The sequence below is a fragment of the Catellatospora coxensis genome (assembly GCF_016862635.1).
In the GTDB taxonomy this organism is placed as follows: Bacteria; Actinomycetota; Actinomycetes; order Mycobacteriales; family Micromonosporaceae; genus Catellatospora; species Catellatospora coxensis.
On sequence record NZ_BONI01000028.1, the window covers coordinates 1 to 56,205 of the forward strand.

The following is a 56,205-nucleotide window of genomic DNA, read 5'->3' on the forward strand; positions in this document are numbered from 1 at the left end:
ACGCACGAGCGACGTCGCCCGGTCGTGCGAAAGGCGGCGGAACGATCTCAGATTGCCGCATTACCGCTGGTGGCGACCCTCGACAAGGGAACGATGCGACACATCACAGTGTCCCGAGTCACATGATCGACATCTTTCGGCGTAACGTGTCCGTGATTGATCCACGCACGTGTTCCCACGACTGCGTATCTCAGGGAGCGACGAAGATGACGACGACGGCAACGAGGCCGGCCGGCGCGAAACCGCGCGCCGCGATCGAGGCCAAGACGTTGCGCACCGACCGCTGGTGGCTCGCACCGGTGCTGACGGTCATTGGCCTCACCGCCTGGGTCGCGTACGCGACCTTCCGGGTGTTCATGCAGAAGCTGTACTGGATTGACGCGTACCACTACCTGACGCCGTTCTACTCCCCCTGCGTCTCCCTGGGCTGCGACCCGGCCGCCGCCGAGTTCGGACGGTTCATCCCGGACAACCCGCTGATCCCGTTCGCGGCGCTGTCCCTGCCGTTCCTGCTGCTCTTCCGGCTGACCTGCTACTACTACCGCAAGGCGTACTACCGGTCGTTCTGGCTGTCGCCGCCCGCCTGCGCGGTGCCCGACGGCCACAAGAAGTACTCCGGCGAGACCCGCTTCCCGCTGATCTTCCAGAACGCGCACCGGTACGCCTTCTACGCCGCCGTGCTGATCTCGCTCATCAACACCTGGGACGCCGTGCTGGCCATGCACTCGCCGACCGGCTTCGGGTTCGGCCTGGGCAACGTGATCCTGTGGATCAACGTGATCATGCTGTGGGCGTACACCGCCTCCTGCCACTCCTGCCGGCACATCATCGGCGGCCGCCTCAAGCACTTCTCCAAGCACCCGGTGCGCTACGCGCTCTGGGGCTGGGTGTCCAAGCTGAACGCCCGGCACATGGGCCTGGCCTGGATCACGCTGGCGACGCTGGCCCTCACCGACTTCTACATCATGGGTCTCGCCGCCGGCTGGTGGAACGACCTGCGGTTCATCGGCTGAGCCGGGATAGGTGGCACAAATGATCAACATCGAGAAGCACTGGTACGACGTCGTCGTGATCGGCGCCGGCGGCGCGGGTCTGCGCGCCGCGATCGAGGCCCGGCTGGCCGGCAAGAAGGTCGCCATCATCTCGAAGTCGCTGTTCGGCAAGGCCCACACGGTCATGGCCGAGGGCGGCGCGGCCGCCGCGATGGGCAACGTCAACCCGAACGACAACTGGATGGTCCACTTCCGCGACACCATGCGCGGCGGCAAGTTCCTCAACAACTACCGGATGGCCGAGCTGCACGCCAAGGAGGCGCCGGAGCGGATCTGGGAGCTGGAGACGTACGGCGCGCTCTTCGACCGGACCAAGGACGGCAAGATCTCGCAGCGCAACTTCGGCGGCCACGAGTACCCGCGCCTGGCCCACGTCGGCGACCGCACCGGCCTGGAGCTGATCCGCACCCTGCAGCAGAAGATCGTCTCGCTGCAGCAGGAGGACAAGGCCCAGCACGGCGCGTACGACGCCCGCCTGCGGGTCTTCGCCGAATGCACCATCACCGAGCTGCTGCTCGACGAGACCGGCGGCCAGAAGCGCATCGCCGGCGCGTTCGGCTACCACCGCGAGTCCGGCGAGTTCGTGCTGTTCGAGGCACCCGCCGTGGTGCTGGCCACCGGCGGCGTCGGCCGCTCCTACAAGGTCACCTCGAACTCGTGGGAGTACACCGGTGACGGCCACGCGCTGGCCCTGCGGGCCGGGGCGAAGCTGATCAACATGGAGTTCCTGCAGTTCCACCCGACCGGCATGGTGTGGCCGCCGTCGGTGCGGGGCATCCTGGTCACCGAGTCGGTCCGCGGCGACGGCGGCATCCTCAAGAACTCCGAGGGCAAGCGCTTCATGTTCGAGTACGTCCCGGACGTGTTCCGCAAGCAGTACGCGGAGACGCCCGAGGAGGCCGACCGCTGGTACACCGACCCGGACAACAACCGGCGTCCCCCCGAGCTGCTGCCCCGCGACGAGGTGGCCCGCGCCATCAACTCCGAGGTCAAGGCCGGTCGCGGCACCAAGGCCGGCGGCGTCTACCTCGACATCGCCTCGCGCCGCCCCGCCGCCGAGATCCTCAAAAAGCTGCCGTCGATGTACCACCAGTTCAAGGAGCTGGCCGACGTCGACATCACCGCGCAGCCGATGGAGGTCGGCCCGACCTGCCACTACGTGATGGGCGGCGTCGAAGTCGACCCGGACACCGCGTCCGCGGGCGTGCTGGGCCTCTACGCGGCCGGCGAGGTGTCCGGCGGCATGCACGGCTCCAACCGCCTCGGCGGCAACTCCCTGTCCGACCTGCTGGTCTTCGGCAAGCGCGCGGGCGAGTACGCGGCGAGCTACACCGACACCCTCGCCAAGCGGCCCAAGGTGAACGACAAGCAGGTCGCCGTGGCGGTCGAGGAGGCGCTGACCCCGCTGGCCCGCGACGGCGGCGAGAACCCGTACACCCTGCAGAGTGACCTTCAGGACGTCATGGGCGACCTGGTCGGCATCATCCGCCGCAAGGGCGAGCTGCAGGAGTCGCTGTCCCGCCTGTCCGAGCTGAGGGAGCGCATCCGCAAGGTCGGCGCGACCGGCGGCCGCCGCTACAACCCGGGCTGGCACCTCGCCCTCGACCTGCGCAACATGCTGGTCGTGTCGGAGTGCACGGCGAAGGCGGCGCTGGAGCGCGAGGAGTCGCGCGGCGGCCACACCCGCGAGGACTTCCCGAAGATGGACTCGAAGTGGCGTCAGGTCAACCTGGTCTGCGCGCTCACCCCCACCGGCGAGGTGGACCTGACCCACCAGCCGATCCCCACGATGACCCCCGACCTGCTCGCCCTGTTCGACAAGTCCGAGCTGGCCAAGTACATGACCGACAAGGAGCTGTCATGAGTGAGCGGAGCGAACTCATCATGTCGAACGCCCGTCATGACGGAGCCGAGCGCAGCGAGGTGAGGGCATGACCGTCCGGCAATTCAAGGTGTGGCGCGGCGACGCGGCGGGCGGCCAGCTCAACGACTACAAGGTCGAGGTCAACGAGGGTGAGGTCGTGCTCGACGTCATCCACCGGCTCCAGGCCACCCAGGAACCCGACCTGGCCTGCCGCTGGAACTGCAAGGCCGGCAAGTGCGGGTCCTGCTCGATGGAGATCAACGGCATGCCCCGCCTCGGGTGCATGACCCGGATGTCCACCTTCGAGGAGGACGAGACCATCACGGTCACCCCGCTACGGACCTTCCCGGTCATCCGCGACCTGGTCACCGACGTGTCCTTCAACTACCAGAAGGCACAGGAGATGCCCGCGTTCGCGCCGCCCGCCGACGTGGCGCCCGGCGAGTACCGGATGCAGCAGATCGACGTGGAGCGCTCGCAGGAGTTCCGCAAGTGCATCGAGTGCTTCCTGTGCCAGAACACCTGCCACGTCGTACGCGACCACGACGAGAACAAGCCGGCCTTCTCCGGCCCGCGCCTGTTCATCCGCGCCGCCGAGCTGGACATGCACCCGCTCGACGCCCGCCACGACCGCAAGGAGATCGCGCAGCAGTCCCAGGGCCTGGGCTACTGCAACATCACCAAGTGCTGCACCGAGGTCTGCCCCGAACACATCAAGATCACCGACAACGCCATCATCCCCATGAAGGAACGGGTCGTGGATCGCCGCTATGATCCGCTGGTGGTATTCGGACGCAAAATTCTCCGCCGTGACCAGCTGGCCGCCACCGCGCCCGCCGGCCCCACCGTGCACGCCGGCCCCGTGACGGTCGCCGACGGCCAGGCCCCGGTCGACTTCGGCCGCGAGCTCACGCCGCCCCAGCCCGCCGAGGTAAACCCCTCCGGCCACGTGAACCTGAACGAAATGCTCTCCGACCGAGCGGCCGCGGCCTCCCCCTTCGGCGACGACATCACCTTCCCGGTAAACCCGAACTCCCTGAACTACTACCACCCCGAGCGCTAACCCCGCCCGACCCGGCCCCACCACGCACAAGATCGCGACGATCTTGCGTGGACTGTGGGTATGACACGCGCAAAGCGGTCATATCCTCAACAGTTCACGCAAGATCGTCGCGATCTTGGTTTGGGGGCTGTAGCACAGGGGCGGGGTGGGTGGGGGTTGTCCACAAGGAGGGGGTTGTCCACAGGGGTGGGGTGTGGGCGGTGGAGTTGAGGGTGGGGTGGGCGCAATGTGCGGGGCATGGTTGTGCCTGGGACGTTGCGGAAGTTGGGGGCGGCGGGAGTGTCGGTGGAGGCGGTGCGAGCCGCTTGTCGCCGTGGTGATCTGAGCCGGGTCTGGCGGGGGGTCTATGCGCTCGACACGGATGAGATCAGCCGGGTGCAGGCGCTGTTCGCGCTGCTCCCCGAGGGGGCTCGGTTGTCCGGACCCACCGCCGCGAGTTGGTACGGCTTCGGGGTGTCGCCTTCGCCGCTGATCCACGTGACGGTGCCGCAGGGCAGTCCTCACCCGAGACTTGCGGGAGTGCGGTCCGGCGAGTCGGCCCTCCCGCTCCCCGCGCCGGTGTGGCTGCACGGCGTTCCAATGCTGCCGCCGGAACGCGTCGCGGTGACCCTGACCCGCGTCGTACGCCGCATCGACGCCCTACCGATCCTGGACGCCGCACTGCGCGCCGATGCCGTCACCCCGGACCTGCTCACGGCCGAGCTGATCACCCACGGCGGCCTCCCCGGCGTCTGCCAGGCCCGCGAACTGGTCCCCCTTGCCGACGCCCGCGCCGAGTGCCGCCAGGAAAGCCAGCTCCGCCTTATCGTCATCGACGGCGGACTCCCCCACCCCGAACCCCAGTTACAGGTCGGCTACTTCCGCCTCGACCTGGGCTACGAGGAACGCAAGGTCGGCCTCGAATACGACGGCTCCTCCCACCTCACCCGCGACCGCATCCGCCACGACCGCCACCGCGGCAACTGGCTCGCCACCCAAGGCTGGCGCATGCGCCACTTCACCGACACCGACCTCTACCGCCACCCCACCCGAATCCTCACCACCCTCCGCCCCCTCCTAACCCCCTGACCCACGCAAGATCGCGACGATCTTGCGTGAACTGTTGAGGATATGACCGCTTTACCCGTGTCATACCCACAGTCCAAGCAAGATCGTCGCGATCTTGGGGGCGCGGGGGGGGTTACTTCAGGTGGGTGGTTAGGTCGTCGAGGATTTTGTTGGCGGCGGTTATGCCGATGCCGGTCATCCAGGTTTCGTCGGCTACGACCTGGGTCTTGCCGGCCTTGACTGCGCTCAGGGTGGACCAGAGGGGGCCGGCGGTGATCTTCGTCTGCTCGGCGGCGGACTTCTCGCCGTAGGCGGCGATGAAGATGAAGTCGCCGTCGACCTCGGTGAGGCGTTCGGCGCTGACCTTGTCGAAGCGCTTGTCGTCCTTGGCGGACAGCAGCTGGCGGTCGGGGCGGGCGAGGCCGGTGTCGCCCAGGACGATGCCGGAGAAGGAGTCGGGGCCGTAGATGCGGATGTGATCGGGCATGAAGCGGACCAGGGAGATCTTCAGGGTGGCGGCGTTGGGGATGGCTGCGCCGACCTCCTTGGCGCGCTTCTCGTACGCCGCGAGGAGGTCCTCGGCCTGCTGTTCCTTGCCCAGCGCCGTGCCGTCGAGCAGGAAGTTGGCCTTCCAGGTCTTGCCGACGTTCTCGGTGAAGACGGTGGGGGCGATCTTCGAGAGTTCGGCGTAGAACTTCTCCTGGCGGAACTTGGAGCCGAGGATCAGGTCGGGCTTGAGCGCGGCGATGCCCTCGAGGTCGGGCTCGTCGAGCACGCCGACCTCCTTGATGCCGTCGGTCGCGCCGGCGCCGAAGTACGTCGGCCAGCCGGTGAGCTCCCCTGCGCGGGCCGCGCCGACCGGCTTGACGCCCAGCGTGAGTGCGGTGTCGACCTTGTCGGTGTCGAGTACGACAACGCGCTTCGGTGCGGCCGGGACCTTGGTGGTGCCCATCGCGTGGGTGACCTCGACGGTGGCCGCGCCGTCGCCGGCGTTCTCCTTCGCGGAGCCGCAGCCCGCGAGCGCGAGCCCGGCGGCGACGGCCGCCACGAGAACAAGACGCCTCTTCACAGCGCCACTTCCTTCCTGTATCTCAATACACCCCGCCGCTAGCTCCACGACGGAGTCCTCCCGGCTCACGCCGAGATCATGACGATCTTGCGCGGACTGTTGGCGAGATGTCCGCTTGGCGCGTGTCGTACCCACAGTTCGCGCAAGATCGTCGGGGTGGTCAGGGGTTGGGGATGACGAGGGGGGTGGCGGTGAGGGGGCAGGGGATGACGGTGCAGGCGAGGGCGAAGACTTCGGTGATCAGGGGGGCGGTGATGACGTCGGCGGGTGGGCCTGAGGCGACGATTCGGCCGTGCTTCATGGCGATCACGTGGTCGGCGTAGCGGGCGGCCTGGTTCAGCTCGTGCAGGACCGCCACCACCGTGCGGCCGCCCTGCTGGAGGCGGCGCATCAGGCGGAGCACCTCGACCTGGTGGGCGACGTCCAGGAAGGTCGTCGGCTCGTCGAGCAGGAGCGCCTCGGTCTGCTGGGCGAGGGCCATGGCGATCCAGACGCGCTGGCGCTGGCCGCCCGACAGCGCCTCGACCGGGCGGTCGGCGAGTTCGGTGATGTCCGCGTCGGCCAGCGCCGCCTGGACGGCCTCCTGGTCGGCCGGGGACCACTGCTGCCACCAGCGCTGGTGCGGCTGGCGGCCGCGGGCGACCAGGTCGGCGACGGTGACGCCCTCGGGCACCAGCGGCGACTGCGGCAGCACGCCGAGGCGCTGGGCGACCCGGCGCGGCGGGAGCTCGTGCAGCAGTTCGCCGTCGAGCAGCACACTGCCGCCCCGCGGCTTGAGCAGCCGGCCGAGGGTCCTCAGCAGCGTCGACTTGCCGCACGCGTTCGGCCCGATGATGACCGTGAGCTGCCCGCTCGGGATGTCCACGGACAGCCCGTCGATCACGGTGCGGTCGTCGTACCCGACGACGAGATCCTGCCCGGCGAGCCTCAGCGCCGCCTCCCGCCGTGCGGGGCTCGTCTCGGCGACACCGGTCGAAGGTGCACTGGCGGGCTTCATCGGCGCCTCCTGATGAGCAGGTAGACCAGGTAGGGGCCGCCGATGCCGGCGGTGAGCACGCCGACGGGCAGCTGGGTCGGGGCGAGCAGCAGCCGGGCCGCGAGGTCGGCCGCGACGACCAGCGCCGCACCGGCCAGCGCGGACGCGGCCAGCGGCGGGCGTTCGGCCCGGGACAGCCGCCGGGCGACCTGCGGCGCGACCAGCGCGACGAAGTCCACCGCGCCGACCTGCGCGGTCGCCGCCGCGGCGAGCACCACGCCGAGCGCCCCGACCGCGACCCGGCGGGCGGCCGGACGGGCCCCGAGGGCGCGGGCGGTGTCGTCGTCCAGGGCGCTGGTCCGCAGTGCCCGTGCCGCCCACAGCAGCAGCGGCAGGGCGAGCAGCAGCACCAGGCCGAGCGCGCCGGCCTCCTCGTAGCCGCGGCCGTTGAGTGAGCCGATGAGCCAGATCTGGGCGCGCAGCGCGTCGATGGTCTCCGCCGACGACATCACGACCTCGATGCCGGCCCGCAGCGCGAACGCGACGGCGACCCCGGCCAGCACGAACCGGTTCGCCGCGAACCCGGTGCGCGCGCCGAAGGCGAACACCACGACCGCGGCGAGCAGGCCGCCCGCCATGGCCGCGGGGGCGATCAGCTGGTACGCCATGCCGGAGGTCAGCGCGATGGTGGCGGCCAGGCCCGCGCCCTGAGTCACGCCGATGACGTCGGGGCTGGACAGGGGGTTGCGGGCCACGGACTGGATCAGCGCGCCGCCCAGCCCGAACGCCGCCCCGCAGGCCGCCCCGAGCACCACACGCGGCCAGCGCAGCTCGCGTACCACCAGGTCGTAGTCGGTGCCGCCGGTCAGCAGGGAGCGCACCACGTCACCCGGCGGCACGGTCATCGTGCCGAGGCTGACCGCGGCGATCATCGCGGCCACCAGCACGGCGCCGAGCCCCAGCGTGACCAGCAGGGTGCGGCGCGGCAGCACGAAGCTCGCCGGCCCGACAGAGACGATCATGCGGGCACCACCGGGCAGGACGGCACCGGGCTCGCGGAACCGACGGAGACGATCACGCGGGCACCACCCGGCAGGGCGGCACGAGGCTCGCGGAACCGACCGACGATCACGCGGTCACTACCTTCGCCCGGCGGACCAGCCACAGCAGCACGGGCGCGCCGACCAAGGCCGTGACCACACCCGCGGGGACCTCGCCGGGCGGCGTGATGACTCGGCCCAGCACGTCCGCGAACAGCACCAGGGCCGCGCCGAGCAGCGCCGACAGCGGCAGCACCCAGCGGTGCGCGGTGCCGACCAGCGCGCGGGCCAGGTGCGGCACGGCGAGGCCGACGAACGCGATCGGCCCGGCCAGCGCGACGGCCGCCCCGGTGAGCACGATCGCGGCGACGGCGGCGGCCAGCCGTACCCGCTGAATGCGGTGGCCCAGGCCGCGGGCGACGTCGTCGCCCAGCGCCAGCGCGTCCAGGCCGCGCGCCGCGACCACCGCGAGCACCAGCCCGACCAGCAGGAACGGCGTCACCTGCGCGGCCATGGCGGAGGTACGCCCGGCGATGGAGCCGACGACCCAGAAGCGGTACTGCTCGAAGGTGGCGGCGTCGATGCTGAGGATGCCGTAGATGAGCGCGCCGAGCCCGGCGTCGATCGCTGCGCCGGACAGCGCGAGGCTCACCGGGCCGGAGCCGTCCCGGGTGCGGGCGGCCACGATGAACACCAGCGCCCCGGCGACCGCGGCCCCGGCCAGCCCGAACCAGATCCAGGAGGCGAGGCTCGCGGCCCCGGCGAACGCGATCGCGATGACGACACCGGTCGCCGCGCCTGCGGAGATGCCCAGGACCCGGGCCTCGGCGAGCGGGTTGCGGGTCAGCGCCTGCATGATCACGCCGGCCAGCGCCAGCGCCGCGCCCACCTCGAGCCCGACGAGGGTACGCGGCACCCGCAGCTCACGGACGATCAGCGCGGCCTCGGTCGGTGCCGGGTGCAGCAGCGCGTCGAGCGCCTCGGCCAGGGGGACGTGCCGGCTGCCGACGGTCAGGCTCGCCGCGACCGCGGCCAGCAGCACGAGCACGCCGAGCACGACGACACCGCCGCGCCTCACCGCACCGTGCACCACGAGCCTCCCCGGCCGCCCGCTTCGTAGGGGTTCAGCCAACGGAAACGGAGCTTAGGTAAGGCAGGCCTTAATTGTCGAGGTGGCGTGAGCTACGCCCCATCTCCCATGAACTTCGGCAGGGCCGCGACGATCGGTGCGTCGGCGGGCAGCCACGGCACGGTGTGCAGCTCGTGCGCGGCCAGCCAGCGGAACTCGGCGTGCTCGATCAGCTGCGGCACGCCCTCGACCAGCCGCGCCGTGTACACCTTGAGCACCGCGCGGCCGTGGCCGAGCAGCACGTCCTGGCCGACCCGCTCGCCGACCTCGACGGTCACGCCCAGCTCCTCCTCGCACTCGCGGACGAGCGCGTCGTGCTCCGTTTCACCCGGCTCCACCTTTCCGCCAGGAAACTCCCACCGTCCGGCCACCTCGGCCGGTTCGGAACGCTCACAGGCCAGCACGCGCCCGTCGGCGATGATGGCAGCACCGACGATGATTCGGATCTCGGAGGAGAAGTTAGGCACGGCGGACAGCGTGCCAGACAAACCGGCTTCATGGTGAACGCGGTGTCACCGAGCGAGTCCGCGCTGCACACACCGTCCCGTGAAGTGCAGGAAGTCGGTTTTGTTCGCGTGGACACGCGCCGCGATACCAGGCAGGATAGGTCTCACCGAAGTGTCGGTGCGGACAAGATTCGGCCACAAGCCGATATCGCCGCGTGGGAGGTATCGGAGGTGCGGATGGGTGCGGTCTGGAAACGGGGCCGACGACGCGACTACATCAGCGACGCACTCTCCCAACTCACCGGCTGGGTCCACGAAGGCGACTGCCTCAAGCGCACCCTTCCCCTCGACGACACCGAACACGCGATGCTGACCGAGCACATCTCGGTCGCCGCGGACACCTTCGGCGTACGCCCCCACATCCGCCGCCTCGACGGCCGCACCCAGATCCAGCTCTGCGCCGGTGACAACGGTGCGCTCACCTCCGCCGAGATCGGCATGGCAGCCCGCGTCGAGGCCGCCTACCAGTCCCTGAACCCGTAGCGCGGTGAACATCATCGTCCGGCCGGCCACGCCTGCCGACGAGAGCCGCTGGCGCGAGCTCTGGGACGCGTACACCCGCTTCTACGAGCGCGAGCCCGACGAGACGATCACCCGGCACCTGTGGGCACGCGTCCTGGACGACGGCGTCCCGGTGTACGCCGTGGTCGCGGAGTCCGACGGGACCGTCATCGGGATCGCGAACTACCTGCTGCACGAGAACACGTCCGCCCTCACCCCGTCCTGCTACCTGCAGGACCTGTACGTCGACCCGGCGGCCCGTGCCCGCGGCTGCGGGGCGGCGCTGATCGACTGGCTGTGGGGGCAGACCCGAGCACACGGCTGGGCGACCCTGTACTGGCAGACCAGGGAGAACAACTACCGGGCGCGGGCGCTCTACGACCGGTACACCCCGCACAGCGGCTTCCTGCGCTACGTCCTGCGCAACAACCCGGGCTGACCCGGCTGCCGCGTCCTCGCCAGGGGTGGCGGGCGCGGTCCAAAGGGAAACGCTCGCCGGGCCGCCACCACATGGACTCGCTTGCCAGTGCCGGGTGCGGCTACACGATCTTGCTGCCGACGTACTCGCCGATAGGGCCGTTCGTCCCACACTCGATCGCCTGACCAGGACTCCTGGCCCATCTCCCATGGGCACGGCCGGGCCGGAGGGACCGGGCGACGATGAGTCCGCCATCTCGCGCAGCGCCCGGTCTCTCCATCTCCGGCCAGCACCAGTCATGGCATACGGCTTTCTCGGGCAACTTTCTTCGCCCCACGGCATAGGGTGACGTCATGCCGGAGACCGAGATCAACTTCGTCGGCACGGCCGATCCGAAGGCATCGGCAACCGCGATCGGCCGCCAGCTCGGCCTCGATTTCGCCGAACGCGAAAGCCTTTTTCTCGGCGACCGTTATCTTCGGGCCACGCCGCCATGGGGCGAGGTCATCATCCAGCGAAACGATGACATGGGCGAACCGGCCGAACCCAGTCATCCGGAAGCGCCGACCGTCGTCCGGATTCACGTCGACGCGGCTCACGAGTCGCGCATCGGCACGGCCCTGCGGAGACTCGGATTCACCCAGGTCGCATCCTGATCGAGATGACCTGGTCAGGACATCCACACGAGGACTGCTTCGTGATCGGCGGCAGCCGCACGGAACAGAGTCGCCACGTCGTCGTAGGCGTCCTCCAGGTATGACAGCGCCCAGTCCTCCGCCCAGATGTCCGGGTACACCTCGGCCGAGGTCAGCTCCGCCGGGTGGTACTGCGCGGCGACTGATGAGAACGGGGTGACCTCGAAGAACCGGGCCGCCTCGGCCACCTGGGCGGCGGTGAGCAGTCGCGGTGAGTCGTAACCCCACTCGTCGTCGGTCATCGGCTCGCCGCCCGCGATGACGTCGACCGGCGGGTTCAGCTTCGCCAGCAGGAACTGCAGGCCGGCCCACGCCTTGTCGGTGTCCACGCCGCGCGCCGCCCCGCCGTCGTCCTCGCCACCGTCGCCCAGGTCGGCCACGTACGAGTAGGCCGCGTTCGGTTCCTCGGTCAGGCGCCGCCGCAGTTCGGTCAACTCGGTCGGACGCAGCCGCAGGTAGTCCGTAATCATGCTCATGGCCCGACATCCTGCACGGCGGGCATGACAGAGCACCACCCGCTCAAGCAGCCTTGGCCTACCTCTGTTGCGCGCCTGGACGGGTCACTGCGCAGCGTCGAGCTGTGGCAGGCTGACGCGATGGTCGACGAGGCCGGGAACGTCCGGAACAGCAGGAAGTCACTGATCTGGTTCTGTGTCATGTGGTTCGTGGCGCTGGTGTCGACGGTCCTGTCGCTCGGCGTCCTCGGGTACAGCCCCTACCTGGTGCAGCAGGAATACGGCGGTGTGATCTCACTGGGCCTGCTGTTCGTCGCCGGGGCGCTGTTCGTCGTGGGCGCACGTCTGCTCAGGTTCAGGTCGCAGTGGGCGCGGACCACGGTGGTGGTGCTTCCCTCGCTGGTCGGTGTGGTCGGGCTGTGCGCTTGGGGAGGGTATGTCTACATGGAGCCGATGTTTCGCTCCGGACCCGTGGAGACCCTCGCCGCCTCGCCCGACGGAAGGTTCGAGGTCGTGGGCCAGAGCGAGGGGTTTATCACGACATTTCAGGTGCTGCGACTGCGCTCGCGGGAAGGTCTGCTGAGCCGCGAGTCCCCCGAGATCGCCTGCTTCGGCAACGGCACCATGGACAGCCCCGAGGTGCTGCTCGGACGTCTCGCCTTCACCGGACCAGCCCAGGTCACACTGTGGTCCGACGACGGGGGCGTCGGCGTGGTCGACTTCGACCCCGAGACGTTGCAGCCGGCACACCCGTACGACCGTTGCCTGGTGGATACGTCCGATGCTCCGGGTCCCTCGCAGGTCTTGAGCAACGGCTGATCGACTCGGCCGGGGTGCGGGATCACCGACGGCGTGACCAGCCCGGAGGCGGCGGTGGTTCGACACGCGCCGGTCCATGCCGATCGCGGATGTAGGTGGCGTAATCCACGAAGTGCCGTCGCCGACCGAGGAAATGCGGGTAATGCTCGAAATGCCAGCGGCATTCCTCGATGAACTCGGTGTGGTCGTTCAGGCCGAGGCGCCGGCAGACATCGGCGAACTCGTCCAAGCCGTCCAGCATCTCCGCGCACTGCGCCGGCGTCGCCCCGTCGGCGCCCCAGAGCACCCCGGCGGGAAGCTCATGGAGCGCATACGCGATCCAATCCCGGTCGCGCGCATAGCGTGCCCGGTCCGCTGACTCCTGCCCGGTTCCCACAAGGCATTGTGACCTGCCGCGCTCCGCTGAGAACGCGGATCGAGCCAGGCAGGAGCCGGACCGGAACTAGACGTTGAACCTGAACTCCACCACGTCGCCGTCGGACATGACGTACTCCTTGCCCTCCATGCGGACCTTGCCGGCCGCCTTCGCCGCGGACATGGAGCCGGCCGCCATCAGGTCGTCGTACGCCACGATCTCGGCCTTGATGAAGCCGCGCTGGAAGTCGGTGTGGATGACCCCGGCGGCCTCGGGGGCGGTCGCGCCGACCGGGATGGTCCAGGCGCGCGCCTCCTTCGGGCCCGCGGTGAGGTACGTCTGCAGGCCGAGCGTGCCGAATCCGACCCGGATCAGCTGGTTGAGGCCCGGCTCGGACTGCCCGATGGACTCCAGCATCTCGGCCGCGTCCTCCGGGGACAGGTCGATCAGCTCGGACTCGATCTTCGCGTCCATGAACACGGCCTCGGCCGGGGCGACCAGGGCCCGCAGCTCGTCGAGGAACTCGTTGTTGTGCAGCTCGGCCTCGTCGACGTTGAAGACGTACAGGAACGGCTTCGCGGTCATCAGGTGCAGCTCGCGCAGCTCGGCGAGGTCGATGCCGGCCTTGGCGGCGCCGGCGAACAGCGTGGTGCCGCCGTCGAGCACGGCGTGGGCGGCCTTGGCGGCGGCGACGATCCCGGCTCGGTCCTTGCGGACCTTGGCCTCCTTCTCGAGCCGCGGCAGCGCCTTCTCGATGGTCTGCAGGTCGGCGAGCATCAGCTCGGTGTTGATGGTCTCGATGTCGTCACTCGGCGAGACCTTGCCGTCGACGTGCACCACGTTCGGGTCGCTGAAGGCGCGTACGACCTGGCAGATGGCGTCGCAGTCGCGGATGTTGGCGAGGAACGCGTTGCCCTTGCCCTGGCCCTTCGAGGCGCCCTTGACCAGGCCCGCGATGTCGGTGAAGCTCACCGGCGCGGGCAGGATGCGCTGCGAGCCGTAGAGCTCGGCGAGCTTGTCCAGCCGCTGGTCGGGCAGCCCGACGACGCCGACGTTCGGCTCGATCGTGGCGAACGGGTAGTTCGCCGCGAGCACGTTGTTGCGGGTCAGCGCGTTGAACAGGGTGCTCTTGCCGACGTTGGGCAGGCCGACGATACCGATGCTGAGGCTCACGACAGCAAATCTTACTGACCCGCCCGATCCGGCTCCCGTCCGCGCCCCGCGCAGTGACCGCAGTCGCCCTGCCCACGCGAGCAAGGAGTGCGGCAGGCTGCCCGCGACGGTGCCCACGGCCCGGAGAACGAACCGGATATAAGTCGCTATTCAGCCGGCCTTGGCGGCAGATCTGCACGTTGATCCGTTTTTGTGGACGCTGGACGCTGCCATAGGGACGTCCAGCGTCCACAAAAACGGATCTTCGCGTTCGTCGGCGCGGATCGTGGGCTTCGGGTGGGCAAGGAGCCGAGGTGAGGTCCGATTTCCGCTAGCAGGTCGGCGGTGCCGACAGGCAGGGTGGAGGCGTGGAGAGCTATTACCGGGCGGTGAGCAGTCGGGACGGGCGGTTTGACGGCCGGTTCTGGTTCGGGGTGACGTCGACGGGGATCTACTGTCGGCCGTCGTGCCCGGCCCGGACACCCAAAGCGGAGAACGTGAAGTACTTCCCCAGCGCGGCTGCCGCCGCTCGGAACGGGTTTCGGGCCTGCCGGCGGTGTGCGCCGGATTCGGTGCCGGGCTCGCCGCAGTGGGACAACCGGGCCGACGTGACGGCGCGGGCGGTGCGGCTCATCGGGGACGGTGTCGTGGACCGGGGCGGTGTGCCGGAGCTGGCGTCCCGGCTGGGGTATACCGAGCGGCATCTGAACCGGCTGCTCACGGAGGAGCTGGGGGCGGGGCCGCTGGCGCTGGCACGGACGCAGCGGGCGCAGACCGCGAAGACGCTGATCACGAAGACCGGGCTCGGGCTGTCGGAGATCGCGTTCGCCGCTGGGTTCGGCAGCATCCGGCAGTTCAACGACACCTTCCGCGAGGTGTACGGCTGCGCACCCTCCACGCTGCGGCGCGAGGGCACGCCGGTCGACGGGGTGGTGTCGTTGCGGCTGAGTTACCGCGCGCCGTTGCACACGGAGGCGCTGTTCGGCTTCCTCGGCGCGCGCACGATCACCGGCGTGGACAGCCACGCCGACGGCCGCTACACCCGGTCGATGCGCCTGCCCCACGGTCCCGCGACGGTCACCCTCTGGGCGGCGAACACCGGCGCGGCCGGGAGCCTCGGCGCAGCGCGCGGTGCCGCAGACCGCGAACCCACCGACCCGGATGGGGCGCTCGGCGCGGGGACGAGGGCCGGGTTCATCGAGGCCGAGCTGCGGTTGTCGGACATGCGGGACCTGACGCCGGCAGTGGCGCGATGCCGTCGGCTGCTGGATCTGGACGCCGACCCCGACGCGGTGGACTCGGTGCTGGCCGGTGATCCCGCGCTGGCCGGAGCCGTCGCGGCCGAGCCCGGGGTGCGGCTGCCGCGCAGCGTGGACGGGTTCGAGATGGCGGTGCGGGCCGTGGTGGGGCAGCAGATCAGCGTGGCGGGCGCGCGTACCGTGCTGACCCGGCTCCTGCCGCCGGACGACCAGGGCCGAGCCGACCGGCCCGACCTGCCCACGAGGTTCTTCCCCACGCCGGAGCAGCTGCTCGCGCTGCCCGACGAGGCGTTCTCGATGCCCGCGTCGCGACGGCGCACCCTGCGCGCGGTCGCCGAGGCGGTGCGCGACGGGCTGCGCCTGGACGCGGGCAGTGATCGGGCCGCGACCAGGGAGGCGCTGCTGGCGCTGCCCGGGGTGGGCCCGTGGACCGCCGACTACATCGCGCTGCGCGCGCTGGGCGATCCGGACGTCCTGCTGACCACCGACCTGGGCACCCGTCGCGGCGCGAAGGCGCTCGGCCTGCCCGACGACCCCGACGACCTCGCCCGGCACGCCGAACGCTGGCGGCCGTGGCGCTCGTACGCACAGATCCGACTCTGGAGAGCAGCATGATCACGATCGAGACACCGGCCGGCCCGTTCACGATGACCGGGGACGGGGTGGCGGTCACGGCCGCCGTCTTCGGCGACACCCTGCCCGAGGGCTGGGCGGAGCCGGGCGAGGTGCCGTCCGGGGCGGTCGAGGCGGTCGAGGCCTACTTCGGCGGCGACCTGGCGGCCCTGGCCGGCATCGAGGTGAACCAGCACGGCACGGCGTACCTGGAGCAGTGCTGGGATCTGTTGCGCACGCTGGACGAGCCGGTGTCGTACACCCGGCTGGCCGAGCTGACCGGCCGCCCGGCGGCGGTGCGCGCGGCGGCGCAGGGCTGCGCCCGCAACCAGGTCGCGCTGATCGTGCCCTGCCACCGGGTGCTGCGCGCCGACGGCACGCTCGGCGGCTACCGGTGGGGGCTGGACGTCAAGCGGTGGCTGCTGAAGCACGAGTCGGCGCGGCGCTGAGACCGGGCTCACGCGGAGTCATGTATTTCCTACTAGCCCGATAGGAGTTATCGAGTTACGCTGTCCAGGTAATTGCTGAGTCGCTCGTGGAGGGTCCCGTGCCGCGAACGTTCCGATGTCGCCGGGCATTCGCACACCTGCCCACCCGACCCGCAACGACCAGGAGTTCCGAGATGACAGTCCTGCTCACCGAGCCCGCGTACACCGACGTGGCGGTGCCGATCGTCCACCGCTCCGCCGCCATCCCGGCGGACGGCGACGAACCGCTCACGGTCACGCTGACCCTCAAGCTGACCGGCCCCGACGCGGCGACGACCGCGACCCGCCTGGTGCACGCGCTGGCCGACGCGGAACCGCTGCGCGACACGGTCTGGGACGGCGAGCTCGCCGCACCCGAGCCGCCCGCGCTGCCCAGCCCCGAGAACCCGGTGCTGATCGACACGACCAGCCGCACCGTCACCATCCACGGCGAGCCGGTGCGGTTCACCCGCCGCGAGTTCGAGCTGCTGTTCTTCCTGGTACGCCACACCGGCGCGGCGTTCACCCGGCTGCAACTGATGCGGGCGGTCTGGGGGCACGAGTTCAGCGGCGAGCGCACCGTGGACGTGCATGTGCGCCGGTTGCGCGCCAAGCTCGGCGAGCACGGCGCGGCGCTGGCCACGGTGCACGGCTTCGGCTACCGGCTGGAGCCGGGCAGGGGCATCGGGCTGCGGCGCACCGCCTGACGCGATCAACCGCAGTAGGGTCTGTCGCCATGGCAGACGAGCAGAAGAACAACGGCGCTCCCACCCCGGACGTCGAGCCCGCCGACGACCTCAGCGTCACCCACCACGAGGTCGCCGGGCTCCGCTACACCGCCACCGCGGGCCGGCTCGTGGTGCGCGCCGAGTCGCACACCGACGACGCGTTCGACGGGCACCAGGCCAAGGCCGAGATGTTCGTGGTCGCGTACACGCTGGACGGCGCCGACGCGGCCACCAGGCCGGTGACGTTCGCCTTCAACGGCGGCCCCGGGTCGTCCAGCGTGTGGCTGCACCTGGGGCTGCTCGGGCCGCGCCGGGTGGTGATGGGTGACGCGGGCGCGCTGACCGCCCCGCCGTACGGGCTGGCCGACAACGCCGAGACCCTGCTGCGCCACTCCGACCTCGTCTTCATCGACCCGGTGTCGACCGGGTACTCGCGGGCGGTCAAGGGCGGCAAGAGCAAGGAGCACCACGGGTTCAGCGGCGACGTGGACAGCGTCGGCGAGCTGATCCGGCTGTGGACGTCCCGGCACGGGCGCTGGGGCTCGCCGAAGTTCCTGTGCGGGGAGTCGTACGGCACGCTGCGCGCCGCGGCCCTGGCCCACCACCTGCAGGACCGGCACGGCATGTGGCTCAACGGGCTGATGCTGGTGTCGAGCGTGCTCAACATCGGCACGCTGGAGTTCCACCCGCACCACGACGGGGCGTACCCGCTGTTCCTGCCGACGTATGCGGCGATCGCGCACTACCACGGGCTGCACGGCGACCGGCCGCTGCGCGAGGTGCTGGCCGAGGCGGAGGAGTTCGCCGACCGGTCCTACCCGTGGGCGCTGGCCCGGGGCGCGCGGCTGTCGGAGGCGGAGCGGACCGCGGCGGTCGGCACGCTGGCCCGGCTGACCGGCCTGGACCCCGACTACGTGGACCGGGTGAACCTGCGGCCCGAGCACGTGCGCTTCTTCACGGAGCTGCTGCGCTCGCGGCGGCGCACGGTGGGTCGGCTGGACGGGCGGTTCCTGGGCTGGGACGCCGACTACGGGCGCGAGCACTGGTCCAGTGACCCGTCCCTGGACGCGATCATGGGGCCGTACACCGCGGCGATCAACCAGTACCTGCGCTCCGACCTGGGGTACCGCAACGATCTGCCGTACAAGACGCTCACCGGCGACGTGCAGCCGTGGTCGTTCAAGGAGTTCGAGGGGCAGCACGTCAACGTGGCCGACAAGCTGGCCGCGGCGATGCGCGCCAACCCGCACCTGCGGGTGCAGGTGGCCTGCGGCTACCACGACGGCGCGACCCCCTACTACGCCTCCGAGCACACCTTCGCGCACCTGGAGATCCCCGCCGCGCTGCGCGGCAACATCGAGTTCCGGTACTACGAGGCCGGCCACATGATGTACGTGCACGAGCCGAGCCGCCTGGCCCAGGCGCGGCACCTGGCGGAGTTCGTCACGGCATGACGCCACCGCCCTGGCGCGGCCGGCGACGGTGATCGCGGACGGCACATCGGACCCGTGATGTCACCGCGCCGGCCCCGGGCGGCGGACCCGCCGGCGGGCGAACAAATCTCACTCCTGGTCTGCCGCGGGAGGGCGATCGCATCTAGGCTCTGTGCGCCGTGCCTAATGAGGAGCCGTTCGTGTCGTCGTCAGATTTCCGCGAGTTCCAGCAGATCTGGCAGCCCCGGATCGCCGCCGAGATCTACGCGTTCACCGGCGACCGCGGGGCCGCCGGCGAGATCGCCCAGGAGGTCTTCAGCCTGGCGGGCAGCCGCTGGACCAGGCTGGAACGGCAGGAGGACCCGGTCCGCTGGTCCCGCCAGGAGGCCTGGCAGCGCGTCGACGAGCGGTGGCTCGGCACGTCCCGGCCCGGTGGCGACGAGTCCGCTCCCGCGATGGTCGCCGCGCTGGCCGAGCTTCCCCCGTCCACCCGCCGGACCGTGGTGCTGCTGCTGGCCGAGGTGCCCTCGCACGAGTACGTCGCGCTCGGCGCGACCGCGATCCCCGCCGCGCAGTGGGACGAGGCGCTGGAATACCTGGCCACCGCACTGCCCGGGCACGATCCGGCCACCCTGTTCGCACAGCTGTGCACCGGCTGGGAGATCACGGTGCCGCGTGCGCGCATGGACGCTGAGCCGCCGAAACGGGCGCGCTCGCACTCTCTCGCCCCGACGCGCCGCTCACGCCGTAAGGGCTCCCTGGTGGCCCTCGGGGCGGTGGCCCTGCTGGTGGCAGGGGTCGTCGGCGTGACGAAGTGGGCTGCGGAACCGGCCGGAGGCAGCGCCGCGCCGGAGGTCTCCGCGAGCGCCACCCCGGAGCTCGCCTGGCCCGAACCGTCCGCGACAGAGGAACCGCTGCCGACCCCGAGCGGCACGACCGCCCCGCCGACCGCCCCGCCGAGTGCCCAGCCCGGTGCCTCCCCGGGCAGGCCGACCCCCAGCCCGACCCGGCCAGGCACCTCACCGCGTCCGGGCAACCCGCCGGCCAGCCCGACCAAGTCCCCCACCCCCTCGCCGTCGCCGCCCTGCCAGGTGTCGGTCAACGTCACCGCCACCGGGCCCGACTCCGGCGGTGCCCTGGAGTTCACCGCCGAGGCGGTCGGCGGGAAGCTGGAGTTCTGCGGCACCCAGCGGGCGGTGTGGTGGGCCAGCTACACGCTGGGCGAGGACGGTGTGCTGCACCGGGCCGGGTCGGGCACGCAGAACCTGAACAAGGACGCGCCGACCTGGTCCACCACGATCGCGTTCGCCCCCTGCGGCGGAGCCTGGTACTACGGCGTCAACGCGGTCAGCTTCCCCGACGACATCCAGGTCGCCGACCAGGACGCCGCCTTCGGCGGCAACAAGCTGGACCACGGCGCGAGCCCCTGCTGACCGACTCCCTCCCGCCGCGATCATCCCGGCCACGGGCGGAAACGCCTACTCCTGGCGTCACGAAGTTAAGAAGGGCACCTTCTACAACGCGGAGCGTTGTAGAAGGTGCCCTTCTTTGTTCGGGTCAGGAGGCGGCGGCGGCCTTCATGTCGCGCTTGAGTTCCTGCGGCAGGGAGAAGGTCAGGCGCTCCTGGACCGTGACGACCTCCTCGACATCGGCGAAACCGAGTTCGGCCAGGCGGGCCAGCACCTCGGTGACCAGCTCCTCGGGCACGCTCGCGCCGGAGGAGAGGCCGACCGTGGTCGCGTCCGCGAGCCAGGCGGGGTCGATCTCGTGGGCGAAGTCGATCAGGTGGCCCTGGCGCGCGCCCGCGTTCACGGCGACCTCGACCATGCGGACCGAGTTCGACGAGTTGCGCGAGCCGACCACCAGGATCACGTCGCAGTCGGGGGCGATCTGCTTCATCACCTGCTGGCGGTTCTGCGTCGCGTAGCAGATGTCGTCGCTGGGCGGCGACTGCAGCAGCGGCAGCTTCTCCTTGAGCTTGGCCACGGTCTCCATGGTCTCGTCGACGCTGAGCGTGGTCTGCGACAGCCAGACGACCTTGCTCGGGTCGCGCACCGTCACCGCGTCCACGCCCTCGGGGCCGTCCACGAGCTGGATGTGCTCGGGGGCCTCGCCGGAGGTGCCGATGACCTCCTCGTGGCCCTCGTGGCCGATGAGCAGGATGTCGTAGTCCTCCGCCGCGAACCGCTTCGCCTCGTGGTGGACCTTGGTCACCAGCGGGCAGGTGGCGTCGATCGCCTTGAGATTGCGCTCACGGGCCTGGTCGTGCACCACCGGGGCGACGCCGTGCGCCGAGAAGATCACGGTGGAGCCCTCGGGGACCTCCTCGTTCTCCTCGACGAAGATCGCGCCCTTGGCCTGCAGCGTGGTGACCACGTGCTTGTTGTGCACGATCTCCTTGCGCACGTAGATGGGGGCGCCGTAGAGCTTCAGCGCCTCCTCCACGGTCTGCACGGCGCGGTCCACGCCGGCACAGTAACCACGGGGCTTGGCCAGCAGGACACGCTTGCGAGGAGTCTCGATCACCCGACCATCGTACCGTCGGCCTATGGTGAGCCCTGTGACGGAGCAGAGCTCGGCGGAGCAGCCGTGGCCCGTAAGAGTGGTCAGCCAGAAGATCAGCGCCTGGATCGGGCGACTCGGCTGGATCTGGGTCGACGGGCAGGTGGCGCAGCTCTCCCGGCGGCCCGGGTCGGCCACGGTCTTCCTCACCCTGCGTGACCCGTCGGCCGACCTGAGCCTGACCGTCACCGCCAGCCGCGACGTGCTCGACAGCGGAGCGCCGCAGCTCGACGAGGGTGCGCGGGTGGTCGTACACGCGAAACCCGAGTGGTTCGCCCAGCGCGGCACGCTGAGCCTGCGCGCCGACGAGATCCGCCAGGTCGGCGTGGGCGAGCTGCTGGCCCGCCTGGAGCAGCTGAAGAAGCTGCTGCACGCCGAGGGCCTGTTCGACCCGCGGCGCAAGCGGCGGCTGCCGTTCCTGCCCCGCCGGATCGGCCTGATCACGGCACGGGCCAGCGCCGCCGAGCGGGACGTGCTCACCAACGCGCGCCGCCGCTGGCCGGCCGTGGACTTCCGAGTGGTCAACGTCACCGTGCAGGGGCCGACCGCGGTCCCGTCGATCATCGGGGCGCTGCAGTCGCTGGACAACGACGAGAGCGTGGACGTGATCATCATGGCCCGCGGCGGCGGCGCGGTCGAGGACCTGCTCCCGTTCAGTGACGAGGCGCTGTGCCGGGCGGTGTTCGCCTGCCGTACGCCGGTTATCTCCGCGATCGGGCACGAACCGGACACTCCGCTGGTCGACTGGGTGGCCGACGTACGCGCGTCGACGCCGACGGACGCGGCCAAGCGGGTGGTGCCCGATCTGGGTGACGAGATTCGCCTGATCGAGCAGGCCCGGGGGCGGGTCAACCGGGCGATGCGGCACCGGGTCGAGCGCGAGCAGCAGCGTCTCGACAGCCTGCGCAGCAGGCCGGCGCTGGCGAAGCCGTACCAGATGATCGAGACTCGGGCGACCGACGTCGCCGCGCTGCGCGATCGCGCGGCGCGGGCGCTGACCCACCGCGTGCACCGGGCCGAGGGCGACCTCACGCACACCCTGGCCCGACTCCGGGCGCTGTCCCCCGCCGCCACCCTGACCAGGGGGTACGCCATCGTCCAGCGCGCCGACGGCCACGTCGTCCGTGCCGCGTCCGAAGTCACGTCCGGCGACACCCTCCGCGTCCGCCTCGCCAAGGGCGAACTGACCAGCACCGTCACCACGACCACCGACGAGCGAAGCGAGGAGAAGGCATGAGCAAGCGCACCGGGGCCGAGGACAAGGGCAGTGGCGGCGGCGTCGCCGAGGAGAAGCTGTCCTACGAGCAGGCTCGGGGTGAGCTGGCCGAGGTGGTACAGAAGCTGGAGTCCGGCGGCGGCACCCTGGAGGAGTCCCTGGCCCTCTGGGAACGCGGCGAGCACCTGGCCGCCGTCTGCCAGCGCTGGCTCGACGGCGCCAAGGCCAAACTCGACGCCGCCTCCTCCTGACCACCCGCCCCACCCACGTGCGGCCCACCCGCCGCCCGCCTCGGGTCGCAACTCTTGACGAGTCGCGGTCATACCTGCCCGCCGAAGCCGCGACTCTTTCAGAGTTGCGGCAGGTGCGGGGGCGGTGGGGCGAGGGCTAGCCGCGGGCGGCGATGCGGACGGCGAGGAGGGTGAGGGCGGCGCCGGTGATGGTCAGGAGGTCGGGGCGGCCGGCGGGGCCGGGGATGACGGCGTCGATGGCGAGCGCGCCGAGGATCTGGCCGGCGATCATGCCGAGGCCGAGGAGCAGTACGCCGATGCGGTGGACGACGGCGGCGGAGATCGCGATGAAGACGATGCCGAGCGGGCCGCCGACGTAGAGCCAGGGTTCGGTGGGGAACGCGCCGGGCGGGCCGCCGCCGCGTACCGCGGACTCGACGGCGAGCGCGACCAGCAGCGCGACCGTGCCCACCGCGAAGTTCAGCAGGGTCGCGGGCCACGGGGAGGTCGCGGCCAGCGCCACCCGCCCGTTGACGGCCTGCTGCCAGGCCACCCCGATGCCCGCTAGCAGCGGCAGCGCGGCGAGGCCGAGCGAGCGCGGGTCGCCGAAGCTGTCGCCGACCGCGATGACCACGGCGACGACGCACAGCAGCGCGCCGAGCGCCCGGTTGCGGGTGATCAGCCGCGGGCCGCCGGGGCCGACGCCGAGCCGGTCCATGGCCAGGCTGGACGCGGACTGCCCGGCGACCAGCGCCACGATGAAGATCGAGACGCCGAGCCAGGGCACGGTCAGGCCCTGGGTGGTGACCAGGAACGCGCCGCAGGCCCCGCCGACGCACTGCCACCAGCGCAGCTGCCCGGAGCGCAGCGCGTGCAGGATGCGGCGGGTGTTGCGGCGCATCCACGGCAGGCCCAGCAGCATCACGACCAGGCCGACGCCGAACGAGACGGTGGCGGCGGCGATGCCGTCGCCGAGCTGGTGGCCGAGTTCGCCGTTGATGCGGGACTGCACGGCCAGGCAGCTGCCGCCGAGCACGGCCAGGGCCACGAAGGCGGCCCGGTCGGAGCCGAGGCTCACGACCGGGCCTCAGCGGTTCGGATCACGCGAAGTCGACCACCGAGTAGCCGGCGAGCTTCTCCAGGCGGTGGTACGAGTCGATGACGCGGATGGTGCCCGACTTCGAGCGCATGACGATCGACTGGGTGTACGCGCCGTTGTCCCGGTAGCGCACGCCGCGCAGCAGGTCGCCGGAGGTGACGCCGGTGGCCACGAAGAACACGTTCTCGCCGGTGACCAGGTCGTCGGTGGTGAGCACCCGGTCGAGGTCGTGCCCGGCGGCGATGGCGCGCTCGCGCTCGGCGTCGTCCTGCGGCCACAGCCGGCCCTGCATCGCGCCGCCGAGGCACTTGAGCGCGCACGCGGCGGTGATGCCCTCGGGCGTGCCGCCGATGCCCATCAGCACGTCGACGTCGGACTGGTCGCGGGCCGCGTAGATGGCCCCGGCGATGTCGCCGTCGGAGATGAAGTTGATCCGCGCGCCCGCGTCGCGTACCTCGCGGACCAGGTCGGCGTGGCGGGGCCGGTCCAGGATGCACACGGTCAGGTCGGACACGCGCACCCGCTTGGCCTTGGCGATGCGGCGCAGGTTCTCGGTCCAGCCGGCGGTGATGTCGATGACGTCGGCCGCCTCGGGGCCCACGACCAGCTTCTCCATGTAGAAGACGGCACTCGGGTCGAACATCGCGCCGCGCTCGGCGACGGCGAGCACCGCCAGCGCGTTCGGCATGCCCTTGCTCATCAGCGTGGTGCCGTCGATCGGGTCCACGGCGACGTCGACCTCGGGGCCGGTGCCGTCGCCGACCCGCTCGCCGTTGAACAGCATCGGGGCGTTGTCCTTCTCGCCCTCGCCGATGACGACGGTGCCGGTCATCGGCAGCGAGTTGATCAGCTTGCGCATGGCGTCGACGGCCGCGCCGTCGCCGCCCTCCTTGTCACCGCGGCCGACCCAGCGGCCCGCGGCCATGGCCGCCGCCTCGGTCACCCGGACGAGATCGAGTGCCAGGTTCCGGTCGAGATCCTGCGGAGTACGGGTCGCCATGCTGCTCCTCCTACGATCGGCTGACCTGATCCTGTCATGCCCCGGCCTGAACGTACGTTCGGGATGTTGCATCGAGGTGACCTCGTGACGGTGTGACCTGTGACATCGGTCAAGATGGTGGGGTGAGCAGCGTGGAGACGGCGGAGACCGAGCAGACGTCCGTGCCGGCGTCGGGTGGCCGCACCCCGAAGGACATGGCCCTGTCGCTCGGCGTGCTGCTGGTCCCGGTGCTGCTCCTGGTGCTGGGCTACCGGCTGTTCTACGGCTGGGACACCGCGGTGACGGTGGACCCGGCGAACGCGATCGCGAGCGCGGAGCGGGCCTCGTTCGCCCCGCTGCCGATGGCGGCCCCGGACGGCTGGCAGACCGTGACCGCGAAGTGGGAGCCGGGCGTGCTGCGCATCGGCTACCTCGACCCGGACAACCACGGCGCCCGGCTGGTGCAGTCCCGCGCCGCGCTGGACACCCTGGTCAAGGACGAGCTGGCCGGCAAGGCCCAGGCCGACGGCGAGACCGTGGTCGGCACGGTGACCTGGCAGCGCTTCCGTGGACCGGACGGGCAGACCGCGCTGGCCCGGACGGCCGGCAACACCACCACGCTGCTGGTCGGCGCGGAGAGTGCCGACCTGACCGGGCTGGCTGCGGCGATCGCCCGCTGACCGGACGCCCGTTCGCGCCTTCGGGCGGAACAGGTCTGTCGGATTCTCCCCACCATTTCTGCCTCGCCGGGCGAGCCGGGACCAGACGATCCGGGGACCCCCTCCGCCGTACAGGCGGACGCCGCGCGTAATCGTCAACGACTACGGTGATACCCGCCCGCCGCGCCGTCGCGAGACGAACTCGTGCCGCGCGGGCCACGAACCCGCACGGGCCCGCTCTGCGCCGCGAAGCCACGAGGACATCACCATGACTGCTCACCCTTCCCCGGACCTTTCGCGTGCCCCTCGCCGGGCCCCGTCCGGCGGGCGGCCCGCCGGCCCCCGCGGCAACCGGGTCAACGCCGCGATCGCCGGCGGGCTCGCCGTGCTCGCGCTGGCCACCTGCGCCGCCGCGGCGCACCGGCCGACGCTGGACCCCGCGCAGGCCACCGCCGTCGCCGCCGAGCTGCGCGCGCTGTACGAGCGCATCCAGGGCAGCCCCGCCCAGCGCTCCGCCGCGCTGGTCATCGCCCACGTGGCCCGCGAGGAGCCGGTGCGCGCGTGCATGAAGTCGTCGGGTTTCCGGTACACGCTCGCCCCGTTCGCCGACCCGCTCGCCGACAGCCCGCGCCTGCTGCTGCCGACCGAGGTGTCCGCGGTCGTCGACCCGGGCGCCGCCGACGCGCTCAAGCTGGTCCCGCAGGCCGTGGCGGAGGAGCCGGAGGCCGCCGTGGCGCGGCCCAAGGACCCGTCGTACCAGCGGCTGTCCGCGGCCAAGCGGCGGCTCTACGACGACACCGCGCTGATGTGCGAGCCCCCGATCGAGGGGCAGACCGAGGTGAGCACCCCGGAGGTCAGCGGCGACCTGGACGCCGAGTTCCTCGACATGCTGCGCCGCATCGGCGCCGACGTCGAGGTGGCGTCGCGGATGGAGTTCTACTCCTCGTGCATGGCCAAGCTCGGCTACCCCGTGCACACGGTCGGCGAGCTGTACGCGGCGGTGAGCGCGAAGTTCCGCGATGACGAGGGCACGCCGCTGCGGCCCGAGTCCTCGCTGATGCCGCACGCCACGGCGTACCAGCAGGAGGCGGTCAAGGCCGACACCACCTGCCGCACCCCGGCCTGGGCCGGCGCGATGAGCCTGGCGCAGGCCGAGCTGGCCGCGTTCACCGAGGACCACGCCGACCAGCTCGCCGCGCTGGACGCCGCGTGGGCGGCCCTGGAGGCCCGCGCCGCGGAGGCCCGCGCGAAGCTCGCGTGACCGCCGGGCGACGGGGCCACGAAGATTGCCGATGAGTGCGATCCTGCCGGGATGACCGCGCGGATCTCGCTCGCCTGGCTCGCCCACCCGGTGTCGCTGCTGGCACTCGCCTTGTTGCTGGTCAACGACCATGTGCTCAAGGCCGCCTGGCCGGGGACGGTGACCGGCAAGCTCAGCGACGTGGCCGGGCTGCTGGTGGCGCCGCCGCTGCTCGCGGTCCTGGTGACCTTATTCGCGCCGCGACTGCCGTCGCGCGGGGTCGCGGTCGGCACGACGGTCGCGGTCGGCGTCGGCTTCGCCGCCGTCAAATCCAGCGGTACGGCAGCGGCCGCCGCCTCGGCGCTGTGGACCGTCGTGGCCGGACCGTCGACCGTGCGCGCCGACCTCACCGACCTGCTGGCATTGCCCGCCCTGCTCGGCGCGCTCGCGGTGTGGCGGCACGCCCGCACCCGCCCCGCCCCCGCCCGCCTCACCAGGCTGCTGCGCATCGGTGTGGTGCTGCCGCTGGCAATGCTCGGCGTCGCCGCCACGTCGGCGGATCAGACCGGGACCACGGTCAGCGCCTCGGTCGACGAGTCGCAGCGGCTGGTCGTGCAGGCCGACCGCGGTTACCTGGTGAGCACGGACGGCGGGCGCACGTTCCAGCGACAGGGCCTCGAACAGGTCGACTACGGCGAGCTGACGCATTCGGCCGGCATGCAGTGCCTGCCCGACCGGTCGCTCTGCTACCGCCCCGTGCGCGACCGGCTGCGCGTGGAGCAGTCGGGTGACGGCGGGTCGACCTGGACGGTGGCGTGGGAGCTGCCCGAACGCACCCGTGAACTGCTGGCCCGCGAGCACGGTGGCCTGCTCGGGACGTCCGGCGTGATGTCGTACGACCTGGTGGTCCTGCCGCTGGAGAGCGGTCACGTGGTGGTGGCGGCCAACGGGCGCGACGGCCTCGTCGTGCGGGACGTGACCGGGACCTGGACCCGTGTCGGCGACGGGGCCGAGCCGGCCGAGCCGCTGCCGTCCGGGCTGCTGCCGGTGCGGCAGTGGTTCGCCCACATCTGGCCCGAGCTGGGCTGGGTGCTGCTGGCCGCGCTGTGGTGCCTGACCGCCGCGACGGTCGTGGGCCTGCACCGCTCGGGTGCCCGCCGCAGCGCGCTGACCGTGGGCCTGATCGCGGCGCTGGGACCCTGCCTGCTGGCGATGAGCCCGCTGGTCGCCCTGGACTGGACGCACCTGCTGTGGCGGGACGGCGAGGGTATCGGGTCGGCCTGGAACGAGGGCCTGACCGCGCTGGCCGGGCTGCTGCTGGCAGCGGGATCGCTGGCCGTGCTGATCGTTCCGGTGGTGGTCGTGTCGATCGGGTGGGGCCGACGGGTGCTGGACCGGCGGCACGTCCGCCTGGCCATCCCCGCCGGAGTCGTGGTCTACCTGCCGTACGTGGTCTGGGGCTCCGGTGCGACGACGGACTACCGGGCGGTCTCGGTGGCCGCGCTGGCGGTCTTCGCGCTCGCCCTGATCGGCGCGATCGTGCATGCGGCCCTCGCCCGGCCCGCACAGCCGCCCGCGACCTGGCAGATCCCCGCGCATCCGCTCCGCACTCCGCGTGCCCCGATCGACGCCGGCGATGCCGCCGCCCCGGTCCGGCTGTCCTCCGGCGCGGCCCAGCCGACGGCGCCCGGTGGGGACGCCGCTGCCGCCGTCCAGCAACCGGACGGCGAGGACGCGGGGACTCCCCTGCCAGGGCTGCGGTCCGCCGCCCCGTCGGGCGGCGGACCGGATGATGAGGCGACCCCGCCCACACCGGAAGGCTGAGCGGCGTGCCGGTCAGGCGGCGCGGTAGCTCGCGGCGGTCTCGGCCAGGGTCACGTCCAGCGGCGTCGGCTTGAGGCCGAAGACCTGCTCGGTGTGCGAGCTGTCCATGACGAACGGCGCGGCGAACTGGTAGTGCGTGGTCCGCATCTCCTTGAGCATCTTGGAGAACAGGCCGGCGGTCCACAGCGCCGGGTAGGGCACCCGGGTGACCTTCGGCGCGGGCAGGCCGATCAGCTCGTTCGCGCGCCGGGCCGCCTCGCGGATGGAGATCGGCGGCGGGGTGGGCACCAGCCAGGCCTGGCCCCAGGCGCGCTCGTCGGTGGCGAGCGTGACCAGGGTGCGGGCCACGTCGGCGATCGCGGTCCAGCTGTGCGGGGCGTCCGGGTCGCCCATGACGTACGCGGTGCCGCCCTTCGCGGTGCGGGACAGCGCCGTCTCGTTCAGCACCCCGTACGAGCCGGGCCCGGCGAAGTCGCTGGCCCTGGCCTCGGTGGCGCGCAGCCGGCCGGCCCGGTGCGCGGCCAGCGCGTCCTCCCACATCCGCACCCGCAGCGCGAGTTTCGGATGGGTCGCGGCGAGGGGGGTGTCGTGGGTGATCGGGCCGGTGACGGGGCCGTACCCGTACAGGTTGCCCATGGTCACCAGGACCGCGCCGGACGTCTGCGCGGCGTGCAGCAGCGACGCGGCCAGCGGCGGCCAGCCGATGAGCCAGCGGTGGTACGCCGGATTGGCGCAGTTGTAGAGGGCCGTCGCCCCTCCGGCCAGTTCCGCGAGCCGCGCCGGGTCCGCGGCGTCGGCCGCGACCAGCTCGACGCCGGGGGCCTGCGGGCCGGTGCCCCGGCGGGTGACGATGCGGACCTGCTCGCCGCGCTCGGCCAGCAGCAGTGCGGTGGCGGTGCCGACAGGTCCCGCGCCGACGATCACGTGCATCTCAGTCTCCAGATCTCTGCTTCATTTCGAGAGCACCGCTCTCTGATGAGAACAGTCAACACGCCGCCAGCCGGAACTGTCAAGAGCACTGCTCTCGTTTTGTTGCTACGCTCTCGAGCATGACCGCCAAGAACATCCGCGCCCGCGTACGCGACGAGCTGACCAGCGAGATCAAGGCCATCGCGCGGCGGCAGCTCGCCACCGAGGGGGCCAACCTGTCGCTGCGCGCGGTCGCCCGGGAGCTGGGTATGGTCTCGTCCGCGGTCTACCGTTACTTCCCCAGCCGCGACGATCTGCTCACCGCGCTGATCATCGACTGCTACGACGAGCTGGGCGCGGCTGCCGAGACCGCCGAGGCGGCCGTGGACCGTGCCGACCTGCTCGGGCGGTGGCTCGCGACCGGCCACGGCATCCGGGACTGGGCCCTGGCCAACCCGGCCGAGTACGCCCTGATCTACGGCTCGCCGGTGCCCGGCTACAAAGCCCCCGAGACCACGGTCGGCCCGGCGACCCGCACCACGGACCTGCTGCTCGGCCTGCTGGCCGACGGGGTCGCCACGGGCGCGCTGGTCGCCGATGCCGCCGAGCCGGGTCGGGCCGCCGGGACCGCTCCGCCGGTGCCCGTGGAGCTGGGAGCCGAGCTGGACCGGATCGCCGCGGCAGCGTGCCCGACCGTGCCGCGTGAGATCCTGGCCCGGGGCCTGACCGGCTGGATCCAGATGTTCGGCGTGGTCACCTTCGAGCTGTTCGGGCGGTTCCAGAACATGATCGAGGACAGCCGCCGCGCGTTCCACGACCACCAGCTGCGGGTGATGGCGGGCTACATCGGTCTGCGGTGACGGGTACGGCATTGCCCGGCCGTCGCGGGGCCGCCACACTATCCGGGTGATCGTGGTAGCCGGAGAGCAAGTAGTCGACCTCGTCCCGGCCGGGGCCGGCCTGCTGCGGGCCGCGCTCGGCGGCGGCCCCGCCAACACCGCCATCGCGGCGGCCCGGCTCGGCGCGCCCGTGGCGATGGCGGCCCGGGTCGGGCGCGACTCGTTCGGCAGCGCGTTCCGTCAGCGGCTGACCTCGTCCGGCGTGGACGGGCAGTACCTGGTCGCCACCTCGCAGCCGTCGGCGCTGGCGCTGGCCACGGTCGACGACGGCGGCGAGGCGCAGTACGACTTCTGGCTGGCCGGGGCCGCCGACTTCGGCTGGCGCGAGCGCGAGCTGCCCGAGCTGCCCGACGGCAGCACCATCCACATCGGCTCGCTGGCCGCGTTCCTGCCGCCGGGCGCGGACACGCTGGAGCGCTGGGCGCTGCGCCACCGCGACCGGTGCACGATCACCTTCGACCCGAACGTGCGCGGCGTCGCGCTGGCCCGCCCGGACTCCCTGGTCCGGCTGGAGCGGCTGGTCGAGCTGGCCCACCTGGTACGCGCCAGCGAGGGCGACCTGACCCACGCGTACCCGCACGTGCCGCCGATGGAGACGGCGCGCCGCTGGCTGGCCGCCGGCCCGCGGCTGCTGGTGCTGACCCACGGGGACGCGGGCGCGGTGGCGCTGACCGCGACCGACGAGGTGACCGTGGCCGCCCCGGCCATCACGATGATCGACACCATCGGCGCCGGCGACACCGCGATGGGCGCCCTCCTGGCCTGGCTCCACAACGCCGGCCGCCTCACCGACCAGCTAAAACGCGAACTGCCCCCGGAAACCCTGCGCCTGATGCTGCGCCACATGTGCGACGCCGCCGCCCTCACCTGCACCCGCCCCGGCGCCGACCCGCCCACCCTCGACGAACTCCGCGCCTTCCAACTCCTCTGACCCAACACCCGCGGCCCGGCGGCCCGCAGCCCACCGCGTTGATCATGAACTTATGGCACGGTTCGACGGCGTGTCGCTGCCATAACCTCATGATCAACGCGGAGAGAGAGTGGGCGGTGGGTGGTCAGACGACGTCTTCGGAGGAGTGGCCGGGGAAGAGGTGTGCGGACGGGTCGATGACGATGGCGGCGTTGTTGACAGCGGTGGCGGCCTCGCCGAACCCGGTCGCGATGAGGCGGACCTTGCCTGGGTACTCGACGATGTCGCCGGCGGCGAAAATGCGCGGCAGGTTGGTGGCCATCGTGGAGTCCACGGTGATGTGGCGCTTGTCCAGGGCCAGGCCCCACATGGCGAGCGGGCCCAGGTCGGCGGTGAAGCCGAGCGCGGCGACGACGACGTCGGCGGGGATCTCCTCGGTGCCGTTCAGCTCGACCGACTCCACCCGGCCGCTGCCGAGGATCTTGGTGACCTGGCTGTTGACCTCGATGCGCACCGGCAGCGCCTTGACCCGGGCCACGGTCGCGGCGTGGGCCCGGAACTTGTCCCGCCGGTGCACCAGGGTCACGCTCGCGGCGACCCCGGCCAGCGCCAGCGCCCAGTCGAACGCCGAGTCGCCGCCGCCCACGATCACCACGTGCTTGCCGGCCAGCATCGTGGGGTCCGGCACGAAGAAGATGATGCCGTCGCCGGCGAAACCGGCCGCCGCGGGCAGCGGGCGGGGCGTGAACGAACCCAGGCCACCGGTGATCAGCACCGCGCCGCAGCGCACCTCGGTGCCGTCGCCGAGGCCGAGGATCGGCGCGCCGTCCTCGTACGTCAGCGCCGCGGCCTGCACGCCCAGCCGGTACGCCGGCGAGAACGCGCCCGCCTGCGCGACGAGATTCGCGATCAGCTCGCGCCCGCGCACCGCCGGGAAGCCGGCCACGTCGAAAATCATCTTCTCCGGGTACATGGCGGTGACCTGGCCGCCCGCCTCCGGCAGCGCGTCGACGACCAGCGTGCTCAGCCCCCGGAACCCGGCGTAGTACGCCGCGAACAGGCCGGTCGGCCCCGCCCCGATGATCGCGACATCGACCTCGCTACGCTCGCTCACGCCTTCTCCTCGCCACGCTCGTCGGCGGCGTTCCGGAAGCCCATGGTTCGCTCGCTACGCTCGCTCACGCTTCTCCTCGCCACGCTCGTCGATGATGTGAGCAGAACCGGCGTCGCCCGGATCGAGCCATTCGACTCGTTCGCTCATGGGGTGAACCTAACCGCGCGCGGGCTTCTCCTCAATGGCCGCGTTGATATCCGCGGCGAAGTGCGAGACCTGGGTATAGACGCCGGGGTATGCCGCGCGGCCGCACCCCACGCCCCAGCTGACGATGCCGACCTGCACCCAGCGCGTGCCGTCGCGCCGCAGCAGCGGGCCGCCCGAGTCGCCCTGGCAGCTGTCCTTGCCGCCGTGCGCGAGGTCGCCGGCGCAGATCATGTCCGAGTCGGTGAAGCCGTACCCGTGCGAGCGGTAGATCTTGCCGCAGGTCCCGTCGCCGACGAACGGCACCTGCACCTTGCGCAGGTAGCGCTGCTGGGCGCGGGAGCCCTCGCGGGTCGCGCCCCAGCCGACCGCGGTGAGCGTGCCGCCGTCCAGGCCGCCGCCGGAGGGCAGCGCGACCACCGGCACGCCGACGGGCCGGGACAGCCGGATCACGGCCCAGTCGTCGCCGCGGGTCACGTCGGAGAAGCCGCGGGCCCGCCACACGTGGCTGCTGCGCACCTGGAACGTCTTGCCGGAGCCGAGGTCGGCCGAGCCGCCCCGCACGCTGATCGAGGAGTTGGCGCCGGTACGGCTGACGCAATGCGCGGCGGTGAGCACGTACTGGCTGCGCACCAGGGTGCCCGCGCAGCCGTTGCCCAGCCGCACCATCCACGGGAACTCCCCCGCTCCGGCGCGGGACCCGCCGATGACCTCGACCTGCGGCGGGTCGGCGGGTTCGGCCGCGGCGGGCGACGCCACCGCCATCGCCGCCACGCACATGAACAGCGCGATCGCCCGCATCAGCATCCTCCGAGGTCGACGGTGATGCCGATATTAGCTTGTTTGGGCGATTAATCCTTTATGTTGCTGATCCCCACCCATCGCGGATAGCATCACTCCCCATTATCTGATTAGGTATCGTCAACCGCGATGAAGATTTCCGAGCTGAGCCGCACCAGCGGCGTATCGCTGCCCACGGTCAAGTACTACCTGCGCGAGGGGTTGCTCCCACCCGGCCGCCCGACGGGCCGTAACCAGGCCGAATACGGCGACGCGCACCTGCGGCGGCTGCGCCTGATCCGGGCGCTGCTCGACGTCGGCAACCTGAGCGTGGCCGGGGTGCGCCAGGTGCTGCAGGCCGTCGACGACGCCGAGCTGCCCGGCCACCACCTGCTCGGCACCGCGCACGAGGCGATCGCGGGAGTGCCGCGGGCTGATCGCGGCACGCCCGGCTGGCAGGCGGCGCGGGCCGAGGCCGGCCGGATCGTGGCGGGCCGGGGCTGGCGGGTGCACGAGCGGGCCCCCGCCCTGGACCAGCTCGCCGACGCCATCGCGGCGCTGCGCGAGCTCGGGCAGGAGGACATGCTGGCGATGGTCGACGATTACGCCGAGGCGACCGAGCGGCTGGCCCGCCAGGAAGTGGCCCTGGTGCTGGCCCGCGGTGACCGGGCCGCCATGGTCGAGGGCCTGGTCACCGGCACCGTGCTCGGCGAGGCCGTGCTCACCGCACTGCGCCGGCTGGCCCAGGAGCACACCAGCGCCGGCCTCGCCGGGCCCGGCTGACGGGTCAGTACCAGCCCTTCGCCTCGGAGTGCGCCCAGGCGTCACACGGCTTGCCGTAGCGCTTCTTGATGTAGTCCAGGCCCCACTTGATCTGCGTGGCGGGGTTGGTCTGCCAGTCGTCGCCGAACTTCGCCATCTTGTCGCCGGGCAGCGACTGCGGGATGCCGTACGCCCCGGAGCTCTTGTTCTCGGCCCGGTGGTTCCAGCCGGATTCCCGGGTCCACAGCTTGTTGAGGCAGGCCATCTGGGTGAGGTCCATGCCCGCGGCGAGCACCAGCGCGCACCCGATCGCACGGTTGCCGCTGAACTCGTTGCAGCTGCTGGGAATGGGCCCGAAGTCGACCGTGGCGGTGCGGTTGGCGCCGCGGCGGCTGGCCTCCTTCTCCACGGCGGCGGCACGGGCGGCGGCGGCCTTGGCCTCGGCCGCGGCGCGGTCCTGCGCCGCCAGGTGGAGCTGGTGCTGCTGCAGGGTGAGCGCGGCCGACTCGGCCTGCGCCACGATGTGCGCCTGGCCCCCGCCCTGCGCGTCGGCCTGCAACGACGCGGTCTCGTCGAGCCGCATCGCACCGGCCACCCCGCCCAGCAGGGTCAGCACGGCGAGGCCACGGACGATCACGCGGCTGGTCGCGGGGTGCGCCCGGCGAGGGGCGCGGCGTTGCCGGGACACAGGGGATCCTCTCGGCGGTGGGGGCCCCGGGTCCGTCCGCAGTCGGGGGTGGACGGTCGCAGGGGAGCACGCCCTGCCGGGCAACGCGCGGGCCGCTCGGCGCGCCGGGGGATGGCACGCCGGGGCGCCGGGTTGCGGGGCGCTCGACCCCACCCTTACGCAAAGGACCGGGGCCTGTCGTCGCCCGGCCAGGCGACTGTGGCCCCGGTCACACCCGAAAGGGTGTCAAATCAGGACGGAATCACTCCTCCAGAAGATCGGTGACCACCTCGGCGATGGCAGAACGCTCCGACCGGGTGAGGGTCACGTGCGCGAAGAGCGGATGCCCCTTGAGGGTCTCGATCACCGCCGTGACACCGTCGTGCCGACCGACCCTCAGATTGTCGCGCTGCGCCACGTCGTGGGTGAGCACCACCCGCGAACCCGCGCCGATGCGCGACAGCACGGTGAGCAGCACGCCCCGCTCCAGCGACTGCGCCTCGTCGACGATGACGAACGCGTCGTGCAGGCTGCGGCCGCGGATGTGGGTCAGCGGCAGCACCTCCAGCATGCCCCGGTGCAGCACCTCGTCGCGTACGTTGTCGTGCACCAGCGCGCCGAGGGTGTCGAACACCGCCTGCGCCCAGGGCGACATCTTCTCCGCCTCGGTGCCGGGCAGGTAGCCCAGCTCCTGGCCGCCGACGGCGTACAGCGGGCGGAAGACGATGACCTTCTTGTGCTTGCCCCGCTCCATCACCTGCTCCAGGCCGGCGCACAGGGCCAGCGCCGACTTGCCGGTGCCCGCCCGGCCGCCCAGCGAGACGATGCCGATGCTGTCGTCGAGCAGCAGGTCCAGCGCGATGCGCTGCTCCGCCGAGCGCCCGCGCAGCCCGAACGCCTCGCGGTCGCCGCGGACCAGCCGCACCGTCTTGTCCGTGTGCACGCGCCCGAGCGCCGAGCCGCGGCCCGCGTGCAGGATCAGTCCGGTGTGGACGGGCAGTCCCGCCGCTTCGTCATGGTCGATGCCCTCTCCGGCGTAGAGCGCGGCCATGTCGGCGTCCGACAGGTCCACCTCCGCCAGGCCGGACCAGGTCGGGTCGACCGCCTGGTCGTGCCGGTACTCGTCAGCCGCCAGGCCCACCGCGGCGGCCTTGACCCGCAACGGCATGTCCTTGCTGACCAGGGTCACCTGCTGCCCGTCCGCCGCGAGCCCGAGCGCCACCGCGAGGATGCGCGAATCATTCGAGTCGTTGCGACCGAACTGTCGGTCCACCTCACGGCGGAGCGCGCTGGGCAACAGCTGCGGGTCGCTGTGGTTCAGCTCTACTCGCAGCGTTCCGCCGGCGTCGTTCACCGGCAGCGGCACGTCCAGCCTGCCGTGCTTGATGCGCAGGTCGTCGAGCAGTCGCAGCGACTGCCGGGCGAACCAGCCGAGCTCCGGGTGGTGCCGCTTGCCCTCCAGCTCGGAGATGACCACGAGCGGCAGCACGACGTTGTGCTCGGAGAAGCGGCGGATCGCGGCCGGATCCGCCAGCAGCACGGAGGTGTCGAGTACGTACGTTCGTATCGGGACATCGACCATGACTCACGCTAACCGCAAGAAACCCGTTTGGCCAGCATGTCTTCGCGATCAGTACGACGATCCGCCGATGTCGGCATCACCCGGTCGGGGGATGCCGAGGCCAGATCGCCGCTCGCTTCACGTAGTCGCTGCGTGACTGAAGGTCGTGAAACGAGCGGCGAATCCGCGTGTCAGTACCAGCTGACGTCCTGGAAATGCGCCCACGCGCCGGCAGGTGTCTGGTACCGGTTCTTGATGTAGTCCAAGCCCCACTTGATCTGCGTGGCGGGGTTGGTCTTCCAGTCGTCGCCGAACTTCGCCATCTTGTCGCCGGGCAGCGCCTGCGGGATGCCGTACGCGCCCGAGCCGGAGTTCTCCGCCTTGTGGTTCCAGCCGCTCTCGTGCTGCCACAGCTTCACGAGCGGGCTCATCTGGCTGTACCCGAAGCCGAAGCTGGGCAGCAGCTTGCACGCGGTGAGCTGGTTGCCGGTGAACGCCTTGCACGAGGTCGGCGTGGGTGTCGAGGCGGTGCGCTTGACGGCCGGCTTCGGGGCGGTGGTCGGCACGTGCGCCTTGGGCGTGGTGGCCCGGGGCGGGCTCACGCTCGGCGTCGGGGTGGCCGAGGCGCTCGGGGACGCCTCCAGGAGGCGGTCGTAGTCGCGGGTGGCCGCCTCGGCCTCGGCGGCGCGGGCCGCGGCGAGGTCGGTGGCCACGGGCTCCGGGTCGGACTTTCCGGCCAGGCCGTAGCCGGCCGCGCCGAGCACGGCGGCGCAGAGCACGCCGAGCGCGATCTTCCGGGAGTGGGCGGCCAGCAGGCGGGCCGGGCCGCTGCGCTGACGGACTTCACGATGGCGGCCCAGCAGGGGGTCACGGGGTGTCGACACGAGTCGGTCCCTTCGTAGGGGGTTGCCGCGCCTCGGGGGGAGGAAGGCGCTGGTCAGGGACCCTGCCGGGTTTTCCGGCGCCGTGCCAAGCCGGTCACGTGGATCGTGAAACAGGTCACAATCTCAACGGGAGCGCAGGTGGGAGAGGGGAAGAAATCGGACTCAGGCTATGCGCCGAAACGGCGCTGGCGACCGGCGTACGCCCGCAGCGCCCGCAGGAAGTCCACGTGCCGGAAGTCCGGCCAGTTCAGCTCGCAGAAGTAGAACTCCGAGTGCGCGGACTGCCACAGCAGGAAGCCGGACAGCCGCTGCTCGCCGCTGGTCCGGATGATCAGATCCGGGTCGGGCTGGCCGCGGGTGTAGAGGTGCTCGGCGATGTGCTCGACGTCGAGCTTCTCGGCCACCTCCTCCAGCGTCGCGCCGGCCTTCGCGTGCTCCTGCAGCAGCGAGCGGACCGCGTCGGCGATCTCCCGGCGGCCGGTGTAGCCGACCGCGATGTTGACGTGCGCGCCGCCGTGGCGGCCCGCGGTGCGCTCCTGGGCGGCCTTCAGCGCGGCGGCGGTGTCGGCGGGCAGCAGGTCCAGCGCCCCGACCATCCGCAGCTGCCAGGGGTTGCCGTCCTCGGCCAGCTCGGTGCTCAGGTCCTCGATGATCTGCAGCAGCGGGTCCAGCTCGGCAGCCGGGCGGCGCAGGTTGTCCGTGGCCAGCAGGTACAGCGTGACGTGGGCGATGCCGGCCTCGTCGCACCACCGCAGCAGTTCCTTGATCCGCTCGGCGCCGACCCGGTGGCCGTCGTTGGGGTCCACGTAGCCCATGTCGCGCGCCCAGCGGCGGTTGCCGTCGCACATGACGCCGACGTGCCGGGGACGCGGTTTGCCCGCCAGCAGCTGGATCAGGCGGCGTTCGTACACGGAGTAGACGAGGTCGCGGAGTTTCATCCTGGGCAGCCTAACGCCGCTTGCGCAGATCAGCGCGGCTGCCAGGCGTCCGGGACCGTGGTGAGGTCTCGGACGGCCTCCGGCAGCTGACCGGTGACGGCCTGGGCCAGGGTCACCTCGTCGACGACGCCGCGCACCGCGGACCGCACCGCGACCCATACCAGCGGCAGGTGGGTGGAGGTGCCGGTGTAGCTGGTCTGCTCAGGGCGGTGCCCCCGGACTCCGGCCAGCGGCCCGTCCACGGCGCGCAGGACCGTGCCGATGGTCACCTCGGCCGGTGGCGAGCTGAGGCTGTACCCGCCGTCCGCTCCCCGGACGGCGTGGATGACGCCGCTGCGCCGCAGATCGGCGAGCACCGCCTCCAGGAACTTGCGCGGCAGCCCCTGCGCGTCCGCCAGTGCCTGCGCCGAGATGGTGGCCGGGTAAGCGTTGGCCAGCTCCAGAGCGGCCCGGACCGCATAGTCGCCTCTAGCCGAGATCTGCACACCCCCATGATGCCCGCAGGCCCCCCGACTCCGCCGGGGGGCCTGCGCGACTGTTCCAAGATCGTGACGATCTTGCGCGAACTGTTGGGGATTCGTCCGTTTGGGGCGAGTCGCCCCCACAGTTCAAGCAAGATCGCCGCTCATGGCGGGGAGGGTTACTCCGTGACGTTCAGGCGGGCTTTGAGGGCGTCTAGCTCGGACCAGAGGACGGCGGGGAGCTTGTCGCCGAACTTGTCGAACCACTCGGTGATCTGCGGGATCTCGGCGGTCCACTCGTCCTGGCGGACTTCGAGGGCGAGTTCGACGTCCTTGGTGGGGAGGTCGAGGCCGGTGAGGTCGAGGTCCTCGGCGCGGGGGACGAAGCCGACGGGGGTTTCGACCGCGGCGGCCTCGCCCTCCAGGCGCTCGACGACCCACTTGAGGACGCGCGAGTTCTCGCCGAATCCGGGCCACAGGAAGCGGCCGTCGTCACCGCGGCGGAACCAGTTGACGTAGAAGATCGCGGGCAGCTTGTCGGCGTTGCCGTCGACGCCCTTGCCCATGGCGATCCAGTGGCGGAAGTAGTCGCCGGCGTTGTAGCCGATGAACGGCAGCATCGCCATCGGGTCGCGGCGGACCACGCCGACCTGGCCGACCGCGGCGGCGGTCGTCTCCGAGGACAGGGTCGCGCCCTGGAAGACGCCGTGCACCCAGTCGCGGGCCTGGCTGACCAGCGGGATCGTGGTCTTGCGGCGGCCGCCGAACAGGATCGCCGAGATCGGCACACCCTGCGGGTCGTCGTACTCCGGCGCCAGGATCGGGCACTGCGTGATCGGGGTGCAGAAGCGCGAGTTCGGGTGGCTGGAGACCTGCTCGGAGTCCGGGGTCCAGTCGTTGCCGTGCCAGTCGGTGAGGTGGGCCGGGGGCTCGCCCATGCCCTCCCACCAGATGTCGCCGTCGTCGGTGCGGGCCACGTTGGTGAACAGCGAATTGCCGGCGGCGAGCGTACGCATCGCGTTCGGGTTGGTCTTCCAGTCCGTGCCCGGCGCGACGCCGAACAGGCCGTACTCCGGGTTCACCGCGTACAGGCGGCCGTCGGGGCCGAAGCGCATCCAGGCGATGTCGTCGCCGAGGGTCTCGACCTTCCAGCCGGGGATGGTCGGCTCCAGCATGGCGAGGTTGGTCTTGCCGCACGCCGACGGGAACGCCGCCGCGATGTAGTGCACCTTGCCGGCCGGGCTGGTCAGCTTGAGGATCAGCATGTGCTCGGCGAGCCAGCCCTCGTCGCGGCCCATCACGCTGGCGATGCGCAGCGAGTAGCACTTCTTGCCCAGCAGCGAGTTGCCGCCGTAGCCCGAGCCGAACGACCAGATCTCGCGGGTCTCCGGGAAGTGGGAGATGTACTTGGTGGTCGAGCACGGCCACGGCACGTCGGCCTGGCCCGGCTCCAGCGGCGCGCCGACCGAGTGCAGCGCGGGCACGAAGTCCGCGGTCTCGCCCATGGCCTCCAGCACCTTGGCGCCCATGCGGGTCATGATGCGCATGCTGGCCACGACGTACGCCGAGTCGGTGATCTCGACGCCGAACATCGGGTTCTCCGCGTCCAGCGGGCCCATGCAGAACGGGATGACGTACATGGTGCGGCCGCGCATGCAGCCCCGGTACAGCTCGGTCATGAGCTGCTTCATCTCGGCCGGGGCCATCCAGTTGTTGGTCGGGCCGGCGTCGGCCTCGTCGACCGAGCAGATGAACGTGCGCTCCTCGACCCGCGCCACGTCGGACGGGTCGGTGCGCGCCCAGAAGGAGTTGGGTCGCTTGACCGGGTCCAGCTGGACCAGGCTGCCCGCGGTGACGAGTTCGGCGGTGAGCCGCGTCCACTCGTCCTCGGAGCCGTCGCACCACACGATGCTGTCCGGCGTGGTGAGCTCTGCGATCTGGCGCACCCAGGCGAGCAGCTTCGGGTGCGAGGTCGGATGCTGGTCAAGCCCTGCGATGACTGCCGGCGCGGTCATGGAGTTCTCCTCGTGGTCGTCTTTGACCGACGGATACGACGGACCACGGCCGGGTGGCCGTGCGTCGTCCGGGATGTGGCCTCAGCGTAAGCCCGGTTTGTTGCCTGAGACCCTTCCCGCCTTGTGAATAAGTGCACAAGCGTCGGTCTGGGTGCTTCTTCGCGCACGATTCTTCGGCCGAACGCGCACGTTTCCGCAAATCCCCTTTTTGATCACAGCGCAGCGCGACAGCACTGACGCGAGCGGACCCCGTCACCTACTACCACTACCCGTTCCGGGCTCCGGCGAACGCGCTTATCGCGACTTCATCATGAGCTCCGCATATTCCGCAAATCGGGTGATTGGTCTAACGTCCCTAGCAGCCGGCGAAACCGTGACATTCCCCCCGGAGGCGGCCGTGACCAGTGCGTTTTACCCTGCCCAGGATCAGCCCACCGACCCGCAGAGCGACCCGCAACTCATCTGCCTGGTACGCGGCGGCGACACCGACGCGTTCGGGCTGCTCTACGAACGCCACCTCGAATCGGCGCGGCGGCTCGCCCGGGTGCTCAGCACCGATCACGCCGACGCCGACGACCTGATCGCGGACACCTTCGCCAAGGTGCTGGCGGTGCTGCGCAACGGCGGCGGGCCGGACACCGCGTTCCGGGCGTACCTGCTCACCACCATGCGGCACACCCGCTACGACCGGGCCCGGCGCGAGCGCCGCGTCGAACTCACCGACGACCTCACCCGCTACGAGAGGGCGGAACCCGTCGACGACCCGACCATCTCCCGGCTGGAGACGTCGTACGCGGCGCGCGCCTTCAACCGGCTGCCCGAGCGCTGGCGGGCCGTGCTCTGGCACACCGAGGTCGAGGGCGAGAGCCCGTCCCAGGTCGCGCCGCTGCTCGGGCTCACCCCGAACGGCGTCGCCGCGCTGGCCTACCGGGCCCGGGAACGGCTGCGCCAGATGTACCTGCAGGAGCACATCGCGCTCACCGGCAACCCGCGCTGCCACTGGACCGGGTCGCACCTGGCCGGATACGTGCGCGCCGCGCTGGCCAAACGCGATCGAAGCAAGGTCGACGAGCACCTGTCCGGCTGCGCCGAATGCCGCCGCCTGCACCGCGAGCTGACCGAGGAGAACGCCGGCCTGCGCGGTGTCGTCGCACCCCTGTTACTGGGAGCCGCCGCGCCGGCCTACCTGGCCGACGTGGGCACGCTCGGCGGCCGGCTGACCGCCGCCTGGGGAGCGCTCGTGCTGTGGTGGGACCAGGTCGGGGAGAACCTCGGCACGTGGTCGGCCGCGGCGGCCACGGTGGCGCTCGCCGCCGGGCGGTGGCTGCTGACCGCGCCCGGCCGCCTGATCAGCCGGTACGGCGGCGCGAGCATCGTCGCCGGGAGCGGCGTGGGCATCGCGGCGCTGGCCGGGATCGCCGTGTTCGTCGCGATGACGGCGACCCCGACGCCACCCACGGCCCCGTCGCGGGCGGTGCCGGTGCCGGCGCCCGCCGCGCCACCGGTGTTCGTACCCGCGCCGCCGTCGCCCGCGGAGCCGTTGCCCGCAGTGTCGTCACCCGTGGTCCCCACCTCTCGACCGTCGCCGCCCGGCCGCACCGCGCAGCCCCCGGCGATCGCCCTGCCCCCGGCTCGCCCGCCGGCCGCCGTGCCCATACCGCCGCCCGCGGCCCCCGCTCCCGTGGCGCCGGCACCGGTGGCTCCGGCGCCGCCGGCGGAGCCTGACGCCGAGGTGTCGGCACCGGAGCTCACCGAGGTCGACCTCGTGGCCGGCCGCGCGGGCACGCTGCCCATCCCGGTGCGCGCCTCCTCCGACGATCGTGCCGACCAGCCGGAGAACGCCCCTGGCGCATCGGCTGAGCAGACCGGCGGTGCCGCCGACGCAACAGCCGCGCGGTTCCTGAGCCTGCCTGCGAGCATCGCCACGGAGCCCGAGTCGGTGCCGAGCGCTTCCCCGGTCGCCGCGCCGCCAGGAGCGGTGCGCATCGACGTGACGCTGCCGGCCGGGCTGCGGCTGGCCGGGACTGCCGCCGGGGACGGCTGGCAGTGCGAGGCGACCGCCACCGGGGCGTCCTGCGACCGGCCGCGCTGGAAGAAGGGGGCCCGCTCGGTGGCGCGGCTGCCGGTGCTGGCCGATACCACGGTCAGCGGCTTCCAGGAGATCGGCGTCGCCGCGACGTACGGGCAGCGGCAGCGCGCGACCGTGTTCCGGGTGCCGGTCGCGCCGTCCGGGCTGCGCCTCGGGCACGCCGCCCGGGGCCGGGTCGACGTCGCGCTCGCGGGCAGCGCCCTGCTGTCGTGCCGGCCGCGCCCGCTGTGCCTGCTCGGCGCGGACAACAACGTGCTGGACATGACGCCGCTGCTGCCCGCGTTCGGCGAGCCCGCCGCACCCGGCGGCCTGCTGGACGAGCCGGGACCGGCCGGGCCGGACGGGCCGATCGCCGCGCTCGCCGGGGAGAAGGCGGCCAGCGGAGCCCGGCTGGAGCTGCCGGACGGCGCGAAGGTCCGCTGGGCCGGCCTGGTCGTCGCCGCGTCGGCCGCCGAGCTGCCCGAACTGGTCGCGCTGCACGGCCCGAAGGGCGACTGGTCGCCGGTGGAGGTGCGGTTCGGGCACGCCGAGTCGGGCACGGCGCTGACCCAGGGCTTCGCCGACGTCACGAAACTGCTGCGCAAGGGCGGCGGCGGGGATTGGTGGCTGGCCGCGCCGGCCGAGCCGCTGCCCCGCGGCAGGAAGCAGTTCGCGGGCTGGACCCTGGCCGTGGTGTACGAGCACCGGGACCTGCCGCGCGGTGAGGCGGCGGTTTACCTCGGGCCGCGTACCGGGCGCGGCGACGCGGCGACCGTCATCGGGCTGGGTGGCGCGGGACCGGTCCGGATCGGGCTCGCCCTGTGGGACGGCGACCTCGCGCTGACCGGCGACGAGCTGCTCATCGACGGTGTGCCGGCGGGCGAGCCGGGCAACCTCGGCGGCGGCCGCAACGCCGGGGCCGCCGCGCTGGCCTGCCGCCCCGTACCCGGCCTGTGCCCCTGGCGCACACCCGGTCTGGACGTGCTCCGGGTGGACGGCAAGGCCCCCGCCGGCGGCGTCGCCGAGCTGCGCACGGGCGGCGATCCGCTGGAGGTGGGACTGCTCGCGGTGGTCACCGGGCCGCCGCGCACGCCGGGCAAGGCCGCGCCGGCACGGTAGGCTCGCGGGGTGACCCCCAAACCGCCGAGCCCGCCACCTGCCCCAGCACTGCCGCTGAGGCTTGTCGCGCAGTTCCGGCACCTGATCCACGAGCTGGGCAAGTTCGGTGTCGTCGGCGGTGCCGCGTACGTCGTCGATCTTGTGATCTTCAATCTGCTGCTGTCGACGACCGGCTGGCTGACCGCCACGGTCATCTCCACCACGGTCGCGGCGACCGGCGCCTTCATCGGCAACCGGTACTGGACCTGGCGTGACCGCGAGCGCTCCAGCCTGGCCCGGGAGTACCTGCTCTACTTCTTCTTCAACGTGGTCGGGCTCGGCATCAGCGTCGGCGTGCTGTGGCTCAGCCACGACGTGCTCGGCGCCGTGTGGCCGCAGCTGTTCCAGACCCGCCTGGCCGACAACGTCGCCAAGATGCTGGTCGGCAACGCGATCGCCAGCATCTTCCGGTTCTGGGCATACCGGCGTTTCGTGTTCAACGGCGCGCCGGCCGCCGCGCCCGCCCCGGCCCAGGTCGGGTGAGTTGGCTTGCATTCGGAGTTGCGATGCCGCCCCCTTCGCACCGACTCGCGTAAGGTGACCCAGTGCGCCCTGACCTGACGATGTTCGATCGCCTGCTGCCCTCACGACTCCGCAAGATGGGTCCCGAGGCTCTCAAGTTCGCCATCGTCGGCGGCGTCAACACCGTGGTCAACTTCGTGGTGCTGAACGCCCTGGTCCTGACGGTGTTCCCGACGGGCCAGCTGAAGGCCAACGTGGTGGCGACCATCGTGGCGATGGTCACGTCCTACCTGATGAACCGGCACTGGACCTACCGCGACCGGATGAGCCAGGCGATGGGACGCGAGTTCCTGCTGTTCGTCGTGTTCAACGCCGCGGGCCTGGCCATCGAGCTGGCCATCATGGGCGCCACCAAGTACATGCTGGGCCTGCACGGTCTGCTGGCGCTCAACGCGGCCAAGTTCCTCGGCCTGGTGCTCGGCACGCTCTTCCGCTTCTACACCTACCGCACCTTCGTGTTCGCCCCCGCGAACCAGGTGGCCGTCGCGGCGGGCGGCGTCGACGCCGACTTCGGCCCGGCCCACGTGCACCTCGACAGCGTCGAGGAGCTGGTCGACGCCGAGGCGGCCGCGAGCGCGCTGGCCGGCGTGCCGGTGCCCGCGCAGGTGCGCGCGGACGACTTCTCCCGGCTCACCGCCCCGCTCGAGGCCGAGTTCGCCGCCGAGCAGCTGGCCGCCCTGGACGCGGAGTTCACCGACACGGAGCTCGCCGAGGAGCTCACGCGCGCGAAGCCGCGCCCAGAGCGGTAGCCGGACTCACTTCTTCTCTTCGACCTTGGACGGCTGAGCCGGGGCGGCCGGGCGCTCGTTGTCGTTGTACGAGTGCGCGTCCCGGTCGGCCTCGACCAGCTCGTACAGCGTCGTCTGCACCTTCTCGACGTGCGGGATGTCGTTGAGCACCGACTGCCCGCGCTCGCCCGCCGACTCGATGGTCAGCGTGCCGCAGCCGAGCAGCCGCTCGATGAACTTCTGGCTCATCGCGTGGTCGTTCACCCGCGACAGCGGGATGTCCCGGCGGTCGCGCGAGAAGACACCGGTCTGCAGCAGCACGCGCTCGTTGGTCAGCACGTAGTGCGTGGTGCGCCAGACCAGCCACGGCCAGAACGTCAGCCAGGCCACGGCGACCAGGGCCAGGCCCGCCACGATGTAGACCAGGATCGCGTCGAGGTCGAACAGCAGCGCGGTGATCACCGCCGCCACCGCCAGCACCAGGACCGTCACCGGCCGGATCATGGCCTTCCAATGGGGGTGCAGGTCGAGCACCACGTGCTCGTCCGCGGTCAACACGTCCTCGGGGAACGCCATCCGTGCCTCCTCGTTACAGCCTGCGATCAAACGCACGATTGTCCGCGAGCAGGGTAGTTCCACGAGGCGACGCCGAGCCATCCGCCATCGGTGCTCCGTCGGCAATCGGTCTGTCCCGGGCCCGGAGCGGAGCCGCGGACCGTATTCCTTTCGCGCCGCTGCCGCTGACCCGCTCAGCGCAGGTGGACGACGTCGCCCGCGGCGACCGGCCGGTCACCGGCAGCGGTCCGCACGACGAGACGGCCGTCCGGGTCGACGGTCACCGCCTCTCCCGTCAGGTCCGTGGTGCCGCCGGGCAACATGACGGACACCTGCCGGCCGAGGGTCGCGCACATCCGCAGGTACGCGTCCCGCAGGCCGCTCTTGTCCGGGTCGCCGCCCGCCTGCTGCCACGCGTCGTAGCGCGCGCCCAGCCGCTCCAGCAGCACGGCCAGCAGTTCGGTCCGGTCCGCCTCGGCCGCGCCGGCCAGCAGCAGCGAGGTCGCGGGCAGGCCGGTCGGGGTGTCGGGCAGTTCCTCGGACCGCAGGCTCACGTTCAGGCCGATGCCGATCACCACCGCGCCGGGCGCGGGCACCTCGGCCAGCAGCCCGGCACATTTGCGCCCGCCGATCAGCAGGTCGTTGGGCCACTTCAGGGCGGACTCCAGCCCCGTCACCGCGCGTACCGCCTCGGCCAGCGCGACCCCGCCGAGCAGCGGGAGCCAGCCCCAGCCGGAGACGTCCGAGGCCGGGCGCAGCAGCACGGACACGGCCAGTCCGGCGCGCGGCGGCGACTGCCAGGTGCGGCCGAGCCGGCCCCGCCCCGCCGTCTGCGACTCCGTGGTCACGACCAGGCCCTCCGCCGCGCCGTCCCGCGCGGCCGCGGCGGCGTCGGCGTTGGTGGAACCGGTCTCCTCGCTCACCTCGACGTGCCATTGCGGCAGCGCCGCGAGTCGTGCCCGGTCCAGCGGCGGCCTGATCATCTCCACCGCAGCAGCGTATCGGCGCGCGGGTCAGCCGGCGTGGCGGGCGCGCACCGGCGCGGCGTCGTCGCCGGGCACGGACATCGGGCCGAGCCACTCCGGCAGCACGATCTCGGTGTCCCCCGGCTCGGCGGACACCCGCCGCCCCCGCTGGATGCTCTCCACCCGGTGGTGCCGCAACGGCGCCCGCTCTCCCCGCGGCTCCGCCCGCCGAGCGGCAGGCCGCGGCTTCAGCGCCACGACGGGGCTCGACGCCTCTTCCGACGACCCACGCGCCGCCCTGTCCACGTCTGCCACCAGACCGACCTCCAGGCCGTCCACGTCAGCCACGGAACCCCGCACCGCGCCCGAGGCCTCGGCCGGCACGCCACGCACCGGGCTCGGCCGGCGGGCAGCGAGCCCCGTCGCGGAGCCGCGTACCGCACCGCTCGCGGTCTCGCCCGCCGCGCCGGCGCTGCTCCCGGCCGCCCCGGCCCCAGCCGCCCCGGCCTCGGCGGCCCTGGTCAGCGCCGCACCGCGCCGCGGTCCCGGTCGCGGCCGGGACGGCGGAAACCCGCCCTTGACGGGCGGATCCACCTCCCTGGGCGCGCGGTCATCCGACTGCCACGGCCGCACCACGGCAAGCACCGTAAACCCGCCCACCAGCAGCAGTACCCCGAACAGCGTCGTCACAACATTCTCAACGATTCGCCCGAACCGGACGAAACGAGCCACCCAAACGACGCATGATCACGACGATCTTGCGTGAACTGTGGTCCTTTCGTCCGATACGCGCGTGTCGTACCCACAGTCCACGCAAGATCGCCGCCCTGGAGGTGGGTGGGGGGCGGGGTGAGGGGGGTGAGGGGGGTGGTGTGGTGTAGATGACTGAACGGGGGTTCAGGTGGGTTATAGAGTCCGGGGCGTGACTACTACGGTGCCGGACAAGGGCCGGGTTGATGGGCGGACCACGGCGGGGAAGCTTGCCGACTTTGAGCGGCGGGTTGAGGAGGCCGTGCACGCGGGGTCGGCTCGGGCGGTGGAGAAGCAGCATGCGCGGGGGAAGAAGACCGCGCGGGAGCGGATCGCGATGCTGCTTGACGAAGGTTCCTTTGTCGAGCTCGACGAGTTGGCGCGGCATCGGTCGACGGCGTTCGGGCAGGAGCGGAACCGGCCGTACGGCGACGGGGTGGTCACCGGGTACGGGACCGTGGACGGGCGGCCGGTGTGCGTGTTCGCGCAGGACTTCACCGTGTTCGGCGGGTCGCTGGGTGAGGTGTTCGGGGAGAAGATCGTCAAGGTGATGGACCTGGCGATGAAGACCGGGTGCCCGGTGGTCGGGATCAACGACTCGGGTGGGGCGCGGATCCAGGAGGGGGTGGTCTCGCTCGGGTTGTACGGGGAGATCTTCTTCCGGAATGTGCGGGCGTCGGGGGTGATTCCGCAGATCTCGCTGGTGATGGGGCCTTGTGCGGGTGGGGCGGTGTACTCGCCGGCGGTCACGGACTTCACGGTGATGGTCGATCAGACCTCGCACATGTTCATCACGGGGCCGGACGTCATCAAGACGGTGACCGGCGAGGACGTGGGCATGGAGGAGCTGGGCGGGGCGCGGACGCACAACACCAAGAGCGGCAACGCGCACTATCTGGCCTCTGACGAGCAGGACGCGGTCGACTATGTGAAGGCGCTGCTGGCGTACCTGCCGAGCAACAACCTGGACGCCGCGCCGGTCTGGCCGGCCGTCGCGGACCTGGCGACCAGCGACACCGACGCGGAGTTGGACACGCTGATCCCGGACTCGGCGAACCAGCCGTACGACATGCACGCGGTGCTGGAGTCGATCCTCGACGACGGCGAGTTCCTGGAAGTGCAGCCGCTGTACGCGCAGAACATCCTGACCGGGTTCGGGCGGGTCGAGGGGCGGCCGGTCGGTGTGGTCGCGAACCAGCCGATGCACTTCGCGGGCTGCCTGGACATCGCGGCGTCGGAGAAGGCCGCGCGTTTCGTGCGCACCTGTGACGCGTTCAACATCCCGGTGCTGACCTTCGTGGACGTGCCCGGCTTCCTGCCCGGCACGAGCCAGGAGTGGGACGGCATCATCCGCCGCGGCGCGAAGCTCATCTACGCGTACGCCGAGGCCACCGTCCCGAAGATCACCGTGATCACCCGCAAGGCGTACGGCGGCGCGTACGACGTCATGGGGTCCAAGCACCTCGGCGCGGACCTCAACTTCGCGTGGCCGACGGCGCAGATCGCGGTGATGGGCGCGCAGGGCGCGGTCAACATCCTCTACCGCGCGGAGCTGGCCGCGGCCGACGATCCGGTGGCCCGCCGCGCCGAGCTGATCGACGAGTACGAGGACGCCCTGGCCAACCCGTACGTGGCCGCCGAGCGCGGGTACGTGGACGCGGTGATCCGGCCGTCGGCGACCCGTGCGCACATCGTGCGTGGCCTGCGCACGCTGGCCGCCAAGCGGGAGACGCTGCCGCCCAAGAAGCACGGGAACATCCCGTTGTGACGGGATGTCGGGCCGCTCGGCATCCCGCTGTGAGCATGCGTGTTAATCGTTGAGTGACGGTCATGTGGCAGAACGTTCACGCTGACCGGTCACTGTGCGACTATGTCGGGATGACCGTGCAGGAGCCTGCCGATCGCCATCTGCTGCCGCGCCGCTACACGGTGCTGGTGGACGTGGGCTACCTGTACGCGGCCTCCGGGGAGCTGCTGCTTGGCACGTCGAACCGCTCGGAGTTCAAAGTGGACGCCGAGCGGATGATTCACGCGCTCATGGCGCAGGCGGCGAGTTGCCTCGGGGCCGATCTGCTGCGGCTGTACTGGTTCGACGCGGCACGCGACCGGGTGCCCACCATCGACCAGCGCGTCATCGCGCAGATGGCGCAGGTCAAGCTGCGGCTGGGCAACCTGAACCTGCGCGGGCAGCAGAAGGGCGTGGACGCGCAGATCCGCAGCGACCTGGAGACGCTGGCCCGGCACCGTTCGGTCACCGACGCGGTGCTGGTCGCCGGCGACGAGGACATGCTCTCGGCGGTCGAGGGGGCGCAGAGCTACGGCGTGCGGGTGCACCTGTGGGGCGTCGAGCCGCCGTACGGCACCAACCAGGCCGAGCGGCTGGTGTGGGAGAGCGACACGGTGTACACGCTGGACGCGGACTTCGTCCGGCCGTACTTCACGGCGACCGGGCGGATCCGTACGCCCACGCCCGCCGAGGTGTTCTCCGGCCGCCCCGCCATCGCGCTGCCTGCCGCGCAGGTCTCGGCTCCCCCGGAGCCGCGCCCGGTGCCGGCCGCGCGCCGCTGGCAGCCGCAACCGCCGGAGCGCACCCAGCTCGTCGACATCGGCGAGTACGTGGCCCAGAAGTGGATCCTCACCCGCGGCCGTGACAACATCGGCGACCTGCTGCCGGGGCCGCTGCTGCCGACGGTCATCGACAAGGAGCTGCTGGTGGAGGCGGAGAAGGAGCTCGGCATCTCGCTGCGCCCCTTCGAGAAGGCACGGCTGTGGGTCCGCGACGGCTTCTGGTCGCGGGTGTATCGAGAGTTCGGCCTGGCCAGGCCGCACGGGGAGGGTTGAGATGACGGAGCAGCCGATGATCCGGATCGAACGGGGCACGCCGACGGCCGAGGAGGTCGCGGCGCTGGTGGCGGTGCTGTCGGCCCGTCCCGCGGCGAGCGCCGAGCCGGTGGCGCAGGTGTCGGCGTGGTGGCGCAGCGGGCTGCCCGCGGTGACCGCGGCCGGGCCCGGCGCCTGGCGGAGCTCCGGCCTGCCCCGCTGAGCAGCGGGTGAGCGCGGCCGATAGCCCGGTGTGCATCCTTGCCCCATTTCGGTAGTCTGCTAGCGCTGGACCGCGTTGGTCACTGACCGCGGCACCGCCGATCGCGGACGAGAACCCCTGGGGAGGGCGTGCGAGATGGGTCTGCCCGAAGAGGACAAAGGACCTGCCTGGCTGCGTGACTACGGTCGCGAGAGCGGGTACACGAAGGCGAACACGTTCACGGGTTACGACGACGGCTCGCTCGCCGTCGACCTGCAGAGCCTGGTCGACTTCGCCGAAGCGCTGGAGACGGAGCACACCAAGGACTACCGGCCGCACGCGCAGGAGGTCTTCAAGGACATGTCCGCGAAGGTCGCCGACCCGCACGCCGACTTCATCGAGCTGTGCGCCAGCCTGGGCTGGCAGCGGGAGCTGCTGGTGCAGACCTCCGACGCGCTGCTCAAGCACGATCAGGCGGTGCTGGCGTTCGTCACCGCCGCCCGCGAGATCAGCAAGAAGTACGGCGAGGCCGACGCGCTCGGCGCGGCCAGGGCGCAGGACGTCAACAAGAACCTGGCCGTCGCGGTGCCCACCACCGCGCAGGTGCCGACGACCGCGCAGCAGCCCGGCACCACCACGGCGCCGACCACCACCGCACCCGGCACCACCGCGCCGACCACGACGATCCCGCAGGTCAACCCGACGGGCGGCACCACGACCGACGGAGGGGACTACTGATATGGGCATCCCACCCGAGGACCGCGCCCCGGCCGGCACCAACTGGTACGGCAAGTCGATGCAGCAGATGTGGGACCTGGTGGCGGGCCGTCAGCTGGAGCCCCACTACACCCAGGCGTCCGGCTGGAAGCGGGCCGGCGAGCTGGCCTACCTGCACAAGAGCCGCCTGCAGACGTACCGGGAACGGCTCGCGCAGGCCTGGCCGCCGGAGTCCAGCGACGCCGCCAAGGCGTACCTGGCCAAGCTCGACGAGCTGATCCTCGCGGTCGAGGACGTGGCCCGCGTGTCCACCCAGAACCACCAGTACTCCCGGGACATCCCGGCCGCGTTCAGCGAGGCCGAGCGCAAGCTGCAGCCGATCCGCGAGGAGTACGACCGGATCGACCGCGCCCTGCGCAACGGCCAGCCGACGCCGCTCCCGAGTGGACAGACGCCGGAGAAGTTTCTGGAGGGCAAGCTGAACGAGGCCCGTGGCGTGATGCGCGGGCTGTCGGCGGACCTGTCCCTGGTCCGGGTCGGCATGGCTCCGCCACGGCCGTACCTGCCGCCGGTCAAGCACCAGAGCGGCGACGAGCGGGACTACGGCGGCGTGGTGCCGCCGGTGATCCCGCCGGTGCTGCCGTACGGCGGTGCGGTCGCGCCGACGCCCACCGTGACCGGTGCCACGCTGGCCCCGGTGCCGGTGGCCACCGGCCCCAACCTCACCGGACTGACCCCGACGCCGACGGCTCCCCCGCCCACGCCGACGATCCCCGGCCCGCCCGGGCCGGTCACCCCCGTCGGCACGCCGCCGTTCACCACCGGCCCGGTGATCGGCGCTCCGCCGCCGATGCTGCCCGGCATGGGCAAGCCCACCATCGGCACCCCGGTCATCGGCAACCCCGGTCCGAACCTCGGCGGGCCGCGCGCGATGCCTGCGGGCGGGGTCATCGGCGGCGCTCCCGGTGGCGGCATGGGTGCTCGCCCCGGCGTCGCGGGAGCCCGCGCCAACCCGGTCGGCGGCATGATCGGCGGACCGGGCGGCGGCATGGGCGGCCGCGGCGCGGCGGGCACGGTCAGCGGACGCGGCACGAACGGCTTCGGCGCGCCCATGGGCGGTGCGCCCGGGGCCGGCCGGCGACGCGACGAGGACGATCCCGACTTCGATCCGGACACCCTGTGGGCCGTGGATCAGGGCGGTGCGCCGGTGCTGGACGCGCCGGACGCGCCCGGTCCGGTGGACCCGGGTCCGGCGATCGGGCTCGCCCGATGAGGTTTGCCGCACGTCTGGCGGCGGCGAGCCTGCTCGCCGCCGTCACCACGGTCGGGGTGGGCGCTCCCGCCCACGCCGACCGCTACCGCAACGACCAGTGGTACCTGCCGTTCCTGCGGGTCAGCGAGGCACACGCGATCAGCCAGGGCGAAGGCGTGACCGTCGCCCTCATCGACAGCGGGGTGGAGGGCAAGCACCCCGACCTCGACGGCAACGTGCTCAAGGGCTTCGACACGATCGTCGGCGGCGACGGCGACGGCTGGGGCGACGACGAGGGCCACGGCAGCAGCATGGCCGGCCTGATCGCCGGGCACGGGCACGGCTCCGGCAACCGGGACGGCGTGCTGGGCATGGCCCCGAAGGCGAAGATCCTGCCGATCCGGATCTCCACGGCCAAGGGGCACGGTGGCGGCGACGCGATCGCCATCGGCATCGACGAGGCCGTCAAGCGTGGCGTGAAGATCATCTCGATCTCGGAGTCGGCCCCGTCGGCGGACTCCTCCGTGCTGATCAAGGCGGTGGAACGCGCCCACGCGGCAGGGGTGCTGGTGATCGCCGCCGCGGGCAACCAGCCGGACAACTTCTACGTCGCGGCCCCGGGCCGGTACCCCGGCGCGGTCGCGGTGGGCGCGGTGGACCAGAAGGGCGCGGTCGCCCCGGTGTCGGTACGCGGTGCGGAGGTGCAGCTGGTCGCTCCGGGCGTCGACATCACCAGCACCAGCCGCATCAACAAGGCCGCGAACACGCAGTACCGCAAGTCCACCGGCACCAGCCCGGCGACCGCCATCACGGCCGGGGTCGCGGCGCTGGTGTGGTCGAAGTACCCCCAGCTCACCGCTGACCAGGTGCTGGAGCGGATGACCCGCACCGCTGTCGACAAGGGCCCCGCGGGCCGGGACAACGACTACGGCTTCGGCCTCGTCGACCCCGTCGCCGCGCTCACCGCCCCGGCCGCGTCACCGTCGGCCGCCGCCCCCACCGCCGCGCCCTCGGTCGAGGTGTCCCTGCCCGAACTGCCCGGCACCCCGGACAACGGCGGCCTGAGCGGCCTCTTCACGGGCGTCGGCCTGGTCGTCATCCTGCTCGTCGGCGTTGCCCTTGTCGTCGCCGGCATCGTCGTGTTCCTGGTCCTACGCAAACGCCGCTAAAGGAAGGGCACCTTCACATCGCTATGCGTTGTAGAAGGTGCCCTTCTTAACGCCTTGAGCCGCTGAGCTGGGCGGGAACGGCCGGAAAACGGCGGTCGCCGCGTGCCGCCGCCCGTGGCGGGCCCGGTGGCCCGTACGCCGGTACGCTGCCCTGCATGGCAGCTCGACCGACCTTCATCCTCGCCTCCGCGAGCCCGGCCCGGCGCACCCTGCTCGACTCCGCGGGCATCGACGCCGAAGTCGTCGTCAGCGGGGTCGACGAGGACGCCGTCGAAGCGACCACGGCGGAGGCGCTGAGCGCCGTGCTGGCCCGGATGAAGGCGAACGCGGTCGCCGAGCGCCTGCGGCACAGCGCCGCGGCCCCGGCCAGGGCACTCGTCCTGGGCTGCGACTCGGTGCTCGCCTTCGACGGGCAGATCCTCGGCAAGCCCGACGACGCCGACGACGCCGTCAAGCGCTGGCAGGCGATGCGGGGGCGCAGCGGCGTGCTGCACACCGGCCACTGCCTGGTGGAGCTGCCCACCGGCCGGGTCACCGAGGAGGTCGGCTCGACCGTGGTCCACTTCGCGGACCTCAGCGACGCCGAGATCGAGGCGTACGTGGCCACCGGTGAGCCGCTGTGGGTCGCGGGCTCCTTCACCATCGACGGGCTGGGCGGCCCCTTCGTCGAGCGCATCGAGGGCGACCACACCAACGTGGTCGGGCTCTCCCTGCCGCTGCTGCGCCGCCTGCTGGCCGCGCTGGACATCCCGATCACGGAGCTCTGGCGGCAGCGCTGACCGGCCCGCCTGACATAGGGTCGGCGTAGGGTCACCCGCCACCGGCCAGGGCCGGTGGTGTGCGGGGCGAGCACACGGGCCTCGCGCGTTGCGACAGCTCGGCCCGGTGGCCGAGCAGCGAGGAGGAGTCATGGGCCGCGCCTTCATCACGGTCACCGACGAGCTGCACGACTACGTCGTCGCACACGGCACCCCGCCCGGCGACCTGGAACGCGACCTGGTCGCCGAGACGCTGCGGGCGACCGGCGGCGCGTCCCGGATGCAGATCGAGCCGGAGTACGCCGCGCTGCTAACTATGCTGACGAGGCTGGTGAACGCCCGCCACGCGGTCGAGGTGGGCACCTTCACCGGCATGTCCTCGCTGGCCATCGGCCGGGGGCTGGCCGACGGCGGCAGGCTGGTCTGCTTCGACATCTCGGCCGAGTACACGGCCATCGCGCAGCGCTTCTGGCAGCGCGCCGGCCTGGACGACCGCATCGAGCTGCGCCTCGGCCCGGCCGTCGAAGGGCTGGCCGCGCTGCCCGCCGAACCCCACCTCGACCTCGCCTTCATCGACGCCGACAAGGAGGGCTACGCGGCGTACTGGGACGCCCTGGTGCCGCGGATGCGGCCCGGCGGGATGCTGATCGTGGACAACGTGCTGTGGTCAGGCCACGTCCTGGACGAGAAGCCCAAGGACACCTCCACCGCCGCGCTGATCGCCTTCAACGCCAAGGCCGCCGCCGACGACCGCGTCGACGTCGTCATGCTCCCCTTCTCCGACGGCGTCACCCTGGCCCGCAAGCGCTGACCGGCCCAGCCCAGCCCGGCCCGGTGCGGCCGGCGCGGCGGGCGCGGCCGGTGCATGATCGCCGTTTCCGGTCATGATCTGCGGTTCGACACCAGGTTCTGACCCGAACCGGCGATCTTCCCTGGCACCCCGTCTCGGGGACGCCTCAGGCCGGATCGGCGGCCAGGGCCGGGGTGAGCGGGGTCCGGGCGGTGGCGGCGAAGCGCCAGGCCAGGTAAGCGGCGCCCGCGATCAGCAGCGGGATGAACAGGAACGCGGTATGCGCGCCGACCTGGTCGGCGACCAGGCCGAGCAGCAGCGGACCCGCACCGAAGCTGACGGCCATCGAGTACGACGCCACCCCGGCGGCCCGGTCCGCCTGGCCCGGTGCGGCCGCCACGGCCAGCGAGATGGCCAGCGGGTAGTGCATGGCGTTGCCGAGCCCGACCACGACCAGCCCCGCCACGGCCACCACCGCGCTGCCCGCGGTCCAGAAGACGGTGAACCCGGCGAGGCTCAGCGCCAGCGCACCGAAGTAGAGCGGGATCGAGGACAGCCGCAGCGCGATGCGGGCCCCGACCAGCCTGCCGGCGAACATCCCGCCGACCATCGCGGACATGACCGCGGTGGCCGCCCCGGCGGACAGCCCGACCTGGCCGCGCAGCACCTCGGCGGTCCACATCGACAGCACGACCTCGACCGCGCCGGTGACCGTCATCATGCCCCAGGCCAGCCAGTACGCCCCCGGTAGCCGCGCGCTGCGGGGGCGGACCGGACCGGCGCCGGCCGCCGCGGCAACCCGGTCGGCGTCGGCGGGCGGCACGGGCAGGCCCGTCCCGGCCACGACCGGCTGGGAGGAGGCGGGACCGGACGGGACGCGTACCCCCTTGATCTTGGCGACGACCGCGACCAGCGTGATGAGGGCGACCAGCAGGGCGAGCCCGGCCCGCCAGCCCCAGCCCGCGCGGATGGTCGCGCCGATGATCAGCGGGGCGGCCAGGCCGGCGGCGCAGGCGACGGCGTTGGCCTCGCTGATCGCGGCGGGGCCGGCCGGTCCGTGCCGTTCGGACAGCGCGGAGACGATGCCGCCGATCGCGGCGATGCCGGCCGTGGCGATGACGACGGTGAGCCCGATGGTGACCGCGAAGTACGCGGGCAGCAGCACGTACCCGAGCACGCACGCGCCGATGACGGCCTGGCAGGCCCAGAGGACGGGGCCGCGGCCGAAGCGCCGGGACAGGTGGGGGTAGAGCGCGCC

General features: G+C 71.9%; 56 protein-coding genes (1 of these 56 only partly in view). 32 read left to right on the forward strand and 24 right to left on the reverse strand.

The features are described 5' to 3' along the window. Window positions 1–206: 206 nt before the first annotated feature. The 4 genes from sdhC to Cco03nite_RS17640 all read left to right on the forward strand — a co-directional run bounded on the left by sdhC (window position 207) and on the right by Cco03nite_RS17640 (window position 5,047). Window positions 207–1,013 carry a succinate dehydrogenase subunit SdhC gene (gene sdhC, locus Cco03nite_RS17625; RefSeq protein ID WP_203693205.1) on the forward strand — a complete coding sequence of 269 codons (807 nt, stop codon included), beginning with the start codon at window positions 207–209 and terminating at the stop codon, window positions 1,011–1,013. 19 nt (window positions 1,014–1,032) lie between these two features. Next, a complete protein-coding gene (locus tag Cco03nite_RS17630) occupies window positions 1,033–2,916 on the forward strand; it encodes a fumarate reductase/succinate dehydrogenase flavoprotein subunit (RefSeq protein ID WP_203693206.1) in 1,884 nt (627 codons plus the stop codon). A gap of 67 nt (window positions 2,917–2,983) precedes the next feature. Next, entirely contained in the window at window positions 2,984–3,979 is a 996-nt protein-coding gene (locus tag Cco03nite_RS17635; protein WP_203693207.1) for a succinate dehydrogenase/fumarate reductase iron-sulfur subunit, read from the forward strand. Between the two features lie 285 nt (window positions 3,980–4,264). Beyond that, complete coding sequence (locus Cco03nite_RS17640; RefSeq protein WP_239167452.1) at window positions 4,265–5,047, forward strand: type IV toxin-antitoxin system AbiEi family antitoxin; 783 nt, start codon at window positions 4,265–4,267, stop codon at window positions 5,045–5,047. Between the two features lie 112 nt (window positions 5,048–5,159). Here the strand turns inward: Cco03nite_RS17640 and Cco03nite_RS17645 are convergent, their stop codons facing one another. The 5 genes from Cco03nite_RS17645 to Cco03nite_RS17665 form a co-directional block, all read right to left on the reverse strand. After that, window positions 5,160–6,095 (reverse strand): ABC transporter substrate-binding protein, encoded by a 936-nt coding sequence (locus Cco03nite_RS17645; protein WP_203693209.1) that lies wholly within the window; start codon window positions 6,093–6,095, stop codon window positions 5,160–5,162. 160 nt (window positions 6,096–6,255) lie between these two features. Further along, window positions 6,256–7,092 carry an ABC transporter ATP-binding protein gene (locus tag Cco03nite_RS17650; RefSeq protein WP_203693210.1) on the reverse strand — a complete coding sequence of 279 codons (837 nt, stop codon included), beginning with the start codon at window positions 7,090–7,092 and terminating at the stop codon, window positions 6,256–6,258. Continuing rightward, window positions 7,089–8,093 carry a FecCD family ABC transporter permease gene (locus Cco03nite_RS17655; protein WP_203693211.1) on the reverse strand — a complete coding sequence of 335 codons (1,005 nt, stop codon included), beginning with the start codon at window positions 8,091–8,093 and terminating at the stop codon, window positions 7,089–7,091. Before Cco03nite_RS17655 ends, Cco03nite_RS17650 begins: the two co-directional genes overlap by 4 nt. Before the next feature lie 106 nt (window positions 8,094–8,199). Further along, window positions 8,200–9,201 carry a FecCD family ABC transporter permease gene (locus tag Cco03nite_RS17660; RefSeq protein WP_203693212.1) on the reverse strand — a complete coding sequence of 334 codons (1,002 nt, stop codon included), beginning with the start codon at window positions 9,199–9,201 and terminating at the stop codon, window positions 8,200–8,202. Window positions 9,202–9,293: 92 nt separating this feature from the next. After that, complete coding sequence (locus tag Cco03nite_RS17665; RefSeq protein ID WP_239167453.1) at window positions 9,294–9,707, reverse strand: (deoxy)nucleoside triphosphate pyrophosphohydrolase; 414 nt, start codon at window positions 9,705–9,707, stop codon at window positions 9,294–9,296. 30 nt (window positions 9,708–9,737) lie between these two features. Between Cco03nite_RS17665 and Cco03nite_RS42435 the strand changes: the two genes are divergently transcribed. From Cco03nite_RS42435 to Cco03nite_RS17680, 3 genes are all read left to right on the forward strand, one after another. Further along, entirely contained in the window at window positions 9,738–10,229 is a 492-nt protein-coding gene (locus tag Cco03nite_RS42435) for a 4a-hydroxytetrahydrobiopterin dehydratase (protein WP_239167454.1), read from the forward strand. 4 nt (window positions 10,230–10,233) lie between these two features. After that, entirely contained in the window at window positions 10,234–10,686 is a 453-nt protein-coding gene (locus Cco03nite_RS17675) for a GNAT family N-acetyltransferase (protein ID WP_203693213.1), read from the forward strand. A gap of 332 nt (window positions 10,687–11,018) precedes the next feature. After that, window positions 11,019–11,321, forward strand: coding sequence for a hypothetical protein (locus Cco03nite_RS17680; protein ID WP_203693214.1), 303 nt, complete (start codon window positions 11,019–11,021; stop codon window positions 11,319–11,321). 14 nt (window positions 11,322–11,335) lie between these two features. On the opposite strand, the gene Cco03nite_RS17685 is transcribed toward Cco03nite_RS17680, so the two are convergent. Next, a complete protein-coding gene (locus Cco03nite_RS17685) occupies window positions 11,336–11,836 on the reverse strand; it encodes a YfbM family protein (RefSeq protein WP_203693215.1) in 501 nt (166 codons plus the stop codon). A 120-nt stretch (window positions 11,837–11,956) separates the two neighbouring features. Here Cco03nite_RS17685 and Cco03nite_RS17690 point away from each other — a divergent pair, with 120 nt between their 5' ends. Next, window positions 11,957–12,634 carry a hypothetical protein gene (locus Cco03nite_RS17690; protein ID WP_203693216.1) on the forward strand — a complete coding sequence of 226 codons (678 nt, stop codon included), beginning with the start codon at window positions 11,957–11,959 and terminating at the stop codon, window positions 12,632–12,634. Between the two features lie 22 nt (window positions 12,635–12,656). Here Cco03nite_RS17690 and Cco03nite_RS17695 read toward each other — a convergent pair whose 3' ends face one another. Continuing rightward, the gene (locus tag Cco03nite_RS17695; protein WP_203693217.1) at window positions 12,657–13,010 is read right to left on the reverse strand and encodes a hypothetical protein; all 354 of its coding nucleotides are present in this window, start codon (window positions 13,008–13,010) and stop codon (window positions 12,657–12,659) included. Between the two features lie 66 nt (window positions 13,011–13,076). Beyond that, window positions 13,077–14,162 carry a redox-regulated ATPase YchF gene (gene ychF / locus Cco03nite_RS17700; protein WP_203693218.1) on the reverse strand — a complete coding sequence of 362 codons (1,086 nt, stop codon included), beginning with the start codon at window positions 14,160–14,162 and terminating at the stop codon, window positions 13,077–13,079. A 347-nt stretch (window positions 14,163–14,509) separates the two neighbouring features. Here ychF and Cco03nite_RS17705 point away from each other — a divergent pair, with 347 nt between their 5' ends. The 5 genes from Cco03nite_RS17705 (at window position 14,510) to Cco03nite_RS17725 (ending at window position 20,073) form a co-directional block, all read left to right on the forward strand. Further along, the gene (locus tag Cco03nite_RS17705; protein WP_203693219.1) at window positions 14,510–16,015 is read left to right on the forward strand and encodes an AlkA N-terminal domain-containing protein; all 1,506 of its coding nucleotides are present in this window, start codon (window positions 14,510–14,512) and stop codon (window positions 16,013–16,015) included. Then, entirely contained in the window at window positions 16,012–16,461 is a 450-nt protein-coding gene (locus Cco03nite_RS17710) for a methylated-DNA--[protein]-cysteine S-methyltransferase (RefSeq protein ID WP_203693220.1), read from the forward strand. Before Cco03nite_RS17705 ends, Cco03nite_RS17710 begins: the two co-directional genes overlap by 4 nt. A 173-nt stretch (window positions 16,462–16,634) precedes the next feature. Further along, complete coding sequence (locus Cco03nite_RS42890; protein WP_203693221.1) at window positions 16,635–17,186, forward strand: winged helix-turn-helix domain-containing protein; 552 nt, start codon at window positions 16,635–16,637, stop codon at window positions 17,184–17,186. Window positions 17,187–17,215: 29 nt separating this feature from the next. After that, on the forward strand, window positions 17,216–18,661 hold the full coding sequence (locus tag Cco03nite_RS17720; protein WP_203693222.1) for a S10 family peptidase: 1,446 nt from the start codon (window positions 17,216–17,218) through the stop codon (window positions 18,659–18,661). Window positions 18,662–18,840: 179 nt separating this feature from the next. After that, window positions 18,841–20,073 (forward strand): SigE family RNA polymerase sigma factor, encoded by a 1,233-nt coding sequence (locus Cco03nite_RS17725; protein WP_203693223.1) that lies wholly within the window; start codon window positions 18,841–18,843, stop codon window positions 20,071–20,073. Between the two features lie 124 nt (window positions 20,074–20,197). On the opposite strand, the gene Cco03nite_RS17730 is transcribed toward Cco03nite_RS17725, so the two are convergent. Next, window positions 20,198–21,190, reverse strand: coding sequence for a 4-hydroxy-3-methylbut-2-enyl diphosphate reductase (locus Cco03nite_RS17730; protein ID WP_373311682.1), 993 nt, complete (start codon window positions 21,188–21,190; stop codon window positions 20,198–20,200). Window positions 21,191–21,200: 10 nt separating this feature from the next. Between Cco03nite_RS17730 and xseA the strand changes: the two genes are divergently transcribed. Together xseA and Cco03nite_RS17740 are read left to right on the forward strand one after the other, a co-directional pair. Continuing rightward, window positions 21,201–22,439: an exodeoxyribonuclease VII large subunit gene (gene xseA / locus Cco03nite_RS17735; protein WP_239167455.1), complete on the forward strand. Its 1,239-nt coding sequence runs from the start codon at window positions 21,201–21,203 to the stop codon at window positions 22,437–22,439. Beyond that, entirely contained in the window at window positions 22,436–22,669 is a 234-nt protein-coding gene (locus Cco03nite_RS17740) for an exodeoxyribonuclease VII small subunit (RefSeq protein ID WP_203693225.1), read from the forward strand. The genes xseA and Cco03nite_RS17740 overlap by 4 nt, the downstream gene beginning before the upstream one ends. Window positions 22,670–22,805: 136 nt before the next feature. Here Cco03nite_RS17740 and Cco03nite_RS17745 read toward each other — a convergent pair whose 3' ends face one another. Both Cco03nite_RS17745 and glpX read right to left on the reverse strand, forming a co-directional pair. Further along, window positions 22,806–23,726: a DMT family transporter gene (locus tag Cco03nite_RS17745; protein WP_239167456.1), complete on the reverse strand. Its 921-nt coding sequence runs from the start codon at window positions 23,724–23,726 to the stop codon at window positions 22,806–22,808. A 22-nt stretch (window positions 23,727–23,748) separates the two neighbouring features. Continuing rightward, a complete protein-coding gene (glpX, locus tag Cco03nite_RS17750; protein ID WP_203693226.1) occupies window positions 23,749–24,747 on the reverse strand; it encodes a class II fructose-bisphosphatase in 999 nt (332 codons plus the stop codon). 122 nt (window positions 24,748–24,869) lie between these two features. On the opposite strand from glpX, the gene Cco03nite_RS17755 reads away from it, so the two are divergent. From Cco03nite_RS17755 to Cco03nite_RS17765, 3 genes are all read left to right on the forward strand, one after another. Next, window positions 24,870–25,406, forward strand: a complete 537-nt coding sequence (locus Cco03nite_RS17755) for a DUF4245 family protein (RefSeq protein WP_203693227.1) — start codon at window positions 24,870–24,872, stop codon at window positions 25,404–25,406. 247 nt (window positions 25,407–25,653) lie between these two features. Next, window positions 25,654–26,646 carry a hypothetical protein gene (locus tag Cco03nite_RS17760; RefSeq protein ID WP_203693228.1) on the forward strand — a complete coding sequence of 331 codons (993 nt, stop codon included), beginning with the start codon at window positions 25,654–25,656 and terminating at the stop codon, window positions 26,644–26,646. Between the two features lie 51 nt (window positions 26,647–26,697). Further along, complete coding sequence (locus tag Cco03nite_RS17765) at window positions 26,698–28,449, forward strand: hypothetical protein (RefSeq protein ID WP_203693229.1); 1,752 nt, start codon at window positions 26,698–26,700, stop codon at window positions 28,447–28,449. 12 nt (window positions 28,450–28,461) lie between these two features. Here Cco03nite_RS17765 and Cco03nite_RS17770 read toward each other — a convergent pair whose 3' ends face one another. Then, the gene (locus tag Cco03nite_RS17770; RefSeq protein ID WP_203693230.1) at window positions 28,462–29,379 is read right to left on the reverse strand and encodes an NAD-dependent epimerase/dehydratase family protein; all 918 of its coding nucleotides are present in this window, start codon (window positions 29,377–29,379) and stop codon (window positions 28,462–28,464) included. A gap of 119 nt (window positions 29,380–29,498) precedes the next feature. Between Cco03nite_RS17770 and Cco03nite_RS17775 the strand changes: the two genes are divergently transcribed. Both Cco03nite_RS17775 and Cco03nite_RS17780 read left to right on the forward strand, forming a co-directional pair. Then, window positions 29,499–30,218 (forward strand): TetR/AcrR family transcriptional regulator, encoded by a 720-nt coding sequence (locus Cco03nite_RS17775; protein WP_203693231.1) that lies wholly within the window; start codon window positions 29,499–29,501, stop codon window positions 30,216–30,218. A 46-nt stretch (window positions 30,219–30,264) separates the two neighbouring features. Beyond that, on the forward strand, window positions 30,265–31,188 hold the full coding sequence (locus Cco03nite_RS17780) for a carbohydrate kinase family protein (protein WP_203693232.1): 924 nt from the start codon (window positions 30,265–30,267) through the stop codon (window positions 31,186–31,188). A gap of 124 nt (window positions 31,189–31,312) precedes the next feature. Here Cco03nite_RS17780 and Cco03nite_RS17785 read toward each other — a convergent pair whose 3' ends face one another. Both Cco03nite_RS17785 and Cco03nite_RS17790 read right to left on the reverse strand, forming a co-directional pair. After that, entirely contained in the window at window positions 31,313–32,281 is a 969-nt protein-coding gene (locus Cco03nite_RS17785; RefSeq protein WP_203693233.1) for an NAD(P)/FAD-dependent oxidoreductase, read from the reverse strand. A gap of 156 nt (window positions 32,282–32,437) precedes the next feature. Continuing rightward, window positions 32,438–33,226: a S1 family peptidase gene (locus Cco03nite_RS17790; protein ID WP_203693234.1), complete on the reverse strand. Its 789-nt coding sequence runs from the start codon at window positions 33,224–33,226 to the stop codon at window positions 32,438–32,440. Window positions 33,227–33,355: 129 nt separating this feature from the next. On the opposite strand from Cco03nite_RS17790, the gene Cco03nite_RS17795 reads away from it, so the two are divergent. Next, on the forward strand, window positions 33,356–33,988 hold the full coding sequence (locus tag Cco03nite_RS17795) for a MerR family transcriptional regulator (RefSeq protein ID WP_203693235.1): 633 nt from the start codon (window positions 33,356–33,358) through the stop codon (window positions 33,986–33,988). A gap of 4 nt (window positions 33,989–33,992) precedes the next feature. Here Cco03nite_RS17795 and Cco03nite_RS17800 read toward each other — a convergent pair whose 3' ends face one another. From Cco03nite_RS17800 to Cco03nite_RS17825, 6 genes are all read right to left on the reverse strand, one after another. After that, window positions 33,993–34,655, reverse strand: a complete 663-nt coding sequence (locus Cco03nite_RS17800; RefSeq protein ID WP_239167457.1) for an aggregation-promoting factor C-terminal-like domain-containing protein — start codon at window positions 34,653–34,655, stop codon at window positions 33,993–33,995. 241 nt (window positions 34,656–34,896) lie between these two features. Next, window positions 34,897–36,216: an RNA 5'-3' helicase PhoH2 gene (gene phoH2 / locus Cco03nite_RS17805; protein WP_203693236.1), complete on the reverse strand. Its 1,320-nt coding sequence runs from the start codon at window positions 36,214–36,216 to the stop codon at window positions 34,897–34,899. Between the two features lie 170 nt (window positions 36,217–36,386). Next, window positions 36,387–37,079, reverse strand: coding sequence for an aggregation-promoting factor C-terminal-like domain-containing protein (locus Cco03nite_RS42445; protein ID WP_239167458.1), 693 nt, complete (start codon window positions 37,077–37,079; stop codon window positions 36,387–36,389). A gap of 167 nt (window positions 37,080–37,246) precedes the next feature. Then, a complete protein-coding gene (locus Cco03nite_RS17815) occupies window positions 37,247–38,017 on the reverse strand; it encodes an isoprenyl transferase (RefSeq protein ID WP_203693237.1) in 771 nt (256 codons plus the stop codon). A 29-nt stretch (window positions 38,018–38,046) separates the two neighbouring features. Next, entirely contained in the window at window positions 38,047–38,502 is a 456-nt protein-coding gene (locus Cco03nite_RS17820) for an RrF2 family transcriptional regulator (RefSeq protein ID WP_203693238.1), read from the reverse strand. Window positions 38,503–38,657: 155 nt separating this feature from the next. Continuing rightward, a complete protein-coding gene (locus Cco03nite_RS17825) occupies window positions 38,658–40,493 on the reverse strand; it encodes a phosphoenolpyruvate carboxykinase (GTP) (RefSeq protein WP_203693239.1) in 1,836 nt (611 codons plus the stop codon). Window positions 40,494–40,890: 397 nt separating this feature from the next. Between Cco03nite_RS17825 and Cco03nite_RS17830 the strand changes: the two genes are divergently transcribed. From Cco03nite_RS17830 to Cco03nite_RS17840, 3 genes are all read left to right on the forward strand, one after another. Continuing rightward, window positions 40,891–43,680, forward strand: a complete 2,790-nt coding sequence (locus Cco03nite_RS17830; RefSeq protein WP_239167459.1) for a sigma-70 family RNA polymerase sigma factor — start codon at window positions 40,891–40,893, stop codon at window positions 43,678–43,680. 9 nt (window positions 43,681–43,689) lie between these two features. Continuing rightward, window positions 43,690–44,202, forward strand: a complete 513-nt coding sequence (locus Cco03nite_RS17835) for a GtrA family protein (RefSeq protein ID WP_203693241.1) — start codon at window positions 43,690–43,692, stop codon at window positions 44,200–44,202. Between the two features lie 80 nt (window positions 44,203–44,282). Further along, the gene (locus tag Cco03nite_RS17840) at window positions 44,283–44,990 is read left to right on the forward strand and encodes a GtrA family protein (protein WP_203693287.1); all 708 of its coding nucleotides are present in this window, start codon (window positions 44,283–44,285) and stop codon (window positions 44,988–44,990) included. Window positions 44,991–44,996: 6 nt separating this feature from the next. Here the strand turns inward: Cco03nite_RS17840 and Cco03nite_RS17845 are convergent, their stop codons facing one another. From Cco03nite_RS17845 to Cco03nite_RS17855, 3 genes are all read right to left on the reverse strand, one after another. After that, complete coding sequence (locus Cco03nite_RS17845) at window positions 44,997–45,545, reverse strand: PH domain-containing protein (RefSeq protein ID WP_203693242.1); 549 nt, start codon at window positions 45,543–45,545, stop codon at window positions 44,997–44,999. A gap of 173 nt (window positions 45,546–45,718) precedes the next feature. Further along, on the reverse strand, window positions 45,719–46,507 hold the full coding sequence (locus Cco03nite_RS17850) for a biotin--[acetyl-CoA-carboxylase] ligase (RefSeq protein ID WP_203693288.1): 789 nt from the start codon (window positions 46,505–46,507) through the stop codon (window positions 45,719–45,721). A 30-nt stretch (window positions 46,508–46,537) separates the two neighbouring features. After that, complete coding sequence (locus Cco03nite_RS17855) at window positions 46,538–47,179, reverse strand: hypothetical protein (protein WP_203693243.1); 642 nt, start codon at window positions 47,177–47,179, stop codon at window positions 46,538–46,540. Window positions 47,180–47,423: 244 nt separating this feature from the next. Between Cco03nite_RS17855 and Cco03nite_RS17860 the strand changes: the two genes are divergently transcribed. From Cco03nite_RS17860 to Cco03nite_RS17895, 8 genes are all read left to right on the forward strand, one after another. Continuing rightward, window positions 47,424–49,007, forward strand: a complete 1,584-nt coding sequence (locus tag Cco03nite_RS17860; RefSeq protein ID WP_203693289.1) for an acyl-CoA carboxylase subunit beta — start codon at window positions 47,424–47,426, stop codon at window positions 49,005–49,007. A gap of 110 nt (window positions 49,008–49,117) precedes the next feature. Next, window positions 49,118–50,080: an NYN domain-containing protein gene (locus tag Cco03nite_RS17865; protein WP_203693244.1), complete on the forward strand. Its 963-nt coding sequence runs from the start codon at window positions 49,118–49,120 to the stop codon at window positions 50,078–50,080. Window position 50,081: 1 nt separating this feature from the next. Next, on the forward strand, window positions 50,082–50,282 hold the full coding sequence (locus Cco03nite_RS17870) for an acyl-CoA carboxylase subunit epsilon (RefSeq protein WP_203693245.1): 201 nt from the start codon (window positions 50,082–50,084) through the stop codon (window positions 50,280–50,282). Window positions 50,283–50,417: 135 nt separating this feature from the next. Then, entirely contained in the window at window positions 50,418–50,999 is a 582-nt protein-coding gene (locus Cco03nite_RS17875) for a hypothetical protein (protein WP_203693246.1), read from the forward strand. A gap of 1 nt (window position 51,000) precedes the next feature. After that, window positions 51,001–52,251 carry a hypothetical protein gene (locus Cco03nite_RS17880; RefSeq protein ID WP_203693247.1) on the forward strand — a complete coding sequence of 417 codons (1,251 nt, stop codon included), beginning with the start codon at window positions 51,001–51,003 and terminating at the stop codon, window positions 52,249–52,251. After that, window positions 52,248–53,399, forward strand: coding sequence for a S8 family serine peptidase (locus Cco03nite_RS17885; protein ID WP_203693248.1), 1,152 nt, complete (start codon window positions 52,248–52,250; stop codon window positions 53,397–53,399). The genes Cco03nite_RS17880 and Cco03nite_RS17885 overlap by 4 nt, the downstream gene beginning before the upstream one ends. 155 nt (window positions 53,400–53,554) lie before the next feature. Next, a complete protein-coding gene (locus Cco03nite_RS17890; protein ID WP_203693249.1) occupies window positions 53,555–54,178 on the forward strand; it encodes a Maf family protein in 624 nt (207 codons plus the stop codon). A gap of 130 nt (window positions 54,179–54,308) precedes the next feature. After that, window positions 54,309–54,968, forward strand: a complete 660-nt coding sequence (locus Cco03nite_RS17895) for an O-methyltransferase (protein ID WP_203693250.1) — start codon at window positions 54,309–54,311, stop codon at window positions 54,966–54,968. 145 nt (window positions 54,969–55,113) lie between these two features. Here Cco03nite_RS17895 and Cco03nite_RS17900 read toward each other — a convergent pair whose 3' ends face one another. Beyond that, window positions 55,114–56,205, reverse strand: partial view of an MFS transporter gene (locus tag Cco03nite_RS17900; RefSeq protein ID WP_203693251.1) — the 3' portion only. 177 nt of this gene lie beyond the right edge of the window; only the last 1,092 of its 1,269 coding nucleotides appear in the window; its start codon lies beyond the right edge, outside the window; it ends in the stop codon at window positions 55,114–55,116.

Excerpts from the sequence above, each read along its gene's own strand:
- sdhC (WP_203693205.1), top strand. The coding sequence starts at position 207 with ATGACGACGACGGCAACGAGGCCGGCCGGCGCGAAACCGCGCGCCGCG.
- Cco03nite_RS17630 (WP_203693206.1), top strand. The coding sequence starts at position 1,033 with ATGATCAACATCGAGAAGCACTGGTACGACGTCGTCGTGATCGGCGCC.
- Cco03nite_RS17635 (WP_203693207.1), top strand. The coding sequence starts at position 2,984 with ATGACCGTCCGGCAATTCAAGGTGTGGCGCGGCGACGCGGCGGGCGGC.
- Cco03nite_RS17650 (WP_203693210.1), bottom strand. The coding sequence starts at position 7,092 with ATGAAGCCCGCCAGTGCACCTTCGACCGGTGTCGCCGAGACGAGCCCC.
- Cco03nite_RS17655 (WP_203693211.1), bottom strand. The coding sequence starts at position 8,093 with ATGATCGTCTCTGTCGGGCCGGCGAGCTTCGTGCTGCCGCGCCGCACC.
- Cco03nite_RS42435 (WP_239167454.1), top strand. The coding sequence starts at position 9,738 with ATGGTGAACGCGGTGTCACCGAGCGAGTCCGCGCTGCACACACCGTCC.
- Cco03nite_RS17680 (WP_203693214.1), top strand. The coding sequence starts at position 11,019 with ATGCCGGAGACCGAGATCAACTTCGTCGGCACGGCCGATCCGAAGGCA.
- Cco03nite_RS17685 (WP_203693215.1), bottom strand. The coding sequence starts at position 11,836 with ATGAGCATGATTACGGACTACCTGCGGCTGCGTCCGACCGAGTTGACC.
- Cco03nite_RS17690 (WP_203693216.1), top strand. The coding sequence starts at position 11,957 with ATGGTCGACGAGGCCGGGAACGTCCGGAACAGCAGGAAGTCACTGATC.
- Cco03nite_RS17710 (WP_203693220.1), top strand. The coding sequence starts at position 16,012 with ATGATCACGATCGAGACACCGGCCGGCCCGTTCACGATGACCGGGGAC.
- Cco03nite_RS42890 (WP_203693221.1), top strand. The coding sequence starts at position 16,635 with ATGACAGTCCTGCTCACCGAGCCCGCGTACACCGACGTGGCGGTGCCG.
- Cco03nite_RS17720 (WP_203693222.1), top strand. The coding sequence starts at position 17,216 with ATGGCAGACGAGCAGAAGAACAACGGCGCTCCCACCCCGGACGTCGAG.
- Cco03nite_RS17740 (WP_203693225.1), top strand. The coding sequence starts at position 22,436 with ATGAGCAAGCGCACCGGGGCCGAGGACAAGGGCAGTGGCGGCGGCGTC.
- glpX (WP_203693226.1), bottom strand. The coding sequence starts at position 24,747 with ATGGCGACCCGTACTCCGCAGGATCTCGACCGGAACCTGGCACTCGAT.
- Cco03nite_RS17760 (WP_203693228.1), top strand. The coding sequence starts at position 25,654 with ATGACTGCTCACCCTTCCCCGGACCTTTCGCGTGCCCCTCGCCGGGCC.
- Cco03nite_RS17765 (WP_203693229.1), top strand. The coding sequence starts at position 26,698 with ATGACCGCGCGGATCTCGCTCGCCTGGCTCGCCCACCCGGTGTCGCTG.
- Cco03nite_RS17770 (WP_203693230.1), bottom strand. The coding sequence starts at position 29,379 with ATGCACGTGATCGTCGGCGCGGGACCTGTCGGCACCGCCACCGCACTG.
- Cco03nite_RS17775 (WP_203693231.1), top strand. The coding sequence starts at position 29,499 with ATGACCGCCAAGAACATCCGCGCCCGCGTACGCGACGAGCTGACCAGC.
- Cco03nite_RS17790 (WP_203693234.1), bottom strand. The coding sequence starts at position 33,226 with ATGCGGGCGATCGCGCTGTTCATGTGCGTGGCGGCGATGGCGGTGGCG.
- Cco03nite_RS17795 (WP_203693235.1), top strand. The coding sequence starts at position 33,356 with ATGAAGATTTCCGAGCTGAGCCGCACCAGCGGCGTATCGCTGCCCACG.
- phoH2 (WP_203693236.1), bottom strand. The coding sequence starts at position 36,216 with ATGGTCGATGTCCCGATACGAACGTACGTACTCGACACCTCCGTGCTG.
- Cco03nite_RS17815 (WP_203693237.1), bottom strand. The coding sequence starts at position 38,017 with ATGAAACTCCGCGACCTCGTCTACTCCGTGTACGAACGCCGCCTGATC.
- Cco03nite_RS17825 (WP_203693239.1), bottom strand. The coding sequence starts at position 40,493 with ATGACCGCGCCGGCAGTCATCGCAGGGCTTGACCAGCATCCGACCTCG.
- Cco03nite_RS17840 (WP_203693287.1), top strand. The coding sequence starts at position 44,283 with ATGTTCGATCGCCTGCTGCCCTCACGACTCCGCAAGATGGGTCCCGAG.
- Cco03nite_RS17845 (WP_203693242.1), bottom strand. The coding sequence starts at position 45,545 with ATGGCGTTCCCCGAGGACGTGTTGACCGCGGACGAGCACGTGGTGCTC.
- Cco03nite_RS17850 (WP_203693288.1), bottom strand. The coding sequence starts at position 46,507 with ATGATCAGGCCGCCGCTGGACCGGGCACGACTCGCGGCGCTGCCGCAA.
- Cco03nite_RS17865 (WP_203693244.1), top strand. The coding sequence starts at position 49,118 with ATGACCGTGCAGGAGCCTGCCGATCGCCATCTGCTGCCGCGCCGCTAC.
- Cco03nite_RS17870 (WP_203693245.1), top strand. The coding sequence starts at position 50,082 with ATGACGGAGCAGCCGATGATCCGGATCGAACGGGGCACGCCGACGGCC.
- Cco03nite_RS17875 (WP_203693246.1), top strand. The coding sequence starts at position 50,418 with ATGGGTCTGCCCGAAGAGGACAAAGGACCTGCCTGGCTGCGTGACTAC.
- Cco03nite_RS17880 (WP_203693247.1), top strand. The coding sequence starts at position 51,001 with ATGGGCATCCCACCCGAGGACCGCGCCCCGGCCGGCACCAACTGGTAC.
- Cco03nite_RS17885 (WP_203693248.1), top strand. The coding sequence starts at position 52,248 with ATGAGGTTTGCCGCACGTCTGGCGGCGGCGAGCCTGCTCGCCGCCGTC.
- Cco03nite_RS17890 (WP_203693249.1), top strand. The coding sequence starts at position 53,555 with ATGGCAGCTCGACCGACCTTCATCCTCGCCTCCGCGAGCCCGGCCCGG.
- Cco03nite_RS17895 (WP_203693250.1), top strand. The coding sequence starts at position 54,309 with ATGGGCCGCGCCTTCATCACGGTCACCGACGAGCTGCACGACTACGTC.